We start from the raw sequence: 54,633 nt of genomic DNA on the forward strand, positions 1-54,633 counted from the left end.
ACCTCACCGGTCTTGGCCTGCTTGCCCACGGCCTCCTCGTAGTAACCGCGGAACTGCTTCTCCAGCACGCCGTAGACCCGGCGGGCCTTCTGCTTCTCACGGAGCTGGAGCAGGTACTCCGTCTCCTTGGTGCGGCCGCGGCCGTGCTGCCCGGGCGGGAACGGCCGGGACTCGAACGGGCACTTCGGACCATCGCACTTGCTGCCCTTGAGGAACAGCTTCATCTTCTCCCGCCGGCAACGGCGGCAGTCAGCACCGGTGTAACGAGCCATCTCTCTCTAACCTCTCAGACCCGGCGACGCTTCGGCGGACGGCATCCGTTGTGCGGCTGCGGGGTGACGTCGGAGATCTGACCGACCTCGAGGCCCACGGCCTGCAGCGAGCGGATGGCGGTCTCCCGGCCGGAGCCGGGGCCCTTGACGAACACGTCGACCTTGCGCATGCCGTGCTCCATGGCCCGACGCGCGGCGGCCTCGGCGGCCAGCTGCGCGGCGAACGGGGTCGACTTGCGCGAGCCCTTGAAGCCGACCTGGCCCGCGGAAGCCCAGGAGATGACCGCACCGGTCGGGTCCGTGATGGACACGATGGTGTTGTTGAAGGTGCTCTTGATGTGCGCCTGCCCGTGGGCGACGTTCTTGCGTTCCTTGCGCCGGACCTTCTTGACGGCGGCTCCGGCACGAGCCTTCGGTGGCATAAGTCTGTGCGCTCCTAGTTACTTCTTGCCGGGCTTCTTCTTGCCGGCGACGGTCCGCTTCGGGCCCTTCCGGGTCCGCGCGTTGGTCTTGGTCCGCTGGCCACGCACGGGCAGGCCCCGGCGGTGCCGGATGCCCTCGTAGCAGCCGATCTCGACCTTGCGGCGGATGTCAGCGGCGACCTCGCGGCGCAGGTCACCTTCAACCTTGTAGTTGCCCTCGATGTGATTACGGAGCTGGACCAGCTCCTCATCCGTGAGGTCCCGAGCGCGCTTGTCCGGCGAGATGCCGGTGGCGGCGAGCGTCTCCAGGGCGCGGGTACGGCCGACCCCGAAGATGTAGGTGAGCGCGATCTCCATCCGCTTCTCGCGGGGGAGGTCCACGCCGACTAGACGTGCCATGTGCGGGCGTACTCCTCGTGATGTTGTGGCGGAGGTGTGGACCCGTCCCACCCCGCTACCGACCGTCCCTGTCCTTCCGGCGTCACGCGCCGGCGACCGGGATCGGTCGCTGCCCGAGCGGGCCCCGGCCTCCGACCGGGGGTCAACCACGAGGGGGTACGCGCTGCGTACCGCTCGCGGCTGGGACGAGCTGGTGATGTGTTTGTCGGGATCTGCCGCCCGGGCCTGTTCCGCCGCCGCTCGTCACGGTCGGCGGGAACGGCTCAGCCCTGGCGCTGCTTGTGGCGCGGGTCCTGGCAGATGACCATGACCCGGCCGTGCCGGCGGATCACCCGGCACTTGTTGCAGATCCTCTTGACGCTCGGCTTGACCTTCACGGTTGCCTTACTTCCCATCTGGCCCGGAGACGCGACGAAGCGCGACGCCGGACGTCGAAGACGGACACGGGGACTTCCCGGCCGTCGTCAGGCTTACTTGTAGCGGTAGACGATGCGCCCGCGGGTCAGGTCGTACGGCGAGAGTTCGACGACGACCCGGTCCTCCGGCAGGATGCGGATGTAGTGCTGCCGCATCTTGCCGCTGATGTGAGCCAGCACCTTGTGGCCGTTCGCGAGCTCCACGCGGAACATGGCGTTCGGCAGGGGCTCGATGACCCGACCCTCGATCTCGATGGCTCCGTCTTTTTTCGGCATGTCCTCCGCTGTCCTGACGTCGGTTGCTCCGGACGGCCCACAACGTCTTACACGGGTGAACTGACCAAGATCAGGAAACCCGCGCCAGCCGCGGCTCCAGCTCCCACCGAAGCGCTGGGTGGGCATGCCGGAGTGGACGCTGTGCGCCGATCAGAAAGTGTACGCCCGCCTGCGCGCCGCCGCCAAACCGGCCACGCATCCGGCCCCCGACGGAGGAAATCCATCAGGCCCCGGGCGACGTGCTGTGGCGCTGGCCACAGCATGTCGGTCAGTGGCCCCGCCGCCGTTCCCGCCGGGCCTGGCGGCGCCGCTCGGTCGGGTGCGGCCCGCCGTCGGACACGCCCACGGTCCGCAACAGCAGGAGCGCGCCCCAAGGGCCGAGCACCCAGGCCGGCCAGTAGCCGGAGAAGTTGCCGGAGCCGATCGAGACGATCAGCCAGATCGGGATCAGCACGGCAGCCACCCGCAACCAGGGCGACCAGATCCCGAGCAGCCAGCCGGACGGACGTCCCGCCGCGGCGGCCACTTTCTCGCCCGCCGGCAGCGGGCCGGGCGGTGCGGCCGCCAGGGCGGATCGCTGCGCTGGCGCCGGACCCGGCAGGTCGGCCACGATCTCCGCCAGTTCGGCGTACGTCTTCGCGCCGTACGTCCGGCCCAACCGCTCGTCGTACTCGTGCAGGTCGAGCCGGCCCTCCTCCAGGGCCGCCCGGAGCCGCTCCGCCGTCGCCTGCCGGTCGGTGTCGGCCGCCCGCATCTCCCTCTCCCCGTCCATGAGGGCAAGCATGACAGCGCCGGACCACTTTCGCCGTAACGCCCCTGCCCGGACGACCGGCGCGAGCGGCCTGCGATCCGCCTGCGATCGGCCGAGAACGCCCAGTCGGCACGGTATGAACCGGATGACGCAAACGGACCGGGTTCCCCACCGAACGGCGTCACCCCGCCTGGGCAACCGTCAGCACCCGGCGGTGTCGCCGGTGCCACCGCCCGGCCGCCGACTCGTTCACGACATCACGTGCGTAGCGAAGGCAGGGTCGGGGCGGCCGACACCCGGGGACCGTCAGACCGCCGGCGAGTCGGCCGGCTGGCGGGCGGTGACCAGGTTGCCGAGCCGGGCCCGGCCGCCGTCCTCCGCGGTCAGCACCCACACACCGTCGTTCAGCAGGGCCATCGAGTGCTCGACGTGCGCCGCCACGGAGCCGTCCCGGGTCACCACCGTCCAGCCGTCGGCCTGCTCGACAGTACGCGGCGAGCCCATGGTGATCATCGGCTCGATCGCCAGCGCCATGCCGGGCACCAGCCGGGGGCCCTTGCCGGGGCGCCCGTGGTTGAGCACGTGCGGGTCCTGGTGCATCTCGGTGCCGATGCCGTGCCCGCCGTACCCGTCGACGATGCCGTAGCGGCCGCCCTTGCGGACCGCGTGCTCCACCGCATGGGAGATGTCGGTGAGCCGACCCTTCCCGCCGGCGGCGCCCCGGGCGGCGGCGGCGATCCCGGCCCACATCGCGTCCTCGGCCACGGCGGCCATCTTCAGCAGGGCCGGGTCGGCCTCGCCGACGCCGACGGTGATCGCGGCGTCGCCGTGCCACCCGTTGAGCACCGCGCCGCAGTCGATCGAGATCAGGTCACCCGCGCGGAGCACCTGCTTGGACGACGGGATGGCGTGCACCACCTGCTCGTTGACCGAGGAGCAGATCGACGCCGGGTACCCGTGGTAGCCCTTGAACGACGGAACGGCGCCGGCCTCCCGGATGGTGGCCTCGGCGATCGCGTCCAGGTCGGCGGTGCTCACACCGGGGGCGACCGCCTCCCGCATCCGACGCAGCGCGCGGGCCACCACCAGACCGGCGGCCCGCATCATCTCGATCTGGTCGGGGGTCTTCAGCTGGATGTCCAGCTGGGGACGACGCATGGAGGCGTTACCTTTCGTTGCGCGGAACAGCGGGGCACGTCGCACGTACCCCGCTGTTCGCACTCTATCCGCCGGAGGCCGGCGGGACGTCAGCCGCCGTAGGAACGGAGGGCGTCGATGGCGCGGACGGTCACGTCCTCCACCGGCCCGGTCGCGTCGATCCCGACGAGCTTGCCCTGGGCGCCGTAGTAGTCGACCAGCGGCGCGGTCTTCTCGGCGTACTCCCGGAGCCGGGCGGCGATGGTCTCCGGCTTGTCGTCGTCCCGCTGGAACAGCTCGGCGCCGCAGCGGTCGCAGATCCCCTCGCGGGTGGTGGCGTCGAACTCGACGTGCCAGATCTTGCCGCAGCCCCGGCAGGTACGCCGGCCGGAGAGCCGCCGGATCACCTCGTCGTCGTCGACGACCAGCTCCAGCACCAGGTCCAGCGCGGTGCCGAGGTCGGCGAGGAGCTTGTCCAGCGCGGCGGCCTGCGGGGTGGTACGGGGGAAGCCGTCGAGCAGGAAGCCCTCACTGGCGTCCGGCTCGGCGAGCCGGTCCCGCACCATGTTGATGGTGACCTCGTCCGGGACCAGCTTGCCGGCGTCCATGTATCGCTTGGCCTCGACGCCGAGCGGGGTGCCCTGGGAGACGTTCGCCCGGAAGATGTCCCCGGTCGAGATCTTCGGCACCGACAGGTGAGCGGCGATGAACTCCGCCTGTGTGCCCTTGCCCGCGCCCGGCGGGCCAACCAGAACGAGTCGCATCTACCGCAGGAACCCTTCGTAGTTCCGCTGCATGAGTTGGCTCTCGATCTGCTTCACGGTCTCCAGACCGACGCCGACCATGATGAGCACAGCGGTGCCGCCGAACGGGAAGTTCTGGAACTGCTGGTTGTCGAGCCAGATGAAGAAGAAGTTCGGCAGGATCGCGATGATGCCCAGGTAGAGCGCACCCGGCAGGGTGATCCGGCTGAGGATGAAGTCGAGGTACTCGGCGGTCGGCTTGCCGGGGCGGATGCCCGGCACGAAGCCGCCGTACTTCTTCATGTTGTCCGCGACCTCGGTCGGGTTGAACGTGATCGACACGTAGAAGTACGTGAAGAAGATGATCAGCAGGAAGTAGATCGCGATGTGCTCCGGCGCGCTCGCCTTCACGATGTGGTTCTGGATCCAGGCCTGGGTCTTGCCCGGGTTGGTCTGGTCGAAGAACTGGAGCGCGAGCGTCGGCAGGTAGAGCAGCGACGAGGCGAAGATGACCGGGATGACGCCGGCCTGGTTCACCTTCAGCGGGATGTAGGTGGAGGTGCCGCCGTACATCCGCCGGCCGATCATGCGCTTGGCGTACTGCACCGGGATCCGGCGCTGGGCCTGCTCGATGAAGGTGACCGCGCAGATGACCACCAGCACCAGGGCGATGACGAGGAGGAACATCCCCCAGCCCTTGGTGGTCTTGATCTTCCAGCCCTCGCTGGGGAGCCGGGCGGCGATCGAGGTGAAGATCAGCACGGACATGCCGTTGCCGACGCCGCGGTCGGTGATCAGCTCGCCGAGCCACATCACCACACCGGTGCCAGCGGTCATGGTCATGACCAGGATGCCCAGGGTCAGCCAGTCCGGGATGCCGGTGTCCCGCGGGACGATCGGCCACTGGTCGCAGCGGTTCTGGAAGAGCTGCCCGGAGCGGGCCAGCGCCACGAACGCCGAGGACTGCAGGATGCCCAGACCCAGGGTCAGGTAGCGGGTGTACTGGGTGATCTTCGCCTGGCCGGCCTGCCCCTCCTTGCGGAGCTGCTCCAGCCGCGGGATGACCACGGTCAGCAGCTGCAGGATGATCGACGCGGTGATGTAGGGCATGATGCCCAGCGCGAAGACCGAGAGCTGCAGCAGCGCGCCACCGCTGAAGAGGTCCAGCAGGTTCAGCACGCCGGTGCCGCCGCCCTGGATGGCGTCGAGGCACTTCTGGACGTTGCCGTACGAGACGCCGGGGCTGGGCAGAGTGGCGCCGAGCCGGTAGACCGCGATGATGCCTACTGTGAACAGCAGCTTCTTGCGCAGGTCAGGCGTTCGGAACGCACTGAGAAAGGCGGACAGCAACTTCTTCCTCCTGCGCGACGCGGGCCGCCGGTCTGATTCCTGGCGGATCCGGGGTGGGTGCCGGGCGAGCGCCCGATATCCATAGCTGGGATGGGACTCTAACAGCCCGATCCCAGTCGGGGCAGATGCGCCCGGCTACATAAAACGAATCCGATGTTACCCGGCGCACATTCGCCAGGTAGACCATGGCGCCCGCCCAGTCACGTGGACCTGAGCGGGCGCCATGTGTCGTGCCTTACAGCTCGGTGACCGAGCCACCGGCAGCGGTGATCTTCTCCTTGGCCGACGCGCTGAACGCGTGCGCCGACACCTGGAGGGCCACACCGCCGAGGTCGCCGGTGCCGAGCACCTTGACCGGCTGGCCCTTGCGGACCGCGCCGGCCTCGACCAGCTCGACCGGGCCGACCTGGCCGCCGTTCGGGAAGAGCTCGGCGAGCCGGTCCAGGTTGACCACCTGGAAGACGACCTTGAACTTGTTCTTGAAGCCCTTCATCTTCGGCAGGCGCATGTGGATGGGCATCTGCCCACCCTCGAACGCCGGCGAGATGTTCTTCCGGGCCTTCGAACCCTTGGTACCGCGGCCGGCGGTCTTGCCCTTGGAGCCCTCACCGCGACCCACCCGGGTCTTCTCGGTCTTGGCTCCCGGCGCCGGACGCAGGTGGTGGACCTTGATCGTCATTACTCGACCTCCTCGACCTTCACGAGGTGGTTGACCGTGAAGATCATGCCCCGGATCTCCGGCCGATCCTCCTTGACCACCACGTCGTTGATCCGCTTGAGACCGAGCGAACGCAGCGAGTCACGCTGGTTCTTCTTGGTCCCGATCTCGGACCGGACCTGGGTGACCTTCAGGCGCGCCATCAGGAAGCCACCCCCGCCCGGGACGCCAGCATCGCGGCCGGCGCGACGTCCTCGACCGGCAGACCACGACGGGCCGCGACCGCCTCCGGCGACTCGAGCGCCTTCAGGGCCGCCACCGTGGCGTGCACGATGTTGATCGGGTTGGACGAGCCGAGGCTCTTGGAGAGCACGTCGTGGATGCCCGCGCACTCCAGCACGGCGCGCACCGGACCGCCGGCGATGACGCCCGTACCGGCCGAGGCCGGCTTGAGCAGCACCACGCCGGCCGCGTCCTCGCCCTGCACCGGGTGCGGGATCGAGGCGCCGATCCGCGGCACCTTGAAGAAGTGCTTCTTGGCCTCCTCGACACCCTTGGCGATCGCCGCGGGCACCTCCTTGGCCTTTCCGTAGCCCACGCCGACGGTGCCGTCGCCGTCGCCCACGATCACCAGGGCGGTGAAGCTGAAGCGACGACCACCCTTCACGACCTTGGCGACGCGGTTGATCGCGACGACCCGCTCAAGGTGCGGGGTCTTCTCGACGGGCGCGTTTCCGCGGCCGCCCTCACGGCGGTTGTCGCGGCGACCACCCTCGTTGCCACCGGACCCGCCGCCACGGCGCTGTTGACCTGGCATCAGCAGCCTTCCTTCTCTCTCGTGACGGGGTTTCTAGAACTCGAGCCCGGCTTCGCGGGCGGCGTCGGCAAGCGCGGCGACCCGCCCCGCGTACCGGTTGCCACCGCGGTCGAAGACGACCTTCGAGATGCCGGCGGCCTTGGCCCGCTCGGCGAGCAGGGCGCCGACCTTGCCGGCCAGGGCGCTCTTGTCGCCCTCGGCGCCGCGCAGCGAGGCGTCCAGGGTCGAGGCCGACGCCAGGGTGTGACCCTTGGTGTCGTCCACGATCTGGGCGACGATGTGCCGCAGGGAGCGGGTGACGACCAGGCGGGGACGCTCGGCGGTGCCGCTGATGTTCTTGCGGACCCGGAAGTGCCGACGCGCACGCCCGACGGCACGCTTGGCGGCGACGCCGCGGCGGCGCTTGAGCAGCGTGGCGCTCACTTCTTACCTGCCTTTCCAGCCTTGCGGCGGATGACCTCGCCCTGGTACTTGACGCCCTTGCCCTTGTAGGGCTCCGGCGGGCGGATCTTCCGGATGTTGGCGGCGATCTCACCGACCTGCTGCTTGTCGATGCCGGCCACGTGGAACAGCGTCGGCTTCTCCACCGTGAAGGTGATGCCCTCCGGCGCCGGCACGAGCACCGGGTGCGAGAACCCGAGCGCGAACTCGAGGTCCTTGCCCTTGGCGGTGACGCGGTAACCGGTGCCGGCGATCTCGAGGCTCTTGCGGTAGCCCTCGGTGACCCCGACGATCATGTTGGCGACCAGCGTACGGCTCAGGCCGTGCAGCTCCTTGGCCTTGCGCTCGTCGTTCGGCCGGTTGACGTGCAGCGCACCGTCCTCGCCCCGCTCCGCCGTGATCGGCTCGGCGAGGACGTGGGTCAGCTCGCCCTTCGGGCCCTTGACCTTGACGGTCTGGCCGTCGATCGTGATGTCGACGCCGGCTGGCACCGGGATCGACTTACGTCCAATACGCGACATTTCTACCTGTCTCCCGTTACCAGACGAAGGCGAGGACTTCCCCGCCAACGCTCCGCTTGCGGGCCTGCCGGTCGGTGAGCAGCCCCTGGGACGTCGAAATGATCGCCACGCCCAGCCCGCCGAGCACCCGCGGGAGCCCGTCCGACTTGGCGTAAACCCGCAGACCGGGCTTGGACACACGCTTGATGCCGGCCAGGCTCCGCTCCCGGTTCTGGCCGTACTTCAGCTCGACGACCAGTCGCTTGCCGACGGCGCCCTCCTCGGGCTCCTCGACCGACCAGGTGGCGATGTAACCCTCGGCCTTGAGGACCTCGGCGATGTTCGCCTTGATCTTCGAGTAGGGCATCGTCACCCGGTCGTGGTACGCCTGGTTGGCGTTACGCAGACGCGTGAGCATGTCTGCGATCGGGTCGGTCATCGTCATGGAATTCGTCAGCCTTTCTCGCCGCGGTTCCCCGGGCACGCCCGGGGCCTACGGCGAAGAGCAATAGCTATTACCAGGAAGCCTTGGACACGCCGGGCAGCTCACCGCGGTGGGCCATCTCCCGGATGCACACCCGGCAGAGACCGAACTTGCGGTAGACCGCCTTCGGACGCCCGCACCGCTGGCAGCGGGTGTACGCGCGAACCGAGAACTTCGGCTTCGCGGCCGCCTTGAGGATCAGCGCCTTCTTGGCCATCTCAGTTCTCCTTGAACGGGAAGCCCAGGAGCTTGAGCAGCGCCCGGCCCTCGTCGTCGGTCGTGGCGGTCGTGACCACCGTGATGTCCATGCCCCGCTGGCGATCGATCTTGTCCTGGTCGATCTCGTGGAACACCGACTGCTCGGTCAGACCGAACGTGTAGTTGCCGTGCCCGTCGAGCTTGCGCCCGTCGAGGCCGCGGAAGTCGCGGATACGCGGCAGCGCGATGGACAGCAGCCGGTCCAGGAACTCCCACATCCGGTCGCCGCGCAGGGTCACCTTCGCGCCGATCGGCATGCCCTCACGGAGCTTGAACTGCGCGATGGACTTGGTCGCCCGCCGCACCTGCGGCTTCTGGCCGGTGATGGTGGCCAGGTCGCGAACCGCGCCGTCGATCAGCTTGGCGTCCCGAGCGGCCTCGCCGACACCCATGTTGACGACGATCTTGACCAACCGCGGCACCTGCATGGGGTTGCCGTAGTTGTGCTGCTTCTGCAGCTCGGCCACGATCTCGTTGCGGTACCGCTCCTTGAGGCGCGGCATGGTCTTGGTTTCGGTAGCCGTGGTCATCACAGGTCCTTACCGGTGCTACGCGCGATGCGGACCTTCTGGCCGTTCTCGTCGATCCGGTAACCGACGCGGGTCGGCTTGCCGTCGGAGTCCAGGACCTGCACGTTCGAGACGTGGATCGGGGCCTCCTGGGTGACGATGCCACCGGTCTTGGCGCCACGCTGGGTGGTGCTGATGCGGGTGTGCTTCTTGACCCGGTTCACGCCCTCGACCAGGACCTTGTCCTGCCGCGGGTAGGCCGCGATGACCTTGCCCTTGGCGCCCTTGTCCTTGCCGGCGATGACGACGACCGTGTCGCCCTTCTTGACCTTCACGGTCACAACACCTCCGGCGCGAGAGAGATGATCTTCATGAACCGCTTGTCCCGCAGCTCCCGGCCCACCGGGCCGAAGATGCGGGTACCGCGCGGGTCCCCACCGTCCTTGATGATGACGGCGGCGTTCTCGTCGAAGCGGATGTACGAGCCGTCCGGCCGCCGCTTCTCCTTGGCGGTGCGAACGACGACGGCCTTGACGACGTCGCCCTTCTTCACACCGGCACCGGGGATCGCGTCCTTGACCGTGGCCACGATGACGTCGCCGATGCTCGCGTAGCGCCGACCGGAGCCACCGAGAACCCGGATGCACAGAATCTCCCGGGCACCCGTGTTGTCGGCGACGCGCAGTCGCGACTCCTGCTGAATCACGTCTATCTCCTATGTCTGCCGGTTCTCCGGCCGCCCAGAGGCGGCCGGAGCCTGGCGGAACCTGCGCCCGACCGATGCCGGCCGAGCTCGAGCCTTCGCTACTTGGCCTTCTCGAGGATCTCCACGAGCCGCCACCGCTTGGTGGCGGACAGCGGCCGGGTCTCCATGATCAGGACCCGGTCGCCGATCCCGGCGGAGTTCTGCTCGTCGTGGACCTTGAGCTTGCTGGTCCGGCGCATGATCTTGCCGTACAGCGCGTGCTTGACCCGGTCCTCGACCTCGACCACGACGGTCTTTTCCATCTTGTCGCTGACCACGAGGCCCTCACGCACCTTGCGGCGGGCCCGCGCGGCGGCGGTGGTGGTGTTCTCACTCATGATGCAGTCACCTCAGTCGGCGCGGCCGAGAGACCCAGCTCACGCTCACGCATGATCGTGTAGATCCGGGCGATCTCCCGACGGATGACCTGCAGCCGCCGGTTGTTGTCCAGCTGCCCGGTTGCGGCCTGCACGCGGAGGTTGAACAGCTCCGCCTTCGCCTCACGCAGCTTCGTGACCAGCTCCTCCTCGGAGAGCTCACGCAGCTCGGAGGCCTTGACGCCCGCTGCCATCAGGATTCACCCACTTCGCGCGTAACAATGCGGCACTTCATCGGGAGCTTGTGGATCGCGCGACGCATCGCCTCTCGCGCGATCTGCTCGTTGGGGAAGGACATCTCGAAGAGGACCCGCCCCGGCTTGACGTTGGCGACCCACCACTCGGGCGAACCCTTGCCGGAACCCATCCGGGTTTCCGCCGGCTTCTTGGTGAGGGCCTGGTCCGGGAAGATCGTGATCCAGACCTTGCCACCACGCTTGATGTGCCGGGTCATCGCGATACGCGCCGACTCGATCTGGCGGTTGGTCACGTACGCCGGCTCGAGAGCCTGGATCCCGAACTCGCCGAACACCACCCGGTTACCACCCTTGGACGCGCCGTGGCGGTCCGGGTGGTGCGGCTTGCGGAAGCCCTTCGGGGGCTTGCGCGGCATCAGCATCTGTCAGCCCTCCTGCTGCGTTTCTGCCGGCTGAGTGGGAGCCGGAGCGGACGCGGTCGCGGCGACAGCGCCGGCATCAACCGGCTCGCCGCTCGGCGTCTCGGCCTGCTGCGCGATGGTGGTCGCGGCAGCCCGGCCGGCCTCGGTGCCACCGGCGGTCGTGCCGGACGAACCCGACCGGCCACGGCGCGGCCGCTCGGGACGCTCGCCGCGCTCACGGCGCGGGCGGGACGGACCGGCCTCGGCCGGAGCCTCCCGGCCCGGGACGGCGTCGCCCTTGTAGATCCAGACCTTCACGCCGATCCGGCCGAAGGTGGTACGGGCCTCGAAGAAGCCGTACTCGATGTTGGCCCGCAGCGTGTGCAGCGGAACCCGGCCCTCGCGGTAGAACTCCGTCCGGCTCATCTCGGCGCCGCCGAGACGGCCCGAGACCTGCACCCGGATGCCCTTGCAGACCGGGTTCTTCATCGCGGACTGCATCGCCTTGCGCATGGCCCGACGGAAGCTGACCCGGCTGGACAGCTGCTCGGCGACGCCCTGGGCGACCAGCTGCGCGTCCGACTCGGGGCTCTTCACCTCGATGATGTTCAGCTGAACCTGCTTGCCGGTGAGCTTCTCCAGCTCGCCCCGGATCCGGTCGGCCTCCGCACCCTTACGGCCGATGACGATGCCCGGCCGGGCGGTGTGGATGTCGACGCGGACCCGGTCCCGGGTGCGCTCGATGTCGACCTTGGAGATGCCGGCGCGCTCCAGGCCCTTGGACATCATCCGGCGGATCTTGACGTCCTCGCCGATGTAGTCCTTGTAGAGCTTGTCCGCGAACCAGCGGGACTTCCAGTCGGTCGAGATGCCGAGCCGGAATCCGGTCGGGTGAACCTTCTGACCCATTACTCGGCACCCTCCGTCGTGCTCTGCCCCTCGGCGGCCTCGGCCTGCTTGGCCGGAGCGGCCTTCTTCGCCGACTTCTTCGGCGCGGCCGGCGCCACCGCCTCAACCGCCACGGTGATGTGGCAGGTGCGCTTGCGGATCCGGTACGCCCGGCCCTGCGCCCGCGGCCGGAACCGCTTCATGGTCGGGCCCTCGTCGACGAACGCCTCGCTGACGAGCAGCGCGTCGGGGTCCAGCCGCTCGTTGTTCTCCGCGTTGGCGATCGCGCTCGCGAGCACCTTGTACACCTGCTCGCTCGCAGCCTGCGGCGCGAACTGCAGCACCGTGAGCGCCTCCTTCGCGGGCAGGCCGCGGACGAGGTTGACCACCCGGCGCGCCTTCATCGGCGAGATGCGCACGTGCCGCGCAACCGCCCGCGCGCCCGGAAGCACCGGAGCGTCGCCCTTTCCTGGCATCGCTGTAACCCCTTGTTCCTCTATCCGTATGCCCGCGGCGTCAGCGCCGGCGGCTCTTCCGGTCGTCCTTCTCGTGACCCTTGAACGTGCGGGTCAGCGCGAACTCGCCGAGCTTGTGCCCGACCATGGCCTCGGTCACGAACACCGGGACGTGCTTGCGTCCGTCGTGCACGGCGATCGTGTGCCCGAGCATCTCGGGGATGATCGTCGAGCGCCGCGACCAGGTCTTGATGACGTTCTTCGAACCCTTGTCGTTCTGCGTCTCCACCTTCTTGAGCAGGTGGTCGTCGACGAACGGGCCCTTCTTCAGGCTGCGAGGCATCTGTCAGCTCTCCTGTTAGCCGCGCTTGCGGGTGGCGTAGCGGCGGCGGACGATCAGCCGGTCGCTCGGCTGGCCCTTACGACGGGTGCGGCCCTCGGGCTTACCCTGCGGGTTGACCGGGTGGCGACCACCGGAGGTCTTACCCTCACCACCACCGTGCGGGTGGTCGACCGGGTTCATCGCGACACCACGGACGGTCGGGCGCTTGCCCTTCCACCGCATCCGGCCGGCCTTACCCCAGTTGATGTTCGACTGGTCGGCGTTGCCGATCTCGCCGATGCTGGCGCGGCAGCGCACGTCGACCCGCCGGATCTCACCGGACGGCATGCGGAGGGTCGCGTACGCGCCCTCACGGCCGAGCAGCTGGATGCCGACGCCGGCCGAGCGGGCCAGCTTGGCGCCACCGCCCGGACGCAGCTCCACGTTGTGGATCGTGGTACCGACCGGGATGTTGCGCAGCGGCAGGTTGTTGCCCGGCTTGATGTCGGCGCTCGGGCCCGACTCCACCGTGTCGCCCTGCTTCAGGTCCTTCGGCGCGATGATGTAGCGCTTCTCGCCGTCGGCGTAGTGCAGCAGCGCGATCCGCGCGGTGCGGTTCGGGTCGTACTCGATGTGCGCGACCTTCGCCGGCACGCCGTCCTTGTCGACCCGCTTGAAGTCGATCAGACGGTACTGGCGCTTGTGGCCGCCACCGTGGTGCCGCGTGGTGATCCGGCCGTGGGCGTTGCGACCGCCCTTCTTCGGCAACGGAGCCAGCAGCGACTTCTCGGGCGTCGACCGGGTGATCTCGGCGAAGTCGGCGACGCTCGAGCCACGCCGGCCCGGCGTCGTCGGCTTGTACTTACGGATAGCCATTGTCTACACCCCTCAGCTGACCGGGCCGCCGAAGGCCTCGATACGGTCACCGTCAGCCAGCTTCACGATCGCCCGCTTGGTGGCCTTGCGCTGACCGAAGCCGGTCTTGGTGCGCTTGCGCTTGCCCTCACGGTTGAGCGTGTTGACCGTCAGGACGCGGACGTTGAAGATCTGCTGGATAGCGATCTTGATCTCGGTCTTGTTCGCGTCCGGGTGCACCAGGAAGGTGTACCAGTTGCGGTTCAGCTCGCTGTAGCTCTTCTCCGAGACGACCGGCGCGACGATGATGTCGCGCGGATCGGCGATCGTGCTCACTTGCCACCCTCCTCGGTGGTCTCGGCGGGAACGCCCAGGAACTCGTCCAGGGCCTCCTTGGTGAAGACCACGTCGTCGGCGACCAGCACGTCGTACGTGTTGAGCTGGCCGGCCTCGATCAGGTGCACCCGCGGCTCGTTGCGCAGCGACACCCAGTTCAGCTCGTCGGTGCTGCTCAGCACGACCAGGACGCGACGGGCGTCGGTCAGCTTCGCGAGCGTGGCCAGCGCGGCCTTGGTCGACGGCTTCTCGCCCGAGACGAACGCCTCGACGACGTGCACCTGGCCGGCGCGGGCCCGGTCGGAGAGGGCGCCACGCAGGGCGGCGGCCTTCATCTTCTTCGGGGTGCGCTGGCTGTAGTCGCGCGGCACCGGGCCGTGGACCACGCCACCGCCGGCGAACTGCGGCGCGCGGGTCGAGCCCTGGCGGGCACGACCGGTGCCCTTCTGCTTGTACGGCTTCCTGCCTCCACCGGAGACCTCGCCGCGGGTCTTGGCCTTGTGCGTGCCCTGCCGGGCCGCCGCGAGCTGAGCCACCACGACCTGGTGCATCAGCGCGATGTTGGCCTGGGCGTCGAAGATGTCGGCCGGCAGCTCGACGGAGCCGCTCTTGGTGCCTTCGACGCTGAGGACGTCAACGGTGGTCACTTGGCCGCACCGCCCTTCTTCGCCTTGCTCTTGGCCGCGGTACGGACCAGGACCAGCGCGCCCTTGGGGCCGGGGATGGCGCCACGGACGAGCAGGAGGTTGTTCTCAGTGTCGACCGCCTGGACGGTCAGGTTCTGGACGGTGTAGCGCACGCCACCCATCCGACCCGCCATCCGGGTGCCCTTGAAGACGCGACCCGGGGTCGCGCACGCGCCGATGGAGCCCGGCGAGCGGTGCTTGCGCTCGACACCGTGGCTGGCGCGCAGACCGTGGAAGCCGTGCCGCTTCATCGGGCCGGCGTAGCCCTTGCCCTTGGTCTTGCCGGTGACGTCGATGGTGACGCCGGCCGGGAACTCCTCGACCGTGACCTCCTGGCCCAGCGAGTAGTCCGCGGCGTCGACGGTGCGCAGCTCGACGATGTGCCGGCGCGGCGCGACGTCCGCCTTGGCGTAGTGCCCGGCGATCGGCTTCTTGACCTTGCGCGGGTCGATGGCCCCGTACGCCAGCTGGACCGCGGAGTAGCCGTCCTTGTCGGCGCTACGAACCTGGCTCACGACGCACGGGCCGGCCTGAACCACGGTCACCGGGACAACGCGGTTGTTGTCCCAGACCTGGGTCATGCCGAGCTTGGCGCCCAGGATCCCCTTGACTTGCCTGTCCATTTGTCCGGTCCCTACAGCTTGATCTCGATGTCGACGCCAGCCGGCAGGTCGAGGCGCATGAGCGAGTCGACCGTCTTCGGGGTCGGGTCGATGATGTCGATCAGCCGCTTGTGCGTGCGCATCTCGAAGTGCTCGCGCGAGTCCTTGTACTTGTGCGGCGAGCGGATAACGCAGAAACGGTTGATCTCCGTGGGCAGCGGCACCGGGCCAGCGACCTGCGCCCCGGTACGCGTCACCGTCTCGACGATCTTCCGAGCCGAGGAGTCGACGACCTCGTGGTCATAGGCCTTGAGCCGGATGCGGATCTTCTGTCCCGCCATGGTGGCTTCTGTTCCTTCTCTCGATGCCGCTGTGTTGCGGGCGCCTGTACCGGCTGGCACAGGCCCACTTCCGCCGACCCCCGCGGTCGGGCGTGTCGCGCCCGTGGGCCGGGCTCCGCCCCGGGACTCCGGAGCGGCTCTCCGACCACGCGGTGGGTCATGGCGCCGATCGCGTTACCGCGACCTGGACGCCGCGCGAGGGTGGTTGACCGCCAGGGGCGATCAACCACCCTACGCGAGACTGTCGGTCACCCGGAGGTCCAGCAGACACCGGACGCAGGCGACTGACCGTCGTTACGCAACCTGACTAGTATGCCGCACGACCGGCGGCGACGCTAATCGGGGTTACCCAGCTCACTTGATGATCTTGGTGACGCGACCCGCGCCGACCGTACGGCCACCCTCCCGGATCGCGAACTTGAGGTTCTCCTCCATCGCGATGGGCTGGATCAGCTTCACGGTCATCGTGGTGTTGTCGCCCGGCATGACCATCTCGGTGCCCTCGGGCAGCGTGACGACGCCGGTGACGTCCGTGGTCCGGAAGTAGAACTGCGGACGGTAGTTCTGGAAGAACGGGGTGTGGCGGCCACCCTCCTCCTTGGAGAGGATGTAGACCGTCGCCTCGAACTCCGTGTGCGGGGTCGTGGTGCCCGGCTTGATGACGACCATGCCGCGCTCGACGTCCTCGCGCTTGATGCCGCGCAGCAGCAGACCGACGTTCTCGCCCGCGCGGGCCTCGTCGAGCAGCTTGCGGAACATCTCGATGCCGGTGCAGGTGGTCTTCATCGACTTCTCGCGGATGCCGACGATCTCCACCTCCTCGTTCGGCTTGAGGATGCCGCGCTCCGCGCGACCGGTGACCACGGTGCCGCGGCCGGTGATGGTGAAGACGTCCTCGATCGGCATGAGGAACGGCTTCTCGGTCTCGCGCTCCGGCTGCGGGATCGCGGTGTCGACGGCGTTCATCAGGTCCAGGAGCTTCCCGGTCCACTCCGGGTCGCCCTCGAGGGCCTTCAGCGCCGAGACCCGGACGACCGGCAGGTCGTCACCCGGGTACTCCTGCGAGGAGAGCAGCTCGCGGACCTCGAGCTCGACGAGCTCCAGGAGCTCCTCGTCGTCGACCATGTCGCTCTTGTTGAGCGCCACGACGATGTACGGCACGCCGACCTGACGGGCCAGCAGCACGTGCTCGCGGGTCTGCGGCATCGGGCCGTCGGTCGCCGCCACCACCAGGATCGCGCCGTCCATCTGCGCGGCACCGGTGATCATGTTCTTGATGTAGTCGGCGTGACCGGGGCAGTCGACGTGCGCGTAGTGACGCGCCTCGGTCTGGTACTCGACGTGCGCGATCGAGATCGTGATGCCGCGGGCCTTCTCCTCCGGCGCCTTGTCGATCTCGTCGAACGGCGTGTACGGGTTCAGGTCCGGGTACTGGTCGTGCAGGACCTTGGTGATGGCCGCCGTCAGCGTCGTCTTACCGTGGTCGATGTGACCAATGGTGCCGATGTTGACGTGCGGCTTAGTCCGCTCGAACTTCGCCTTCGCCACTGGTGTCCTCCTGTGGACTTTCTTGGTTCGTTCGCCCCGGCGCGCCGGGTCGGCGCTTAGGACTCTGTCGACAGCCTTTCCGACCTGACGGCCGGAGAGCCTTTGTGGGTTCTGCGGCGATGAAGCCTACAGGCCCGGATTCACACAACTCGCCCGAGGTGGCCGCGGGCGGGAGGTCCCCTCCCGCGACCAGCCCCGGCTCATCGGATCAGCTCAGGTGAGCGTCACTCACCAGTCGCCTTGGCGATGATCTCCTTCGCCACGCTCTGCGGAACCTCGGCGTAGGAGTCGAACTGCATGCTGTAGCTAGCCCGGCCCTGGGTCTTCGACCGCAGGTCGCCGACGTAGCCGAACATCTCCGACAGCGGCACCAGGGCCCGGACGATGCGGGCGCCGTGACGCTCCTCCATCGCCTGGATGATGCCGCGCCGGGAGTTGAGGTCGCCGATGACGTCACCCATGTTCTCCTCAGGAGTGGTGACCTCAACAGCCATCATCGGCTCGAGCAGCGCGGGATCGGCCTTGCGGGCCGCCTCCTTCATCACCATCGAACCGGCGATCTTGAATGCCATTTCCGACGAGTCGACCTCGTGGTACTGGCCGTCCAGCAGCGTCAGCTTGACACCCACCAGCGGGAAGCCGGCGAGAATGCCGTACTGCATCGCGTCCTGGGCACCCGCGTCCACCGAGGGGATGAACTCCCGGGGGATGCGGCCACCGGTGACGGCGTTGGCGAACTCGTAGGTCGGCGAGTCGTTGTCCAGCGGCAGCGGCTCGATGCTCACGATCACGCGGGCGTACTGGCCGGAACCACCGGTCTGCTTCTTGTGGGTGTACTCGACCTTCTCCACCGTGCGGCGGATGGTCTCGCGGTACGCCACCTGCGGCTTACCGATGTTCGCCTCGACGTTGAACTCGCGGCGCATCCGGTCGACCAGGATGTCCAGGTGCAGCTCGCCCATGCCGGAGATGACCGTCTGGCCGGTCTCCTCGTCCAGCTTGACGCGGAAGGTCGGGTCCTCCTCGGCCAGCCGCTGGATGGCGGTGCTGAGCTTCTCCTGGTCGGCCTTGGTCTTCGGCTCGATGGCGACCTCGATGACCGGCTCCGGGAAGGTCATCGACTCCAGGATGACCGGGTTCGCCGGGTCGCACAGCGTGTCACCGGTGGTGGTCTGCTTGAGACCCTGCACCGCGATAATGTCGCCAGCCTTGGCGGAGCTGCGCTCCTCCCGCTTGTTGGCGTGCATCTGGTAGATCTTGCCGATCCGCTCCTTGCGGTCCTTGGTGGAGTTGACCACCTGGGTCCCGGACTCGACCACGCCGGAGTAGACCCGGACGTAGGTGAGCTTGCCAAGGTGCTTGTCGGTCTGGATCTTGAAGGCCAGGCCCGAGAACGGCTCCGAGGTGGACGGCTTCCGCTGCATCGGGGTCTCGCCGTCGGTCGCGGTGCCCTCGATGGCCGGGATGTCCAGCGGCGACGGCAGGTAGGCGACCACCGCGTCGAGCATGGGCTGGATGCCCTTGTTCTTGAAGGCGGTGCCGGTGAAGACGGGGTTGGCCTTGCCGGCGATGGTGGCCCGGCGGATGGCGGCCTTGATCTCCTCGACGGAGATCTCCTCGCCCTCCAGGTACTTCTCCATCACCGCGTCGTCGACGTCGGCGAGGGTCTCCATCAGCTTCTCGCGCCACTCCGCGGCGGAGTCGGCGAGGTCGGCCGGAATCTCCTCGATCGCGTAGTCCTCACCCTTCTGGGTCTCCCCGCGCCAGGTGAGGGCGCGCATCTCGATCAGGTCGACCACACCGATGAAGTCGGCCTCGGCGCCGATCGGGATCTGGAGGACCAGCGGGGTGGCGTTGAGCCGGTCGATCATCATCTGCACGCAGCGGAAGAAGTCGGCACCGGTCCGGTCCAGCTTGTTGACGAAGCACATCCGGGGGACGTTGTACTTGTCCGCCTGGCGCCAGACGTTCTCCGTCTGCGGCTCCACGCCGGCGACGCCGTCGTAGACCGCGACCGCACCGTCCAGGACCCGCAGCGACCGCTCGACCTCGACCGTGAAGTCGACGTGGCCGGGCGTGTCGATGATCTGGATCGTGTGGCCCTTCCACTCGCACTTCGTGGCGGCGGAAGTGATGGTGATACCCCGCTCCTGCTCCTGCTCCATCCAGTCCATGACGGCAGCGCCCTCGTGGACTTCACCGATCTTGTAGGTGATACCGGTGTAGAACAGGATCCGCTCGGTGGTAGTGGTCTTACCGGCATCGATGTGCGCCATGATGCCGATGTTGCGTACGTTGGCGAGCGCGTCTGCGGCGGCCACTTCAATCCCTACTTATCGTCGTCTCGACACAACTGGTGGCGGTTCCGGCGCCTCGTGGGCGCCGGAACCAAGGTGTTACCAGCGGTAGTGCGCGAAGGCCTTGTTGGACTCGGCCATCTTGTGCGTGTCCTCGCGCCGCTTGACGGCGGCACCAAGGCCGTTGCTCGCGTCCAGCAGCTCGTTCATCAGCCGCTCGACCATGGTCTTCTCGCGCCGGGCGCGGGAGTAGGTGACCAGCCAGCGCAGGCCCAGGGTGGTCGCCCGGGCGGGCCGGACCTCGACCGGGACCTGGTAGGTGGCGCCACCGACGCGGCGGCTGCGCACCTCAAGGGTCGGCTTGACGTTGTCCATCGCCCGCTTCAGGGTGACGACCGGGTCGGTGCCGGACTTCTCGCGGCAGCCCTCGAGGGCGGCGTACACGATGCTCTCGGCGAGCTGGCGCTTGCCGCGCAGCAGGATCTTGTTCACCAGCTGGGTCACCAGCGGCGAGTTGTACACCGGGTCAGCGACCAGCGGCTTCCGCGGAGCGGGTCCCTTACGCGGCATGTCAGCTCTTCTCCTTCTTCGCGCCGTAGCGGCTGCGCGCCTGCTTGCGGTTGCGGACACCCTGGGTGTCCAGCGAACCGCGGACGATCTTGTACCGCACGCCGGGGAGGTCCTTCACCCGGCCACCGCGAACGAGCACGATCGAGTGCTCCTGCAGGTTGTGGCCGACGCCCGGGATGTAGGCGGTCACCTCGATCTGGCTGCTGAGCTTGACACGAGCGACCTTGCGCAGCGCCGAGTTCGGCTTCTTCGGGGTGGTGGTGTACACGCGGGTGCACACGCCGCGCCGCTGGGGAGACCCCTTCAGCGCCGGGGTCTTGGTCTTGGTCGTCTTGGCCTGGCGGCCCTTTCGGACCAACTGCTGGATGGTGGGCACCGGGTTTCTCCGCTCCCTTCGGCCGCTGCGAGGCGACCGCGCTGTCTGCTCGTTAGCCGACCTGATGGACGGCTCTCCTACATTCCAACCAGGGCCACCTGACGGGGGTCCCAGCACCCGCGGTCGGGCGTGTCGCCCGGATCACGGTCCCGGTACGCCGCTCGCGCGTCGTACCGGGTTTCTGTCACCGGCGCAGGAAATTCCAAACACCGGATCTTGGACTTGGTCGTGCCGCCGCACGATCACCGGAATCCGGTGCCAGCGCACGCACGCATTGCCCGGGCATGCCCGGGCACAAGGGGAAAGGGTACCTACCACAGCCGCGCAGGTCAAAACGGAGCGGTCCGGTTGAACCGCCTCGCGGTCCGCCGGCCGATCGTCTCTTCCCTGCCCGCCCACGACGGGCACCTACGGCGACAAGTGTACCGGCTTCGCCCCGCATCGACCCGGGGGCCCCGGTTCCGCCCGGCCGGCGGACCCCCCGCCGCGGCCGTCCTGCCTGGTCGGCCGGCGGACCGGTCGCCGGACTCGGCTCACGTGAGCTGCACCACCAGCGCCACCCCGAGCCCGAGCAGGCTGAGCAGCAGCCCGACTCCCCCGCAGCTGAGGCCGGCCACGGCCAGTCCCCGCCCGGTGAACCGGACCCCCGGCGGCGGTGCCGGGCGCCGGATCTGCCGGCGGGCCAGCAAGCCGGTCACGATGGCGGCGCCGCCGGCGAGCGCGCCGAGCACCGTGAACGCCCCGGCCGCCCAGGCACCGCCGAGGTTCGGCCCGGCGATGCCGAAGCAGAAGACCAGCAGCGAGACCAGGATCGAGGCGATCCCGGCGACCAACGAGCCGATGGCGAGCCCCGAGGTCACCGGGGGCACGTCCAGGTGGACCACGCCGAACGGGGTGCCGGGGACCGGGTCGACCCGCTTCGGCGGGCGCGGGGCCTCCTGCGGGGGCGGCGGCAGCACCCCCGGCCGCGGACCGGCCGCCGGCGGGGTCGGGGCCCAGGCGCCGCCGGGCGGCACGCTGCCCGGGCCCGCCCACTCGCGGCCGGGCACCGGCGGGGTTCCCGGGTACGCCCCGGGCCCCGCCCAGCCGGCGGGGGCGGGCGGCGGCCCGTGGTGCGGTCCGGGGCCGGCCGGAAGGGGGTGTCCGACATAGGGCGGAGCCGGCCGCTGGCCGGGCGAGGCACCCGGGGCCGACGCCCCGACCGGCGGGTACGGGCCGTCGGGCGGCCACGGCCCCAGCGGGGAGGACTGCGGGGCGGCCGGCGGCGGAGCGTACCCCCGGCTGGCGACCTCCGGCGACGCGCTCGGCCCCTCGTCCGGCCCGACCCTCGGCGCGGCCCACGGGCTGGTGGGGTCCGGGCCCGGCGTCGGCGCGGCGGCCTCTGGCCCGGCGACGGACCGGGTCGGGTCGTCTCCCGACGGTGGGGCCGGCTCCGTCACGTGGTCCTCCTGTCGACATGGCTCACCCGCCGCGCGGCGGACACCGGCCAGGCTACCGTCGCGGGTCCCGCCGCCGGGCCCGGGCGCGGAGCCGCTCCCCCGCCCGGTCAGTCGACGTTCTGGGGGTAGTCGTGCCCGAAGGGACTGTCCGCGAGCCGGACCACTCCGATCACCACGGCCACCACCACCGCGACCGCACACAGCACCAGGCCCGTCCAGGCCAGCCGCTCCCCGCGCCGTAGGCAGTCCGCACCGGTGAGGAACCCGCCCGAGGCGTACGCCTCCCGCCGGGCCTGGCGGGCGAGCCACAGGGCGATGGTCGACGGCACCACCCCGCCGATGAACAGCCCGGTCAGCCCACCGATCAGCCCCAGAGCGAAGACGGCGCGGGCCTTCGTCGAGCGGACCGGCTCAGGATCGAGCGGATGGCGCAGCCCCTGCTGGGCGACGGGCACCTGCCCGGGCGCGGTCGTCATGCCGTCCATCATGCCCCGGCCCGCCGCACCCGACACTCAGGAGGAGCAGACCGCCAACCGGTCGCCGGGCGGGTCGCGGGCACCGGCACCACGCCCGACGGGAGGCCTGGCCGCGGACGCGACGAGGCCCCCGGCGGGTGCCGGGGGCCTCGTCGTTGCTGGTGCTTAGCGGTACGACCCGAAGTCGAAGTCGTCCAGCGGCACCGCCTGGCCGCTGGCCGGCCCGAAGCCGTAGTCGGTCTCCGGGTAGCCGGTCATCGAGTAGACCTTGGCCTTCGCCTCCTCGGTCGGCTCGACCCGGACGTTGCGGTACTTGCTGATGCCCGTACCGGCCGGGATGAGCTTACCGATGATCACGTTCTCCTTGAGGCCGATCAGCGAGTCGCTGCGGGCGTGGATCGCCGCGTCCGTCAGCACCCGGGTGGTCTCCTGGAAGGAGGCCGCCGACAGCCAGGAGTCCGTGGCCAGCGAGGCCTTGGTGATACCCATCAGCACCGGGCGACCCGCCGCGGGCTCGCCGCCCTCGGACACGAGCCGGCGGTTCTCCGACTCGAAGAGCGCCCGGTCGACCAGCACGCCCGGCAGGAACTCGGTCGAGCCGGAGTCGATGACCGTCACCCGCTTGAGCATCTGGCGGATGATGATCTCGATGTGCTTGTCGTGGATGAGCACACCCTGCGAGCGGTAGACCTCCTGGACCTCCTGGGTCAGGTGGACCTGGACCGCGCGCGGGCCGAGGATGCGCAGCAGCTCGTGCGGGTCGATGGTGCCCTCGGTGAGCTTCTCGCCGACCTCGACGTGGTCGCCGTCGTGGGCCCGCAGCCGGACCCGCTTGGAGATCTTGTCGTAGACGATCTCGTCGCTGCCGTCGTCCGGCACCACGATGATCTTCCGCGACCGCTCGCCGTCCTCGATCCGGATCCGACCCGGGGTGTCGGCGATGGGCGCCTTACCCTTCGGGACCCGGGCCTCGAAGATCTCCTGGACCCGGGGCAGACCCTGGGTGATGTCCTCACCCGCGACACCACCGGTGTGGAAGGTACGCATCGTCAGCTGCGTACCCGGCTCACCGATCGACTGGGCGGCGATGATGCCGACCGCCTCGCCGACGTCCACCGTCTTGCCGGTCGGCAGCGAGCGGCCGTAGCACGCACCGCAGACGCCCAGCTTCGACTCGCAGGTGAGCACGCTGCGCACCCGGACGCTCTCCACCCCGGCCGCGACGATCCGGTCGACCAGGATCGAGTTGATGTCCTGACCCCGCTCGGCCACCACGGTGCCGTCCGGCCCCTTGATGTCGTCGGCCAGGGTACGGGCGTGCACGCTGGTCTCGGCGTGCTCGTGCACGACCAGCTTGCCGTCGATCCGCTCGCCGATCTGCATGGGGATGGCGCGGTCGGTGCCGCAGTCCTCCTCGCGGATGATGACGTCCTGCGAGACGTCCACCAGACGCCGGGTCAGGTAACCCGAGTCGGCGGTACGCAGGGCGGTGTCCGCGAGACCCTTACGGGCACCGTGCGTGGAGATGAAGTACTCCAGCACGGACAGACCCTCCCGGTACGAGGCCTTGATGGGCCGCGGGATGATCTCGCCCTTCGGGTTGGCCACCAGACCACGGATCGCCGCGATCTGTCGGAGCTGGAGCAGGTTACCGCGGGCGCCCGAGTTGATCATCTTCCACAGCGGGTTCTCCTGCGGCAGCGCGGTGTCCATCTCCTTGGCGACCTCGTTGGTCGCCTTGGTCCAGATCTCGATGAGCTCGCCGCGGCGCTCCTCGGCGGTCATCAGACCACGCTGGTACTGCTTGTCGATCCGGTCGGCTTCCTTCTCGTACCGCTCCAGGATCTCCCGCTTGCGCGGCGGAGCGATGACGTCCTCCATGCCGATGGTGACGCCGGACCAGGTGGCCCAGTGGAAACCGGCCTCCTTGAGTCCGTCGAGGGTGGCCGCGAGAGCCACCTTCGGGAAGCGCTCCGCGAGGTCGTTGACGATCGCGGAGAGCTGGCCCTTGCGGATCTCGTAGTTCACGAAGCGGTAGCCCGGCGGCAGCGTCTCGTTGAACAGGACCCGGCCCAGGGTGGTCTCCACCGTCACCGGCTCACCCTCGGCCCAGCCCTCGGGCGCGACCCACGGCTCGGCGCCGGCGCCGTTGTCGACCCCGACGACGTCCCGCAGCCGGATCTTGACCGGAGCCTGCAGGTGCAGCTCGCCGTTGTCGAACGCCATCCGCGCCTCGGCGTCCGAGCTGAACGCCCGGCCCTCACCCTGGCCACCCGGAGTCAGGTGGGTGAGGTGGTAGAGGCCGATGACCATGTCCTGGGTGGGCATGGTGACCGGCTTGCCGTCGGCCGGCTTGAGGATGTTGTTCGACGACAGCATCAGGATCCGCGCCTCGGCCTGGGCCTCGGCGGACAGCGGCACGTGCACCGCCATCTGGTCACCGTCGAAGTCGGCGTTGAACGCGGTGCAGACCAGCGGGTGGATCTGGATGGCCTTGCCCTCGACCAGCTGCGGCTCGAAGGCCTGGATGCCCAGCCGGTGCAGGGTCGGCGCCCGGTTCAGCAGGACCGGGTGCTCGCCGATGACCTCTTCCAGCACGTCCCACACGACCGGCCGCTGCCGCTCGACCATCCGCTTGGCGGACTTGATGTTCTGCGCGTGGTTGAGGTCGACCAGCCGCTTCATCACGAACGGCTTGAACAGCTCCAGCGCCATCTGCTTGGGCAGGCCGCACTGGTGCAGCTTGAGCTTCGGGCCGACCACGATGACCGAACGGCCGGAGTAGTCGACGCGCTTGCCCAGCAGGTTCTGGCGGAACCGGCCCTGCTTGCCCTTGAGCATGTCGGACAGCGACTTCAGCGGGCGGTTACCCGGACCGGTGACCGGCCGGCCGCGGCGACCGTTGTCGAACAGCGCGTCGACGGCCTCCTGGAGCATCCGCTTCTCGTTGTTGACGATGATCTCGGGCGCGCCGAGGTCGATCAGCCGCTTGAGGCGGTTGTTCCGGTTGATCACCCGGCGGTACAGGTCGTTCAGGTCGGAGGTCGCGAAGCGGCCACCGTCCAGCTGCACCATCGGACGCAGGTCCGGCGGGATGACCGGGACGCAGTCCAGCACCATGCCGAGCGGCGAGTTGCGGGTGTTCTGGAACGCCGCGACGACCTTCAGCCGCTTGAGCGCCCGGATCTTCCGCTGGCCCTTGCCGGTGCGGATGGTCTCGCGCAGGCTCTCGGCCTCGGCGTCGAGGTCCATGTTCTGGACCAGCGCCTTGATGGCCTCGGCGCCCATGGCACCGGTGAAGTACTCGCCGAAGCGGTCGCGCAGCTCGCGGTAGAGCAGCTCGTCGGTGACCAGCTGCTTGGGCTCGAGCTTGCGGAAGGTGTCGAGGACCTCGTCGAGGCGGTCGATCTCGCGCTGGGCCCGGTCGCGGATCTGGCGCATCTCGCGCTCGCCGCCCTCCTTGACCTTGCGCCGGACGTCCGCCTTCGCGCCCTCGGCCTCCAGCTCGGCCAGGTCGGCCTCGAGCTTGGCGGCCCGCTTCTCGATCTCCGAGTCGCGGCTGTTCTCGGCCTGCCGCTTCTCGGCCAGGATCTCGTTCTCGATCGTCGAGAGGTCACGGTGACGCGCCTCGGCGTCCACGCTCGTCACGACGTACGAGGCGAAGTAGATGATCTTCTCGAGGTCCTTCGGGGCGAGGTCCAGCAGGTAGCCCAGCCGGCTCGGCACGCCCTTGAAGTACCAGATGTGGGTCACCGGAGCGGCCAGCTCGATGTGACCCATCCGCTCCCGGCGAACCTTGGAGCGGGTCACCTCGACGCCGCAGCGCTCGCAGATGATGCCCTTGAAGCGGACCCGCTTGTACTTACCGCAGTAGCACTCCCAGTCCCGCTGCGGACCGAAGATCTTCTCGCAGAAGAGCCCGTCCTTCTCCGGCTTCAGGGTGCGGTAGTTGATGGTCTCGGGCTTCTTGACCTCGCCGTGGGACCACTGACGGATGTCGTCGGCGGTGGCGAGGCCGATGCGCAGCTCGTCGAAGAAGTTGACGTCGAGCACTATGTCCCCTATGTCGTCGTCTGTACTGCCTAGCTAACGGGCGGGTTCGGGGGCCGGCGAACCGGCCCCCGAACCATCACCTCAGACCTCTTCGACCGAGCTCGGCTCGCGCCGGGACAGGTCGATGCCCAGCTCCTCCGCAGCCCGGAACACCTCGTCGTCGGTCTCGCGCATCTCCAGGGCCACGCCGTCGCTGGACAGCACCTCGACGTTGAGGCACAGCGACTGCAGCTCCTTGAGCAGCACCTTGAACGACTCGGGGATGCCCGGCTCGGGGATGTTCTCGCCCTTGACGATCGCCTCGTAGACCTTCACCCGGCCGAGGACGTCGTCGGACTTGATCGTCAGCAGCTCCTGCAGGGCGTACGCGGCGCCGTACGCCTGCATCGCCCAGCACTCCATCTCACCGAAGCGCTGGCCACCGAACTGCGCCTTACCACCCAGCGGCTGCTGCGTGATCATCGAGTACGGGCCGGTCGACCGGGCGTGAATCTTGTCGTCGACCAGGTGGTTGAGCTTCAGGATGTAGATGTAGCCGACCGCGATCGGGTCCGGCAGCGGCTCGCCGGAGCGACCGTCGAACAGCCGCGCCTTGCCCGTACGCCCGATCAACTGGTCGCCGTCCCGGTTGGGCAGGGTCGACCCGAGCAGACCGGCGATCTCCTCCTCGCGGGCACCGTCGAAGACCGGGGTGGCCACGTTGGTGTCCGGCTCGGACTCGTGCGCGTCGATCGAACGGAGCTGGCGCTTCCACTCCTCGTCGTCGCCCTGGACGCTCCAGCCGGTCTTGGCCACCCACCCGAGGTGGGTCTCCAGGACCTGGCCGATGTTCATCCGGGACGGCACGCCGAGCGGGTTCAGCACGATGTCGACCGGGGTGCCGTCCTCCAGGAACGGCATGTCCTCGATCGGCAGGATCTTGGAGATGACGCCCTTGTTGCCGTGGCGGCCCGCGAGCTTGTCACCGTCCTGGATCTTGCGCTTCTGGGCCACGTAGACCCGGACCAGCTCGTTGACGCCCGGGGGCAGCTCGTCGCCGTCCTCCCGGGAGAAGGTACGCACGCCGATGACCGTGCCGGTCTCACCGTGCGGCACCTTCAGCGAGGTGTCCCGGACCTCGCGCGCCTTCTCGCCGAAGATCGCGCGGAGCAGCCGCTCCTCCGGGGTCAGCTCGGTCTCACCCTTCGGGGTGACCTTGCCGACCAGGATGTCGCCGGGGACGACCTCGGCGCCGATCCGGATGATGCCGCGCTCGTCGAGGTCGGCGAGCATCTCCTCGCTGACGTTCGGGATGTCGCGGGTGATCTCCTCCGGACCGAGCTTGGTGTCCCGGGCGTCGACCTCGTGCTCCTCGATGTGGATCGAGGTGAGCACGTCCTGCTGCACGAGGCGCTGCGACAGGATGATCGCGTCCTCGTAGTTGTGGCCCTCCCAGGTCATGAACGCCACGAGCAGGTTGCGCCCGAGCGCCATCTCGCCCTCGTCGGTGCACGGACCGTCGGCGATGACCTGACCGGCCTCGACGCGGTCGCCCTCGAAGACGACCGGCTTCTGGTTGACGCAGGAGCCGGCGTTGGAGCGGCGGAACTTGTGCAGCAGGTACGTCCGGCGGTGGCCGTCGTCCTGGTGGACGGTGATGTAGTCGGCGCAGAGGTCCTCGATCACACCGCCGACCTCGGCGACGACGACGTCACCGGCGTCCACGGCCGCGCGGTACTCCATGCCCGTACCGACCAGCGGCGACTCGGCCTTGACCAGCGGCACCGCCTGGCGCTGCATGTTCGCGCCCATGAGCGCGCGGTTGGCGTCGTCGTGCTCGAGGAACGGGATCATCGCGGTGGCGACCGAGGTCATCTGCCGCGGCGACACGTCCATGTAGTCCACGGCCTCCGGCGGCACGTCCTCGGTCTCGCCGCCCTTACGGCGGACCAGGACGCGGTCCTCGGCGAACGACCCGTCGGACTTCAGCGGGGCGTTGGCCTGCGCCTTGACGAACCGGTCCTCCTCGTCCGCGGTCAGGTAGTCGATCTGGTCGGTGACCCGACCGTTGACGACCTTCCGGTACGGCGTCTCGATGAAGCCGAACGGGTTGACCCGGGCGAAGGTGGACAGGGCGCCGATCAGACCGATGTTCGGGCCTTCCGGCGTCTCGATCGGGCACATCCGGCCATAGTGGGACGGGTGCACGTCGCGGACCTCGAAGCCGGCCCGCTCCCGGGACAGACCACCCGGGCCGAGCGCGCTCAGCCGGCGCCGGTGGGTCAGGCCCGCCAGCGGGTTGGTCTGGTCCATGAACTGGGACAGCTGCGACGTACCGAAGAACTCCTTGATCGCCGCCACCACCGGGCGGATGTTGATCAGGGTCTGCGGGGTGATCGCCTCGACGTCCTGGGTGGTCATCCGCTCGCGGACGACGCGTTCCATCCGGGAGAGGCCGACCCGGACCTGGTTCTGGATCAGCTCGCCCACGGTACGCAGGCGACGGTTGCCAAAGTGGTCGATGTCGTCGGCCTCGTAGCCCTCCTCACCGGCGTGCAGCCGGCAGAGGTATTCCACGGTGGCGACGATGTCGTCCTCGGTCAGCGTGCCGGTGGTGATCGGCACGTCCACTTCGAGCTTCTTGTTGAACTTGTAACGACCGACCTTGGCGACGTCGTACCGCTTCGGGTTGAAGAAGAGGTTGTCGAGCAGGGTCTGGGCGTTCTCGCGGGTCGGCGGCTCGCCCGGACGGAGCTTCCGGTAGATATCCAGCAGCGCCTCGTCCTGGCCGCCGATGTGGTCCTTCTCGAGCGTGGTCATCATCAGCTCGGACCAGCCGAACTTCTCGCGGATCTGCTCCGCCGACCACCCGATGGCCTTGAGCAGGACGGTGACGGCCTGCCGGCGCTTGCGGTCGATGCGGACGCCGACCGTGTCGCGCTTGTCGATGTCGAACTCCAGCCAGGCACCCCGGCTCGGGATGACCTTGACGCTGGAGAGGTCGCGGTCGGAGGTCTTGTCCGGCTGCTTGTCGAAGTAGACGCCCGGCGAGCGGACGAGCTGGCTGACCACGACTCGCTCGGTGCCGTTGATGATGAAGGTGCCCTTCGGCGTCATCATCGGGAAGTCACCCATGAACACCGTCTGGCTCTTGATCTCGCCGGTGGTGTTGTTGGTGAACTCCGCGGTCACGAACAGCGGGGCGCAGTAGGTCAGGTCCTTCTCCTTGCACTCCTCGATCGAGGCCTTGACCTCGTCGAAGCGCGGAGCCGAGAAGGAGAGCGACATGGTGCCGGAGAAGTCCTCAATGGGACTGATCTCGTCGAGGATCTCCGCGAGACCCGAGCGTGCGTGCGGGTCGTCCGCCGACCGGCCCTGCCAAGCCTCGTTGCCGACGAGCCAGTCGAAGGACTCGTTCTGGATGGCGAGGAGGTTGGGGACCTCGAGGTGTTCGGTGATCCTGCCGAAAGAAACTCGGCGGGGCGCAAAAGCGCTCGACGTACGACTGGTCTTCGCAGGGCGGGAAGCTGCCAAGATGCGTCCTTCCGAGGACCGGTGCTGCAGAACGGCTGGTACGCGTGCACTCCAATGACCCCACCAGAAATATCCGCAAACGGACATTTCCGAGCAGGGGTCAAGTCGGAAGGCAGCGCAAACTAGCAGTGTAGCCGAGAGGCTAACCGCTGTCCAGCCCACCCCGCAGGGTCGTCGCGGAACTTGCCTCGGGACCTCGAAAACCAGGTCTACCGGGCCGCTCGGAACGCGACGCTCCTGCCGGGCCGCTCGGGTGTCACGGCGATGGTGCTGCCGCTGCCATACCCGAGAGGTGGCCGTTGCAAGCGCGGAAGGTCTTGCTGGTGTCAGCGTGCCTGGCAGCCCGGTGCCGCGTCAAGGGCCGGTTACTGCTCGGGGTGTCTTTCCCTCCGACGGGCTACCGTCAGGCGCCGCTGTGAAACCGGTGCGAACGACCTGTACGCCCTGCTCACGCCGCTGCCACCGGGTGCCACCAACCACAGCGGGCGGCGATCCGTTCCCGGATCACCGCCCGCCGCGACGCGGTGTGCCCCGGCTCACGTGAGCCGGACGCGCGTCAGGTCAACGCAAGGTCACTTGAGGGTGACCTTGGCGCCCTCGCCCTCGAGCTTGGCCTTGGCCTTCTCGGCGGTCTCCTTGTTGACCTTCTCCAGGACCGCCTTCGGCGCGGCCTCGACCAGGTCCTTGGCCTCCTTCAGGCCCAGGCCGGTCAGCTCACGCACGACCTTGATGACCTGGATCTTCTTGCCACCGTCGGCGTCGAGGATGACGTCGAACTCGTCCTTCTCCTCCTCGGCCGGGGCGGCCGGGCCACCGGCGGCCGGGCCCGCGGCCACGGCGACCGGAGCGGCGGCGGTGACCTCGAAGGTCTCCTCGAACTGCTTCACGAACTCGGAGAGCTCGATCAGCGTCATCTCCTTGAACGCGTCGAGCAGCTCGTCGGTGCTGAGCTTCGCCATGTCTGGCGTCCTTTCCTGAATGGTTTAACTAAGAACGTGGGTGCGCCGCGGGGCCTCAGGCCGCCTCGGCGCCCTCCTTCTCGCGCTTGTCCTGCAGGGCGGCCGCCAGACGCGCGGTCTTGGCGAGCGGAGCCTGGAACAGGGCCGCGGCCTTGCTCAGGTTGCCCTTCATGGCGCCGGCCAGCTTCGCCAGCAGCACCTCGCGGGACTCCAGGTCGGCGAGCTTCGTGACCTCGGCCGCGGAAATGGCCTTGCCCTCGAAGACACCGCCCTTGATGACGAGCTTCGGGTTGGCCTTCGCGAAGTCGCGAAGCCCCTTCGCCGCCTCGACGACGTCGCCCGAAACGAAAGTCAGCGCGGTAGGACCGGAGAACAGCTCGTCGAGGCCGGAGATGCCCGCCTCGGTCGCCGCACGCTTGGCCAGCGTGTTCTTCGCGACCGTGTAGCTGGTCTCCTTGCCGAGCGAGCGCCGCAGCTGGGTGAGCTGCGAAACCGTGAGTCCGCGGTACTCGGTCAGCACGGTCGCCCCCGCGTTGCGGAAGCTCTCGGTCAGCTCGGCGACGGCCGTGGCCTTGTCGGCCCGGATCGGCTTGTCCGCCATGTCCCTCCTCTCTCGTTACTCGGAGCTGGTACGCCGGCGACGAGCGGACGCTCGCGACGGCGGCGGAGGCATCACGACAACGAGAAAAGCCCCGGCGCAGGGCGCACGGGGCGAGGGCCGGCACAACGGACGCGGTCGGCGGACCACGCACAGCGCCGATTTTCGCTTGCCGCCCTGCGCGGGTCGCCCGTCATCGCGGGACCTTCGACCGTGCCAGGGCACGGTGACCAGCGGTCTCTGGGTGGAACTACGGGACAAGGTTACGCGACGTGTCCCGCTACCTCCAAATCGCCCCCGGAGTGCCCCCGGTCACCCTCACCCCGGGTTGATGACCCACCCCGGGTACGGCACATTGCGCCATCGCCCGGCGGGACAGGCCGGTGTGCGGCACACCGAGTCGATCAGGGCGAGCATGCCCGGTCGGGGCCCGGACCGGCGGGCGGGTCAGGCGCGGGTACGGCGGCCCCAGGCGTAGCCGGCCAGGGCCACCACCGCCCAGACCAGCGCCCAGGCGCTCAGGAGCAGTGCCGCCGAGGCGGTCAGGTCGCCGGTCAGCGCCCGGGCGGTCGGCATCACCGGCGGCGCCAGCCACGGCAGCACCGAGTCGCTCAGCCCCAGCACCAGGGCACCGACCGCGCCGACCGAGAGCACCGCCACGCCGTACCCGGCGCTGCGGGTGATCGCCCGGCTGGCCAGGGCGCCCAGCGCCACGGCCGCCGGCAGGGCGAGCAGGTGGGCCCAGAGGCCGAGGGCCACTCCGGCGGCCACTGACCGGTCCCCCGGCCCGGTCTCGCCGGTCACCCCGCCGACCAACCAGGGGAAGACCAGCGCGACGGCCACCGTGCCGAGCCCGGCCACGGCCCCCGCCAGCAGGCCGGCGGCCCGCTCCCGGACCGGGCCCACCACCACCCGGGCCAGCCGGCGCTGCACGTCCGGCTCGACGTCCAGCAGGATCTTGGTCTGCCAGGCCAGCACCGGGAACAGCACCACCGCGGAGACGCCGTACGCCTCCGCCGGCCGGGCCCGGCCGCCGCCGTAGAGGACGCCGAGGGCCAGCAGGCCGGCCAGCACCGGTGCCAGCGCCCGTCCGGTACGCAGGAAGCCGGCCAGCCGCAGCCGGACCAGCGCGGTCACCGGGCCACCTCCGGGGCGGGACCGGCATCGTCAGCCCCGCCGGCGGGCGCCGCCATGGCGTCGACCGGCGCGCCGGGGCCGGCGACCCGGTCGGGTCGTGCACCCGCACCGTCGCGCGCTGGTTCGGCCGGGGCGGATGGGGAGTCGTGACCGGGCCGCGCGGCGGGAGGCGGGGCGGCGTGGTCGCGTACCCGGAGAACGTGGTGGCCGGCGGCGCGCAACCGGGCGACGGCGTCCGCCACCCCCACGGCCGGTACCGCCAGCTCGACCACCACCATGGCCGCACCCTCGGTCGGCGCCTGCGCGGTGACCGTGCCGTCGGCGACCGTCCAACGCGCTGCGCCGGGCAGCCGCACCGTCTCGCCGCGGTGGTCACTGACCAGCACCGCGCCGCCGCCGGACAGCACCTCGCCGACCAGCTCCGGCACCAGCTCGCGGGCGGCGGCATCCAGCCCCTCCCAGGGCTCGTCGAGGACGAGCAGGCCGGGCGGGCGCAGCATCGCCTGGGCCAGCCCGACCTTCTGGGCGGTGCCCTTCGACAGCTCAGGCAGCCGGACCCCGTGGAACCTGGCCAGGCCGAGCCGGTCGACCCAGTGCCGCACCGCCCGGTCGGCCGCCGGACCGGAGAGACCGGCCAGCCGCCCCATCCCGGTGAGGTACCCACCCACGGTGAACGGCTGGTCGGCGGGGAACCGCTCCGGGACCCAGCCGACGGCCGCGGGGCGCTCGACCACCCGACCCCGGGTCGGCCGGAGCACGCCTGCGGCGAGCTGGAGCAGGGTGGACTTGCCGACGCCGTTGCGCCCGAGCACCACCGCCACCTCGCCCGGGCCGATCCGCACCTCCGCGCCACGCAGCACCCACGGGCCGCGCCGGTGGTAGCGCAACCAGACGTCCTCCAGCCGCATGCGGCGAGCCTGCCACACGGGAATGACGAACGGGGCCCCGCCACGTGAGTGGCGGGACCCCGTCAGGGCTGTCGTGCTCAGGCCTCGGCCGGAGCCTCGGTCAGGTTCTTCACCGCGTTCGGGTCGACCGGGACGCCCGGGCCCATGGTGGTGGTGAGGGTGACCTTCTTCAGGTACTTGCCCTTGGCCGCGGACGGCTTCGACCGCAGCACCTCGTCCAGCACCGCCGCGTAGTTGTCGATCAGCTGGGACTCGGTGAACGAGGCCTTGCCGATGATCAGGTGCAGGTTGGAGTGCTTGTCCACCCGGAAGGTGATCTTACCGCCCTTGATGTCCGAGACGGCCTTGGCGACGTCCATGGTCACCGTGCCCGTCTTCGGGTTCGGCATCAGGCCGCGCGGGCCCAGGATCCGCGCGATCCGGCCGATCTTGGCCATCTGGTCCGGGGTGGCGATCGCCGCGTCGAAGTCCAGCCAACCGCCCTGGATACGGGCGACCAGCTCGTCGGTGCCCACCTCGTCCGCACCCGCGGCGGCGGCCTCCTCGGCCTTCGCGCCGGCGGCGAAGACGATCACGCGGGCGGTCTTACCGGTGCCGTGCGGCAGGTTGACCGTGCCGCGGACCATCTGGTCCGCCTTGCGGGGGTCGACGCCGAGGCGCATCGCGACCTCGACCGTGGCGTCGAACTTGACGGAGGTGGACTCCTTGGCCAGCTTGACGGCCTCGGCGGGAGAGTAGAGCTTCGACCGGTCGATGACCTCGGCGGCCTTGCGGTAGCTCTTGCTGCGCTGCATTTCTCGTAACTCCTGTGGTCTATGGCGGGCCGCGGCGTCCGCAGGCCCTCCCACGAACTGGTCGGGTGGGGCGGTGACCGAGGTCAGTCGGTGACGTTCAGGCCCATCGACCGGGCGGTGCCGGCGATGATCTTCTCAGCCTGGTCGAGGTCGTTGGCGTTGAGGTCCGCCATCTTCTTCTCCGCGATCTCCCGCACCTGGGCGCGGGTGACGCTGCCGACCTTCTCCTTGTGCGGGACGCCCGAGCCCTTGGGCACGCCGGCGGCCTTGATCAGCAGCCGGGCGGCGGGCGGGGTCTTCAGCACGAAGGTGAAGGTCCGGTCCTCGTAGACGCTGATCTCGGCGGGGACGATGTCGCCCCGCTGCGACTCAGTCTGCGCGTTGTAGGACTTGCAGAACTCCATGATGTTCACGCCGTGCTGGCCGAGCGCGGGGCCGACCGGCGGCGCCGGGGTGGCCTGGCCCGCCGGCAGCTGAAGCGTGAACGTCTTGACGAGCTTCTTCTTCGGAGGCATGTCTCTTCCTGGGGCTTGGAACTGGGATTCTCGCCGGCCGCGGGCGCGCACGGTCAGCGCGGTGCGACAGCGGCGACGTTCTAGGGTAGCGCAGACGTCCGTCGCCCCTCCGCCGAGGTGCGGCGGGGCGGCGAAACGACGCACCGGCGGCAGGCCCGAGGGCCCCCGCCGGTGCCGACGTACGTCAGATCTTGGCGACCTGGTTGAAGTTGAGCTCGACCGGAGTCTCCCGGCCGAAGATCGACACCAGCACCTTGAGCTTCTGCTGGTCGGCGTTGATCTCGCTGATCGTCGCCGGCAGGGAAGCGAAGGCGCCGTCGGTGACGGTGACCGAGTCACCGACCTCGAAGTCGAGGACCTTGACCTCGGGCTTGGCCTTCTTCTGCTCGGTCTCGACCGCCGGGGCCAGCCACTTCAGCACCTCGTCGAGGCTCAGCGGCGCCGGCCGGTCGGCCCGGTCGGTCGCGCCGACGAAGCCGGTCACACCCGGAGTGTTCCGGACGCAGGAGTAGGACTCCGCGGTCAGCTCCATCCGGACCAGGATGTAGCCCGGGAAGACCTTCGCCTGGACCTGGGACCGCTTGCCGTTCTTGACCTCGACCTCTTCCCGGGTCGGCACCTCGACCTGGTAGATGTAGTCCTCCATGTCGAGGGACGTGATCCGGGTCTCGAGGTTGGTCTTGACCTTGTTCTCGTAGCCGGCGTACGAGTGCACCACGTACCAGTCGCCGGGGGCGTAGCGCAGCTTCTGGCGCAGCTCGGCGACCGGGTCGAACTCCTGCTCCGGCTCGGTGGTCGGGAATTCCGGCGCGCTGGCGGCCTCGACCGACTCATCGTTGGCCGCCGTCGCCACCGGAGACTGGTCGTCCCGGGTCTCGGCGGTCTCGTCGTACTCAGGCACGCTCGCTCACTTCCGTCTGTCTCGCTGGTAGCCGGTCAGCTGGGGTTGCCGAAGACCCACAGCACCGCCTTCGCGAAGCCGTAGTCCAGGCCGGCCACGATCGCCAGCATCACCGCGACGAAGGTGACCACCACAGCCGTGTAGGTCAGCAGCTCCTTGCGGGTCGGCCAGATGACCTTACGCAGCTCGGCCACGACCTCGCGGAAGAACCGCGCGATGCGGGCGAAGAGCCCGATCCGCTCGGTGTCCTTCCGGGTCTTCCGGCCCTCGGTCGACTCGGCGCGGGCCCGCTTGCGGGTGGCGGTGCCGCCCCTGGAGACCGGCTCGTCCGCGTCGGTGGCGTCGTCCTCGGCCTCGCCGTCGGCCTCGTCGACGACCGCGTCGTCACGCAGACGCTCGTCGTCGGCGTCCTCGCCGCGCCGCTTGTTCTCGGCCACTTCGCCCTCCGTGCGGGATGTCGGGTCGCACGCTGATGGGCGTGCGCGGCGTGTGGTCACGCCGGCCGGACCAACCGTCCCGCGACGGGCCGCGGCCGGCGGATCGACCGGGAGGGCCCCGAATGCCTCGGAACCAACCCCGCCGATGCCACCACCACGGGCCGGACGCCGCCCTGCGGACGGCGCGACCCACGGGAACGGTCAGGCCTGAGGCGCAGGGGTGACAGGACTTGAACCTGCAGCCTGCGGTTTTGGAGACCGCTGCTCTGCCAATTGAGCTACACCCCTGTGCGGCAACTCACCCCACCCGGACACGCAGTGCCGGGCAGGGGTCACTTGCCCCACGGCGGACCAGTGTACGGGTAGTCGTGCGACTTTCCCAACCGGTCTGCCCCTCGCGCGTCGGCAGACCCCTCAGCGGGGCGTCCGGACGGTCGCCCGAGCCTGCGACAGGACCTTCTCCCCCAGGCACGTCGCGGTGACGTCGAGCCTGGTCAGGCCCTCCTCGGTGACCTCCTTGACGACCGCGCTGACCTCGATCTCGGTGCCCTCGTCGGTGTCCGGCACGACCACCGGCCGGGTGAACCGGACGCCGAAGTCGACCACCGCGTCCGGCGCGCCGGCCCAGGTGGTGACCGCCCGGCCGACCAGCGCCATGGTGAACATGCCGTGGGCGATCACGCCGGGCAGGCCCACCTTGGTGGCGGTCCGGTCGCTCCAGTGGATCGGGTTGAAGTCGCCCGAGGCGCCCGCGTAGCGGACCAGGTCCGCACGGGTCACCCGGAACGTCTGGGTGGGCAGCTCCACGGTTCAGGCCTCCCCGCGTACGACGATCTTGGACCAGGCGGCGACCACCGGCTCGCCGTCGGCGGTGCTCACGTCGGTACGGGTGGTCAGGAAGCCGTGCCCGCCCCGGTTGGTGATCTCCTCGATGGTGTTCACGCAGACCAGCTCGTCGCCGGCCACCACCGGCCGGGTGTACGCGAACCGCTGGTCCCCGTGCACGACCCGGCTGTAGTCGACGCCCAGCGCCGGGTCCTCGATGATCTGCCGGCTGGCGGCCATGGTCACGAGCACCGGGAAGGTCGGCGGCGCCACCACGTCGGGGTGGCCGAGCGCCCGGGCGGCCTCAGGGTCGTGGTACGCCGGGTCGGTGGCGCCGATGGCGGTGGCGAACTCGCGGATCTTTTCTCGGCCCACCAGATAGGGGGCGGTCGGCGGATAGGTCCGGCCGACGAAGGACGGGTCCAGGGACATGTCGCGAACCTACACGGAGAGCACGAACGCCGATCCGCGCGGGCTGGCGGCTCGGGGCCGCCGTCCGTGCGGATCGGCGTTCGGAGATGCTGCGGGACCGGGCCGGCGGAGCCGGCCGTGGGTCAGCGGGTCTCGCGGTGGACCGTGTGCTTGCCGTCCCGGGGGCAGAACTTCTTCAGCTCGATGCGGTCCGGGTCGTTACGACGGTTCTTGCGCGTGATGTAGTTGCGCTCCTTGCACTCCACACACGCCAAAGTGATCTTCGGCCGGACATCGGTCGCCTTCGCCACGGCGGAGTGCCTTCCTCGCTAACGGGTAACAACTACGGCGCATCAGCCTACGCGTTGACGGCGCAGACATGCAAAGTGGGCGCCTACGGCGCCCATCCCACCGACCACCGGGTGACCCGGAGGACGAGAGTAGCGGTGGCCGGACTTGAACCGGCGACACAGCGATTATGAGCCGCTTGCTCTGCCATCTGAGCTACACCGCCGTGGCGGGTCCAGCCGGACCCTTTGAGCCCCCTTACGGAATCGAACCGTAGACCTTCTCCTTACCATGGAGACGCTCTGCCGACTGAGCTAAGGGGGCCTACCCGAGCACCCTGTGGGGTGCCGCGCAGGGGAAACAGTACACGACCTCGCCCGCGAGGTGAAATCGGATCCCCCGTTGCCGCGTTTCCACAGCTCAGGGCACCGCTCGCAGGCGGGGCAGGTCACCGACGGTGATCGTCTCGGGCTCGACCTGGGCACCGAACCAGGCCTCCAGCCGCTCGTACGGCAGGGGCCGGCTGAACAGGAAGCCCTGGCCGATCTCGCAGCCGATGTCCTGGAGCAGCTCCAGGGTCAGCTCGCTCTCCACCCCCTCGGCCACCACGGCCAGGCCGAACTGCTGGGAGAGCGTCACCACGGCGTTCACGATCGCCAGGTCACCCGGATCGGTCGCCATCCCCTGCACGAAGGAACGGTCGACCTTCACCTCGTGCACCGGCAGCCGACGCAGTTGGGCCAGGGACGAGTTGCCGGTGCCGAAGTCGTCCACCGAGAGCCGGACGCCGAGATCACGTAGCCGCCGCAGGGTGGGTATCGGACGTTCGGTGCCGTCCAGCACCCCGGCCTCGGTGATCTCCAGGGTGAGCCGCTGCGGCGGCACGCCGTACTCGTCCAGCAGCTCGCGTACCAGGGTGGGGAAATGCTGGTCGGTGAGGGTACGGGCGGCGAGGTTTACCGACACGGCGAGCGCCCGCTCACCGTGGCTCCAGTCCCGGCTGCGGCGCAGGCTCTCCCGGAGCACGAACTCGGTGAGCCGGCCCAGCTGGCCGGTGTGCTCGGCCACCGCCACGAAGTCGTCCGGCGCCACCGAGCCGTGCGCCGGGTGCTCCCAGCGGGCCAGGCACTCCACCCCGACCAGGCGCCGGTCCCGCAGCGTCACCTTGGGCTGGAAATAGACCTCCAGCGCACCGGCGTCCAGCGCGCGACGCAGGTCGCTGGCGAGACCGAGCCGGCGCAACGACCGGGACTCCAGCGCCGGGTTGTAGAGCTGCACGCTGCCCGGCACGGACTTCGCCGCCGTGGCCGCCAGGTCCACCCGCTGGAGCAGGGTCACCGCGTCGCTGCCGTGGTCCGGGTGCACGGCCACCCCGACCGCGGTGTCCACGTCCAGGGTGAGCGCGTCGAAGACCATCTCGTCGCGGATCTGCTCCCGCAACTGCCCGGCCAGCTCCAGCGCCGCCTCGGCGCTCTCCAGCCGTAGGGTCACCAGGAACTCGTCGCCGCCGGCGCGACCGACCAGGGCCGACGAGGGCGCGCAGGCGCGCAGCCGCTCGGCGACCTCGACGAGGACCTTGTCGCCGGCCGCGTGGCCGAGCGACTCGTTGACCTGGCGCAGCCGGTCGACGTCGAACAGCAGCAGCGCCACCACCTCGCCCGGTGCGGCGATCTTGACCGCCTCGGCCACCGCTGCGGTGACCCGGCGCCGGTTGGCGAGCTTGGTCAGCGCGTCGTGGTTGGCGTCGTGCCGCAGCCGGTCGACCAGGCGGGAGTTTTCCAGGGCGACCGCGGCGTGCGCGGCGACCGTCTCGAAGACCGGTATGTCGCTCTGGGTGAAGTGGCCCACGTCGCTCAGCCGGTTGGCGACCTCAAGCGTGCCGATGACCGCCTGACCAGAACGCAGGGGCACCACGATGACGTCCTTGACCTTGGCGTCACTTGCCGCCCGGCGAGCCTCCTGCTCCGCACCGAAAGCACGGCCGACCGCCACGGTGCGGCCTTCCGTCGCGGCCCGCTCCCGCAGCACCGCGGGCGTGTAGACCACGTCGAGCAGACCCTGGTCGTCGACCCGGGCGGTGAGCAGCAACTCGGGATGCCGACCCTGCGCGGGCAACCAGAGCGTGGCGTACTCGGCCTGCATCAGTGCTCGCACCCGGCCGAGGAGGGCGTCCGCAAGCGTGCCGTCCTGACCGCGCTCGGCGGTGGCCCGGGTCAGGTCGTACATCTGGGCGAGGGTGCGGTGCTGCCGGAAGAACCGCGCGTAGGACCGGTATACCAGGACCAGCGCCGCCGCCAGCGCCGCCTGCAACAGCACCGACCACCACGTGGTTCTGACCGCGATCAGGATCATCAGACCCATCGAGGTGTTGATCGCGGCGGTGAGCAACGGGGCCGGGGCGCTGCGGAGCGCGTCTCGCCCGGCCTGCCACCCCTGGAGAAGGGTGTGCACACCGGCGACGGCGGCGAAGCTGACGACGATGACCGCGGCGACGGCGGTGAACAGGATCATCCACGTGCCAGGCCCCACCCCCCGCATGGGCGGTAGGGCCTGGAGGACGAGCACGGCCAGGGAGGTGCCGGCGGCCGCCTTGGCCACGTTGAACCAGAACTTTGCCGGCGGCAGGCGATGCCGCGTCTGGGTGACCATCGACGCGACGGTGTAGATCACGACAACCGTCAGCGGCGGCAGCAGGAAGAGCGCCACGACGAGTGGGATCTCGGTCAGCGTCATGCCGAACGATTGGCGCCGGACCACGAAGTTGAGCACCGGAATGCCAACGGCGATCATGATCGCCAGCAACGCGGCAGCCAGCCCCCACTCGCCGGAAGGCTCGTCTGAAACCAACCCGGTGATCGTGGCGCAGACTACCGCGAACAGAGCCAGCGGTCCGGTGATGAGCCAGGCGTGATCGATGGATCTCCGTCGCGACCGTTCACGGCCAGCCATGGCACTCCCTACGGGCTTCGGGCTGCCCAGGCTCCTCGCCCGTCAGATGTTTCCCGTGTCAGTCAGTAACCACCGTCGGTGGGAGCGACGGTCCAGATGATGTCCGCATCCGCGTGGTCGTCAGCGGTGTCGCTGTAGTGCCCGAAGCTGAACCCGATGGCCGCAGCGGCAACGATCGCGAGGACCGAGCCAAGCAGGCGGCCCAACCGTTGACCAGACATGATTACTCCTGTCGGGGGGCGTCACAGGGGTTAGGGTTCCACGATCGTGCCACAGGGCTCGCCTATAGGAAAGCGCCGGCAGTCGGACGGGCCCCGTGCGGTGGACTCCTTCCGCCGTTCGGCCCACGCCCTGCGGCACACCCGGCCAGATCAGGGCGGCCCTGGACCGGTGAAACGCTTCGCTCACTGTGGATTCCGACCTAAACCGCAAATCGATCATCGGCCCCCGAGGTCATCGTCCGTAGCCTCCCCGGCAGGTCGGCAGCCCTTCCCCCTGGCGCCACCCCGGACCGCCAGCCATAGGTCACCATACATGCGTGGAGTCGAAATCCAGACCCCTGACGTCATCTTTCCGTCACCCCGCTCGGCCCGGCGAGAGTTGCGCCGGCACGCCACGATGATCGCGTGATCGCGCAACGCCCCTCGTCGGTGTGGCCGACCCTCGGCGCCGCCCTGCTGGTCGTGGCCGGCGGCGCGCTGCTCTGGCTGCCGCTGCACACCCAGCACGCGCTCGACGACTGGGAGAAGGAACTGCGGGGCACCGGCACACCGGCAACCGCAAAGGTCTACGACCGGGTCACCAAGTCCGGCGGCAACCGGACGAGTGCGTCGACCACCATGTACTTCCGATACGAGCTGGCCGGCCGGACGTACGAACAGGAGGTCGGCTGCGTCGAGGTGTGCCGGTGGCCCGGCGACGAGGTGAGAATCTGGGTGAATCCCGATGATCCGGGAGACTTCGTCACCGACTTCGACCAACTCAGCGGACACCGGGGCCGCATTCAGGGCGGGCTGGGCGTGGTCGGGTTCGGGATCCTGGTCGTGGCGGTGCCGCTGCTGCTCTCCCGCATCCCGTTCGACCGCTGGTTCCCGCGGCGTACGCCGCCACGCCGGTCCAGTGCCCGGATCGAGGGCAACGGCAGGTTCACCAGCCGTTCCAAGCACAAGCGGAGCAGCCGACGCTGACCGGCCGCGGCGCGGTGGCGCCGCGGCCTCGGCAGGTCACCGGCCCCGGCCCCGGCCCCGGAGACAGAGCCCGTCGACCTGGAACCGGCCGACCTTCCACCGGCCACCCTGGCCCCCCTGGCCCGCTCCACGGTGTGTGGGTCGGCGGCTGACAGTGAGGCAGCAGGGCGCTAGGAGCGCAGACGGCCAGTGGCCTCGTGGCCGAAACGGCTACGGCATCGGTTTCGTGGTGGTCCGCATTACGAACCACCCGGCTGCAAGAGATACGAGGACGGCAGCCTGGTGAGCCGCGATCAGCCAGAACCAGCTCTCGTCCCGGTAGAACAAAGCCAGGTGTGCCATCGACAGCACGGCAAGCCCAGCAGCGCCGAAGTAGGCAGCGAAGGCCGTCCGGGGCAGGTTGGCAGCCAAGCCCCACGCTCGTTGGCTTGGGCGCCGGCCCTTCACCCCGACCAGAATGACTGCATACGCGAAAAGGACCGCCCCTGCGCCCCCAACGGCGGCCATCACTGCCCCAAGCACCGCTCTGCCAAGCATGCGACTCACTCTGCCACGGCGACCAAACGGGGCATGCCCTGTGAGGGTGGGGACGGCGTGCAGCGAAGGTGCAACATGTGGCGGAACTCGGGAGCGCGCTACTCGCCGGACTCGCCGAAGGCAGCGACCAGGAGCTATCCGCCATCCTGGCCGAGGCGATCAGCCAGACGGCCGCCCTGCACGAAGACACCAGCCACCTCGACGAGCCTATGTCCGCCACCTGATCTGCGACGCCTAGATGACGTGGCCTTCAACCGCAGCGCACCAAACGCCCTGATTTGCCGATGTCCGGACGAAGCGTAGGCCAGCTGGTCAGGCCGCGCTGGTCAGACGGAGGCGAGGAACGCCCGCACCCGCTCCATGAGCAGCGTGGACGCCTCCGGGTCGTACGCGTCGAGCGAGGAGTCGGCGAAGAGGTGCTGGTCGCCGGGATAGACGAACAGCTCGGCGTTCGCCGTGGAGCCGGCGAGCTCGCGTGCGGCCGGCAGGTCCTCGTCGAAGAACTCGTCGCCCTCCTTGCCGTGGATCTGCACCGGCACTCCCTCGGGCCACGCCTCCCCGAATTCCGCGACCGGGAGGCAGGAGTACATGAGCAGTGCCCCGCGGGCACCGGGCCGGGTCTGCGCGAGCCGCTGGGCGATCGTCACGCCGAAGGAGAATCCGCCGTAGACGAGCCCGGGGCCGAGTTCGTCGGCCGCGGCGGCGCCGCGCTCCCGGATCGCGTCGAACCCCGTATCGCGTGCGAATCCGAACCCCTCCTCGATGCTGCCGAACGTGCGGCCGTCGAACAGGTCCGGCGTGTGCACGGTGTGTCCGGCCTGTCGCAGGCTGTCGGCGAAGCTCCGGACCCCGTCGGTCAGGCCTTGGATGTGGTGGTAAAGCAGCACGTCGGTCACGGCGTTGCACTCCTTGCGAACGATCGAAATTTCTGGAACGTTCCGCGATGCTAGTCTGTTATGCCATGGCCGACAACCCGCCGGACTACGAGCTAGCCGATCGGATGGCGCTGACCAGACCGGACCAGGTGAAGGCCATCGGCCACCCGCTCCGCACGGTGATCCTGCAGCTCCTCCACGAGCGGGCCGCGACCGTAACCGAGTTAGCGGAGGCAGTCGAGCGCCCCAAGAGCACGGTCGCGCACCACGTGGACGTGCTTACCCGGAACGGCCTGCTCCAGGTGGTGCGCACGCGGAAGGTGCGGGCGATCGAGGAGCGCTTCTACGGGCGCACCGCGCGGATGTTCCACGTCGCAGCGGAGCCATCACCCGCAGGCGAACAGATGCCGGGCGACTTCAACGACTTCGAGGTGGCTGCACGCGAGTCCGCGAAGGCGTTCGAGCAGGGAAAGCTCTGGGGCTTCATCCGGCATGCGCGCATCTCGGAGGATCAGGCCTCCCAGTTCTGGGACCGGATGGCGCAACTGGTTGATGAGTTCGACCGGATGCCGAGGTCCGGCGAAACCATGTACGGGTTCGCGATCGGCATCTACCCCACCGACCACCCGACCCTGCCAGCAGCGGAGTGAACACCTACTCGAGAATCGCGGACGGCCTGATCGTGCACCTGGTCAAGCTGGCTGCTGCCGTCGTCACTGACGATCGATCCGCCGGCAGACCAAGTCAGCCCACCCACCGTGTCCAGCACGACGAGCGGAGTCATCGCTGCTCACGCCCAGCACTCTAGATCCTGCCTACGACAGGTCCGACTCGTCGACCGGTCGGACGAGCAGGATCGAGTGTTCCCGTCATGTTCCCGCAGACGCCCGTAGAGCACCGGATCAGGCTGGACTGGGCTGGGCTGGGCTGAACGAGAAAGGCCCCGGAGCGTGTTTCCACAGCTCACGGGGCCGTTCTCGCACCTGGTGGCGGGTAGAGGATTCGAACCTCTGTAGCTTTCGCGACGGATTTACAGTCCGCTCCCATTGGCCGCTCGGGCAACCCGCCAGGGCGTACCACCACGCTATCGCGCGGCAGCGGTAGCAAGGATAGCGGTTGCCCCCCGGGCCGTCGCAACCGGGTACCGTCAGGGGGTCCCACCGCTGGTCAGTGGGGGACGGAACAGGACAGACCGCCGGACAGCAGGAGCATGAGCATGGCAGCGAACCCGTCCTTCGACATCGTGAGCAAGGTCGACCGGCAGGAGGTCGACAACGCCCTCCGTCAGGCGGAGAAGGAGCTCGCGACGCGGTTCGACTTCCGCGGCACCGGCGCGGAGATCTCCTGGTCTGGCGAGGAGGCGATCAGCGTCCAGGCGGAGACCGAGGAGCGGGTCCGGGCCGCCCTGGACGTCTTCAAGGAGAAGCTGGTCAAGCGGAACATCTCGCTCAAGTCGCTGGACGCCGGCGACCCGCGTTCCTCGGGCAAGGTCTTCAAGATCGACGCCAAGGTGATCCAGGGCATCGACTCGGACAAGGCCAAGGCGATCAGCAAGAAGATCCGGGAGGACGGCCCGAAGGGCGTCCAGGCGCAGATCCAGGGCGACCAGCTGCGGATCACCGGCAAGAAGAAGGACGACCTCCAGGCCGTCATCGCGCTGCTCAAGGGCGACGACTTCGGGGTCGCCCTCCAGTTCACCAACTACCGCTGAGCGTCCCGGCCGGCCCCGCTCCGGGGCCGGCCGGTTCGCCGTACACCCCCGCCCGATTCGGCGGCCGTCAGCGGCACCAGATCCCGGATGTCGCGCCGTCCGACCTGCCGGAATGCCGCAACCTACCCGATATCAGGCAAGCAGTAGCGGAACGGATCCGCTCAGCGGGTGAAGATCAGCAGCAGGATCACCGTCACGATCGCGCTGATCAGGATCGAGCCGACGCAGCCGATCCGGTTCGAGAAGAAGACGAACATGCCAGCGCTGTACCCGCCTGGCGCCGCTTCGATCCCCGCGAAGGTCGACCGCTCAGGCGGCGACCGCCGCGTGCTCGGCGCGTACGGCCGTGGCCTCGGCGCGGGCGATCGGGCCGGCGGGCAGTGCGGCGACGGCGGCCCCGACGGCGACGGCCGCCCCGGCGAACAGGAATGCCCAGGGCACGCCGCCGGCGTGGTCGACGATCAACCCGGCCAGCGATCCCCCGGCCGCGCTCGCCGCCACCGACATGGTGACCACCCAGGTGTACGCCTCGTTCAGCATGCCGGCCGGGGCGATCCGACCGACCAGGGTGTTCTCCAGGGTCAGCGCCGGGGCGATGGTGGCCCCGCCGAGCACCAGCGCGATGCCGAGCGCCACCGGGGTCGGCATCACCGCGTACACGGCGAAGCCGGCCGCCACCGCGCCGAGCAGCCAGGCGAACTGGCGGGTCATGTTGACGGCCGGTCGGCGTACCCCGAACCAGAAGCCCCCGACCGCGCTGCCGATGCCCCAGACGGCGAGCAGCACCCCGGCCAGGCTCTCCGGGTCGTCGGCGGTGGCCTGCCCGGCGAAGGCCGGGACGATCACGCCGGCGGCGCCGAACGCGATGCCCAGGCTGGCGACGCAGAGCAGCAGGGCCGGGAAGCCACCGACCCGCAGCGGGCCGAGGCCCTTCGCCTGGTGCTCGTGCGGGTGCGGGCGCCAGCCGCGCATCACCCGGCCGAGCGCGACGGCGGTGGTCCCGACCAGGGTGACCACGGCGGACCCGACCAGTGCGGCGGCGGCGTCGGCGGCCAGCACGAAGCCGGCCACCAGCAGCGGGCCGAGCACGAAGACGATCTCGAAGAGTGAGGTCTCCGCGGCGAGTGCGGTGTTGCGCAGGTGGGCCCGGCCGGTGGCGGGGGCGGTGAGGTCGTTCCAGGCGCCCCGGATGGCAGCGGTCAGCGGCGGGTAGGTGGCCCCCGCGGTGCCGGCGGCCAGGTAGATCAGGGCGAGGTTGCCGGCCCCGGACCGGCTGGCCGCGAGCAGGCCGAAGAGGGCGAGCGGGTGGGCGACCGCGGTGGCCAGCAGCACCGGCGTGGGGCCGACCCGGTCGGCGATCCGCCCGGCGATCGGGCTGAGCGCGGCGCCGGCGAGCGCGTAGATGCCGCCGGCGACCGCGGCGAGGGAGTAACGGTGGGTCACCGCCTCGACCACGAGCAGCAGCGCGAGCGGGGTCATGCCGATCCCGAGGCGGCCGATGATGCCGAGGATCAGCAGCATCGGTGCACCGGGGACCCGCCAGACGCCCAGGTACTGGCGCAGTGCGGCCAAGGAGGCACCTCCGGGGGGAGACAGGTAATGGGCGGAAGCCCCTTTGACCCTAACGCCGCGACTCGCGGTGGGGATGGTCGGTTCGCTCACACCGCCCGGCAGGGCGGGGCCGAAGACGGCTCCGCCCGCGTCCCGGCGGGGACGCGGGCGGAGAGACGAGCGCGGTCAGCGCTGGAACTGCACCGGCCCGGCGCTGCGGGCCATCTGCTCCAGGCGGGCCACCCGCTGCTCCATCGGCGGGTGGGTGGCGAACATGGCGGCGATGCCGCCACCCCGCTTGAACGGGTTGTCGATCATCAGGTGGGCGGTGCTGGTGAGCTGGCCCTGCGGCGGCAGCGGGCGCATCTGCGTACCCATGTGGATCTTGCGCAGGGCGCTGGCCAGGGCCAGCGGGTCCCGGCTCAGCTCCGCGCCGGACTGGTCGGCCTGGTACTCGCGGCTCCGGCTGATCGCCAACTGGATCAGGGTGGCCGCGATCGGGCCGAGGATCAGGGTGAGCAGCAGCACGGCCGGGTTCGGGCCATCCTCGTCGTCGGAGGAGCCCAGCGGGATGAACCAGGCGATGTTGGCCAGCATGGTGATGATGCCGGCCAGACCGGCCGCCACGCTGGAGATCAGGATGTCCCGGTTGTAGACGTGGGACAGCTCGTGCCCGATCACGCCGCGCAACTCGCGGTAGTCGAGGATCTCCACGATCCCCTGGGTGACGCAGACCGCCGCGTGCTGCGGGTTACGCCCGGTCGCGAACGCGTTGGGCTGGGCGGTGGGGCTGACGTACAGGCGGGGCATCGGCTGGCCCGCCTGGGTGGACAGCTCACGGACCATCCGGTACAGCTCGGGGAACTGTGCCTCGCTGACCGGTTGCGCCCCCATCGAGCGCAGTGCGAGCTTGTCGGAGTAGAAATAGGTCACGCCGTTCATCAGCAACGAGACGACGACGGCGATGACGAGGCCACCGCTCCCGCCGAACCAGTAGCCGACCGCGAGGATCAGCGAGGTCAACAGGCCGAGCAGTGCTGCGGTCTTCAGACGGTTGTGATGCACGATCGCTCCTTCGGTGCGCGGATCCACGCGGGGCCCGCTGACCGGTTCAACACCACCGGTACCCGTCAACCATCCCGCCCATTACTGAAAGTTGGCTGAGGATCCCTGTGCGACGGCTGTGCCGGCTGGACACCGAGGGACAAACCGCCGCTCAGCGGGCGGCCAGGTCCAGCACCAACTGCGGCGCGAAGCCCACCACCACGGCGAGGGCGGTGGCCACCCCGAGGGCCGCGACCACCGTCCGGGCCGGCCGCGCGGTGGCCGGGCCGGGTGCCGCGTAGAGGGTGGCCACCAGGCGCAGGTAGTAGGCCAGGCCGAGCACCGTGTTCACCGCCACCACCAGGGCGAGCCAACCGGCGTGCCCGGCCAGCAGGGCCCGGACCACGGTCACCTTGGCGAACAGGCCGGCCAGCCCCGGCGGCAGCCCGGCCAGCCCGACCAGCGCGAGCGCGAACGCCCCACCCACCAAGGGGTGGCGGCGGGCCGCCCCGCGCAGGTCGGCGAGGATGCCACCGTCGCCGTCCGCCGGTCGAAGCGCCACCACCGCCGCGAAGGCGGCCAGTTCCAGCAGCACGAAAAAGACGAGATACGCGACGGCCGCCGCGTACGCCGCGGTGCGGGCGTCGGCGGTGCGGCCGGCGGCCAGCGCCAACGCGCCCAGCGGGGCGAGGACGTAGCCGGCCTGGGCCACCGAGGACCAGGCGAGCAGCCGGACCGTGCGCCGCTGGCGCAGCGCCACCAGGTTGCCCACGGTCATGGTGAGCACGGCGAGCAGGGCCAGCACCGGCCCGGTGACGGTGGCCGGCAGGGCGCGCTGGACCACCGCGAGCAGGGCCACCACCCCGCCCAGCTTCGACGCCGTCGACAGGTACGCGGCGACCGGCAGCGGCGCGCCGTCGTAGGTGGCCGGGGCCCAGGCGTGGAACGGCACGGCGGCGACCTTGAACGCCAACCCGACCACCACCAGCGCCACGGCCACCGTGGTGAGCGGCAGATCGCGCGCCTCGGCGCTGGCGGCGAGGGTGGCGCCGAGCCGGTCCAGGTGCAGGCTGCCGGTCACCGCGTAGAGCAGCGCCGCGCCGAGCAGGGTCAGGGCGGTGGCCACCACGCTGACCACGAAGAAGGTGACCGCCGCCTCGGCACCGGCCAGGCTGCCCCGGCGCAGCCCGACCAGGACGTAGAGCGGCAGGGTGAGCGTCTCCAGCGCCACCACCAGGGTGATCAGGTCGCCGGCCGCGCCGAGCAGCACGCCGCCGGTCATCGCGCAGGCGAGCAGGAAGCAGTATTCCCCCACCGGAATCCGGCCGGCCCGCAGCAGCGGACCCGACAACGCCAGCACGCCGAGGGTGAGCAGGGTGACGACCGCCGCGACCAGGGCCGCGCGCCCGCCGAACACGTACGAGCAGTCGGTGCCGACGCAGAAGGTGCGCCGCTCGTCCCCCGTACCGACCAGGGCCGCGCCGAGCGCGGTGGCCGCCGCGCCGGTGGCGGCGACGGCCACGGTGACGGCGGCCCGCGCCACCAGCAGGTCGGCCAGGAGCACGAGTACGGCGGTGCCGGCGGCCAGGTACGCCGGCAGCAGCGCCACGTGATCCACGCTCTGCACCAGACTCATCCGGGCTCACCTTCGTTCGCGACTGCGGGGCTCCGCTCCGCTGCACTCCTCGCGCTCACCGCAGCTCACCTTCGTTCGCGACTGCGGGGCTCCGCTCCGCCGCACTCCGCGCGCTCAATCGAAGACCGCCAGCAGGGCGTTGACCGGGCCGGTGGCGTAGGACAGCACGAGGGCCGGGGCCAGGCCGACGGCGAGGGCGAGGAGCACCAGCGGTGCCCAGGCGGTGAGCTCCGCCCCGGCCAGCCCCGGCGCGAGCCGCCCCACCGCCGGGCTGGGCCGCCCGTGGCTGACCCGGCGCAGCAGCCGCAGGAAGTACGCGGCGGTCAGCGCCCCGCCGAGCGCGGCCAGCACCGCGAGCGTGGTCCAGAGCCCGCCACCGCGCCGGACGGCGGCGATCACGGCGAACGCCTCGCCCCAGAAGCCGGCCAGCCCGGGCAGCCCCAGCGAGGCGACCGCCGCGAAGCCGAGCAGCCCGGCCAGCCGGGGCGCCGTCTCCCGCAGCCCGGACAGGTCCGCGAGCGACCCGGTGTGGGTACGGTCCTTGATCGCCCCGGCCAGGAAGAAGAGCAGGCCGGTGATCACGCCGTGCGCGATGTTGCCGATCAGCGCGGCCTGCAGGCCGGTGGCGGTGAGCGTGGCCACCCCGAGCAGCACGAAGCCCATGTGCCCCACGCTGGAGTACGCGATCAGCCGCTTCAGCTCGTCCTGCGCGAGGCAGACCAGGGACCCGACGAGGATCGCCGCCACGGCGAGCACCCCGAGCACCGGGGCGGCCCACCGGGCGCCCTCCGGGGCCACCCCGACCGCCACCCGGATCAGGCCGTACGTGCCCATCTTGAGCAGCACCCCGGCGAGGATCACGCTGCCGACGGTAGGCGCCTGGGTGTGCGCGTCGGGCAACCAGGAGTGCAGCGGCCAGAGCGGGCTCTTCACCGCGAACGCCAGTGCCAGCAGGGTGAACGCGGCGAGCTGGGTGCCCCGGGAGAGCCCGGACCCGCCGGTCAGCGCCACCACGTCCGCGGTGCCCGCGGCGGCGACCACCACGTAGACGCCGACCAGCAGCAGCACCGAACCGAAGAGGGTGTAGAGGACGAACTTGCGGGCCGCCCGCCGCCGGTCCTCGCCACCCCAGCCGGCGATGATCGCGTACATCGGGAGGAGGACGACCTCGAAGAAGAGGAAGAAGAGCACCAGGTCGAGGGCGAGGAAGGTGCCCAGGATGCCCACCTCGACCACCAGCAGCAGCGCGACCAGGGCCCGGCCACTGCCACCGCCCGCGGGCACCCGCCACAGCGTGTAGCCGCAGCAGAGCAGGGTGAGCAGCGCGGTCAGCACCACCAGCGGCCAGGAGATGCCGTCCACCCCGAGGTGGAAGCGCAGGTCCAGGCCGGGCACCCAGGGCAGGTCGAGCTGGTGCCAGGGCTGCACGGCCGGCCGCGGCCCGTAGCCGAACCAGCCGTGGTCCCCGCCGAGGAGCGGCAGCGTGGCGAGCAGCGCCAGCCCCGCAGCGGCGGTGCCGACCAGGCGCCCCGCCCGGTCACCGGGGGTGGCGGCCGCCGCGACCGCGCCCAGCGCGGGCAGCGCGAGGACCGCGACCAGCAGGAACTCCCCGAACGTCATGAGGCCACTCCGATCAGGGCGACGGCGAGGCCGATGAGCAGGGCGCCGGCCAGCACGCCGGCCGCCGCGCGCGGCAGCGCCGCCCGGTGCAGGGCGGCCAGCCCGCCGCCCAACTCGACGGCGGCCCGGCCGCTCCCCTCCACCAGGCCGTCCACCCCGACCTCGTCCCCGGCACGCGCGGCCCGGGCGAGCGCGGTCGTCGGGCGTACCACGAGGGCGTGCTGGACGTCGTCGAGCCGGAACGCCCGGGCGAAGGCCGGCCGCAGCGGACCCAGGAAGCGGGCCGGGTCGGCGGCCGGGTCGCGACGCCAGCCGGCCCAGGCGATGCCCGCCCCGACCAGCAGCAACACCAGCGGCAGCAGCAGGTTCGGCGCGAGGTGGACCAGCTCGACGGCCTCCCTGCTGCGGTCGGCCGGCTCGCGGAGGCGGTCGGCGAACCACGGCGCGAAGGCGGCCAGGCCGAGCAGCGCGGCGGGGACCGCGAGCAGCACCACCGGCCAGCGCAGCACGGCGGGCGGGTCGTGCGGGTGGGCCAGCGGGAGCCGGGACGCACCGAGGAAGGCGCGCAGCAGCAGGCGGGTGGCGTACCAGGCGGTGACGGCGACGCCGAGCAGCCCGGCCAGCCAGACCAGCCAGCCGACCCAGGCGTAGCTCGGGCCGCTGCCCTCCAGCGCGGCGGCCTCGGCGGCGGCGAGCACGCCGTCCTTGCTCCAGAAGCCGGACAGCGGCGGCAGCCCGGCGAGCGCGCCGAGGCCGATCACCGTGCACCAGAAGGTCACCGGCATGGCTGTCCGGAGGCCGCCCATCCGGGACATCAGGGTGGTGCCGACGGCGTGGATCACCGCGCCGGCCGCGAGGAAGAGCAGCGCCTTGAACGCGGCGTGGGTGAGCAGGTGGAACAGCGCCGCCGCGGGCGCACCGACGGCGAGCGCCCCGGTCATGTAGCCGATCTGGGAGACCGTCGACCAGGCCAGCACCCGTTTGATGTCGTCCTGGGCGGTGGCCGCGAACGCGCCGAGCAGCAGCGTGATCGCCGCCATCACCCCGAGCACGGCCAGCGCGATCGGGGCCCGCTCGAACAGCGGGAAGAGCCGGGCGACCACGTACACGCCGGCGGCGACCATGGTGGCGGCGTGGATCAGCGCGGAGATCGGGGTGGGACCGGCCATCGCGTCCGGCAGCCAGGTGTGCAGCGGGAACTGGGCGCTCTTGCCCGCCACCCCGGCGAGCAGCAGCAGGCACGCGGCGGTGAGCGTCGCGGTGGAGTAGTCGTGGGCCAGCACGTCCGCGATCCGGAAGCTGCCCGCGCCGACGCCCAGCAGCGCGATGCCGAGCAGGAAGCCGACGTCCCCCACCCGGGTGACCAGGAACGCCTTCACCGCGGCGGCCGGCGCCTCGGGCAGCCGCCGGTCGTGGGCGATGAGCAGGTAGGAGCAGAGGCCCATCACCTCCCAGCCGACCAGCAGCAGGATCAGGTCCCCGGCGACCACCACGGTCAGCATCGCGGCGGTGAACAGGCTGATCTGCGCCGCGTACGGCGGGTAGCGGTGGTCCACCTCGACGTCGTCGTGCGGCCCGCGCTTCAGGTAGCCGATCGAGTAGACCTGCACGGCCAGGGCCACCGCGGCCACCGCCGTGGCGACCAGCACCGCCACCCCGTCCAGCCGGTAGCCGAGGGTGACCGTCAGTCCGCCGAGGTCGACCCAGGTGGTGGCGCCCTCGACCGGGCGGTCCACCCGGACCAGCAGGGCCACCGCCGCCAGCAGCGCCAGCGCCGCGCCGGCCACGCCGAGCGCGATCGCCACCCGCCGGGCCCGGTCCTCTCCGGTCGCCGCGCCCCTGGGCGACGGCGGCAGCAGCAACCCGACCAGACCCACCAGCAGGGGTACGCCCGGCAACGCCGCCGCGAGCAGTCCGGTCACTTCTCCCCCTCCGGCGCGTCGGTGGCCGGCCCGTCCGACGGCGCGCCGGGCGAGCCGGTGAGACGTGCCGCCGTCGCGCCGGCAGGCACGGGCGCCGGCGGCTCGGCCAACGGCACATCGTCGACGGTCACGCTGGCCCGCAGCCGGTAGAGCTGGAGCACGATGGCCAGCCCCACGCCGATCTCGGCGGCGGCGAGCACGATCACGAAGAGCGCGAAGACCTGGCCGGAGTGCGGCAGCTGGGCCCGGACCGTGGTGTCGGCGGTGACCAGGATCAGGTTCACCGCGTTCAGCATCAGCTCGACGGCCATCAGCACGAGGACGGCGTTGCGGCGGCGCAGCACGCCGTAGCCGCCGAGGCCGAACAGCAGCGCGGCGGTGACGTACGGGATGACCGGCCTCACGCGCGCCCGCCCTCGTCGGCCACCGCACCGGCCGGCTCGGGCCGGGCCGGCGGGCCGTCCGCCGGGCGGCGTTGGGCGCCGGGCCGGCCGATGTCGGTGCGGGACAGCACGATCGCGCCCACCAGGGCGGCGAGCAGCAGCACCGAGAGCAACTCGAAGGGCAGCACCCACGAGCGGAAGACCTGCTCGCCCAGCCGGTCGGCGGTGCCCGCGACGGGCAGGTCGACCCGGGACCAGCGGAACGCGTGGACCAGCAGCACGGCCAGCCCCAACCCGCTGCCGCCGCCGATCAGCGCGGCCGGCCAGCCCGGCCGGTCCAGGTCGTCGGAGGCGCCGATCGGGGCCCGGGTCAGCATCACCGCGAAGAGCAGCAGCACCACCACCGCGCCGACGTAGATCAGCACCTGCACCCAGGCCACCAGCTCGGCGGTGAGCACCAGGTAGTCGCCGGCCAGCGCGCCCAGGCAGACCACCAGCCAGAGGCCGGCCCGGACCAGGTGCCGGGTGCCCACCACCAGCGCGCCGGCGCCGACCGCCACCGCGCCGAGGGCCAGCAGCAGCACGTCCGCACCGGTCATGACGCGGCGCCTCCGCCCTGCTCGGTGCCGGGCTCCGGGCGTACCCGGGAAGGGGCCGGGCGCGGGGCGGGGCCGGCGGCCTTGCGGGCGGCGGTGGTCTCCTCCTTCGAGGGTTCGCCGTGCGGGTCGTGGGCCGGCGGTGGCGGGACCGTGCCCATCCACTCGCCGAGGTGGTCCTTGTCGTGCAGCAGGTCCTTGATGTCGTACTCGGCGTACTCGAACTCGGGCGACCAGTAGAGCGCGTCGAACGGGCAGACCTCGACGCAGATGCCGCAGTACATGCAGAGCGAGAAGTCGATGTCGAACCGGTCGAGCACGTTGCGCTGGCGGGGACGGGCGGCGCCGGGGACCGCCACCTCCTCCTTGTGCGAGTCGATGTAGATGCACCAGTCCGGGCACTCCCGGGCGCAGAGCATGCAGACCGTGCAGTTCTCCTCGAGCAGCGCGATCACCCCGCGCGAGCGGGGTGGCAGCTCGGGGGCGACGTCCGGGTACTGCTGGGTGGTCGAGCGGCGGGTCATCGTCCGCAGGGTGACCGCCAACCCCTTCGCCAGCCCCTGACCAGGCAGGCCACTGCGCTCGCTCACGCCGTCGCCTCGCTTCGCTCGCCGTCGTCCTGCGGTGCTTCCGCGTCGAGCTGGCTGAATCGCTCGCTGCGCTCGCTCATGCCGCCCATCCTGCCCTGTGTCTCCGGCACGCGCGACCACCACCCGCGCCTCCGCCGGATCACTCCCCAGTCGCGGCGAGCCCCGACGGGGGCGGGAGCATCTCGACGCCGAGCTGCTGGAGGACCTGGAACAGCTCGTTGACGCTCCACACGTCCACGATCCGGCCGCTGTCGTCGAAGCGCAGGAAGGTCGCCCCCGAGTAGCTGACCACCCGGCCGGTCGGCGGCACCGGCCCGAACTGCCCGGCCTGGGTGCCGGCGGCGCGCCA

The 54,633-nt window shown here is 70.2% G+C and carries 66 protein-coding genes, 4 tRNA genes and 1 pseudogene (2 of these 71 running past the window's edge); 5 read left to right on the forward strand and 66 right to left on the reverse strand.

Translation table 11 applies throughout. The annotated features are described in order from the left end of the window. The 54 genes from rpsD to ACFYML_RS01060 form a co-directional block, all read right to left on the reverse strand. Window positions 1-272: the beginning of a 30S ribosomal protein S4 gene (gene rpsD / locus ACFYML_RS00795; protein WP_357438186.1), read on the reverse strand. 355 nt of this gene lie to the left of the window's left edge; 272 of the gene's 627 nt are visible here — the first part of the coding sequence; its start codon is at window positions 270-272; the stop codon falls past the left edge of the window. A 14-nt stretch (window positions 273-286) separates the two neighbouring features. Continuing rightward, complete coding sequence (gene rpsK, locus ACFYML_RS00800; protein WP_007073011.1) at window positions 287-694, reverse strand: 30S ribosomal protein S11; 408 nt, start codon at window positions 692-694, stop codon at window positions 287-289. A gap of 18 nt (window positions 695-712) precedes the next feature. Then, entirely contained in the window at window positions 713-1,093 is a 381-nt protein-coding gene (rpsM, locus tag ACFYML_RS00805) for a 30S ribosomal protein S13 (RefSeq protein WP_073834916.1), read from the reverse strand. Between the two features lie 263 nt (window positions 1,094-1,356). Continuing rightward, a complete protein-coding gene (gene rpmJ, locus ACFYML_RS00810) occupies window positions 1,357-1,470 on the reverse strand; it encodes a 50S ribosomal protein L36 (protein WP_073834917.1) in 114 nt (37 codons plus the stop codon). 93 nt (window positions 1,471-1,563) lie between these two features. Further along, on the reverse strand, window positions 1,564-1,785 hold the full coding sequence (gene infA, locus ACFYML_RS00815; RefSeq protein WP_007073013.1) for a translation initiation factor IF-1: 222 nt from the start codon (window positions 1,783-1,785) through the stop codon (window positions 1,564-1,566). Between the two features lie 268 nt (window positions 1,786-2,053). Next, on the reverse strand, window positions 2,054-2,557 hold the full coding sequence (locus tag ACFYML_RS00820) for a DUF1707 domain-containing protein (protein ID WP_387418656.1): 504 nt from the start codon (window positions 2,555-2,557) through the stop codon (window positions 2,054-2,056). Between the two features lie 285 nt (window positions 2,558-2,842). Then, window positions 2,843-3,694, reverse strand: coding sequence for a type I methionyl aminopeptidase (map, locus tag ACFYML_RS00825; RefSeq protein ID WP_387418657.1), 852 nt, complete (start codon window positions 3,692-3,694; stop codon window positions 2,843-2,845). 89 nt (window positions 3,695-3,783) lie between these two features. Beyond that, window positions 3,784-4,437, reverse strand: coding sequence for an adenylate kinase (locus ACFYML_RS00830; protein ID WP_073834919.1), 654 nt, complete (start codon window positions 4,435-4,437; stop codon window positions 3,784-3,786). Next, window positions 4,438-5,766, reverse strand: a complete 1,329-nt coding sequence (gene secY, locus ACFYML_RS00835; RefSeq protein WP_073834920.1) for a preprotein translocase subunit SecY — start codon at window positions 5,764-5,766, stop codon at window positions 4,438-4,440. A gap of 235 nt (window positions 5,767-6,001) precedes the next feature. Further along, the gene (rplO, locus tag ACFYML_RS00840; RefSeq protein ID WP_148793479.1) at window positions 6,002-6,445 is read right to left on the reverse strand and encodes a 50S ribosomal protein L15; all 444 of its coding nucleotides are present in this window, start codon (window positions 6,443-6,445) and stop codon (window positions 6,002-6,004) included. Beyond that, window positions 6,445-6,627, reverse strand: a complete 183-nt coding sequence (gene rpmD, locus ACFYML_RS00845; RefSeq protein WP_013473693.1) for a 50S ribosomal protein L30 — start codon at window positions 6,625-6,627, stop codon at window positions 6,445-6,447. Before rpmD ends, rplO begins: the two co-directional genes overlap by 1 nt. After that, a complete protein-coding gene (rpsE, locus tag ACFYML_RS00850) occupies window positions 6,627-7,241 on the reverse strand; it encodes a 30S ribosomal protein S5 (protein ID WP_073834922.1) in 615 nt (204 codons plus the stop codon). Before rpsE ends, rpmD begins: the two co-directional genes overlap by 1 nt. Before the next feature lie 33 nt (window positions 7,242-7,274). Further along, entirely contained in the window at window positions 7,275-7,664 is a 390-nt protein-coding gene (gene rplR, locus ACFYML_RS00855; protein ID WP_073834923.1) for a 50S ribosomal protein L18, read from the reverse strand. After that, entirely contained in the window at window positions 7,661-8,203 is a 543-nt protein-coding gene (rplF, locus tag ACFYML_RS00860) for a 50S ribosomal protein L6 (protein ID WP_073834924.1), read from the reverse strand. Before rplF ends, rplR begins: the two co-directional genes overlap by 4 nt. Before the next feature lie 16 nt (window positions 8,204-8,219). After that, the gene (gene rpsH / locus ACFYML_RS00865) at window positions 8,220-8,627 is read right to left on the reverse strand and encodes a 30S ribosomal protein S8 (RefSeq protein WP_013288624.1); all 408 of its coding nucleotides are present in this window, start codon (window positions 8,625-8,627) and stop codon (window positions 8,220-8,222) included. A gap of 70 nt (window positions 8,628-8,697) precedes the next feature. After that, entirely contained in the window at window positions 8,698-8,883 is a 186-nt protein-coding gene (locus ACFYML_RS00870) for a type Z 30S ribosomal protein S14 (RefSeq protein WP_007073023.1), read from the reverse strand. Window position 8,884: 1 nt separating this feature from the next. Beyond that, the gene (gene rplE, locus ACFYML_RS00875) at window positions 8,885-9,454 is read right to left on the reverse strand and encodes a 50S ribosomal protein L5 (RefSeq protein ID WP_073834925.1); all 570 of its coding nucleotides are present in this window, start codon (window positions 9,452-9,454) and stop codon (window positions 8,885-8,887) included. Then, window positions 9,454-9,774, reverse strand: a complete 321-nt coding sequence (gene rplX, locus ACFYML_RS00880) for a 50S ribosomal protein L24 (protein ID WP_172896341.1) — start codon at window positions 9,772-9,774, stop codon at window positions 9,454-9,456. The genes rplE and rplX overlap by 1 nt, the downstream gene beginning before the upstream one ends. Continuing rightward, window positions 9,771-10,139 (reverse strand): 50S ribosomal protein L14, encoded by a 369-nt coding sequence (gene rplN / locus ACFYML_RS00885; RefSeq protein WP_007073026.1) that lies wholly within the window; start codon window positions 10,137-10,139, stop codon window positions 9,771-9,773. The genes rplX and rplN overlap by 4 nt, the downstream gene beginning before the upstream one ends. 98 nt (window positions 10,140-10,237) lie before the next feature. Next, window positions 10,238-10,516, reverse strand: coding sequence for a 30S ribosomal protein S17 (gene rpsQ / locus ACFYML_RS00890; protein ID WP_073834926.1), 279 nt, complete (start codon window positions 10,514-10,516; stop codon window positions 10,238-10,240). Continuing rightward, window positions 10,513-10,749: a 50S ribosomal protein L29 gene (gene rpmC / locus ACFYML_RS00895; protein ID WP_007073028.1), complete on the reverse strand. Its 237-nt coding sequence runs from the start codon at window positions 10,747-10,749 to the stop codon at window positions 10,513-10,515. The genes rpsQ and rpmC overlap by 4 nt, the downstream gene beginning before the upstream one ends. Further along, window positions 10,749-11,174 (reverse strand): 50S ribosomal protein L16, encoded by a 426-nt coding sequence (gene rplP, locus ACFYML_RS00900; RefSeq protein WP_073834927.1) that lies wholly within the window; start codon window positions 11,172-11,174, stop codon window positions 10,749-10,751. The genes rpmC and rplP overlap by 1 nt, the downstream gene beginning before the upstream one ends. Before the next feature lie 3 nt (window positions 11,175-11,177). Then, window positions 11,178-12,062 (reverse strand): 30S ribosomal protein S3, encoded by an 885-nt coding sequence (gene rpsC, locus ACFYML_RS00905; protein WP_265005366.1) that lies wholly within the window; start codon window positions 12,060-12,062, stop codon window positions 11,178-11,180. Then, window positions 12,062-12,517, reverse strand: a complete 456-nt coding sequence (rplV, locus tag ACFYML_RS00910) for a 50S ribosomal protein L22 (protein WP_073834929.1) — start codon at window positions 12,515-12,517, stop codon at window positions 12,062-12,064. The genes rpsC and rplV overlap by 1 nt, the downstream gene beginning before the upstream one ends. A 40-nt stretch (window positions 12,518-12,557) precedes the next feature. After that, window positions 12,558-12,839 carry a 30S ribosomal protein S19 gene (gene rpsS, locus ACFYML_RS00915; protein WP_007073032.1) on the reverse strand — a complete coding sequence of 94 codons (282 nt, stop codon included), beginning with the start codon at window positions 12,837-12,839 and terminating at the stop codon, window positions 12,558-12,560. 15 nt (window positions 12,840-12,854) lie between these two features. After that, window positions 12,855-13,694 carry a 50S ribosomal protein L2 gene (gene rplB / locus ACFYML_RS00920; protein WP_109946702.1) on the reverse strand — a complete coding sequence of 280 codons (840 nt, stop codon included), beginning with the start codon at window positions 13,692-13,694 and terminating at the stop codon, window positions 12,855-12,857. A 12-nt stretch (window positions 13,695-13,706) separates the two neighbouring features. Further along, window positions 13,707-14,009: a 50S ribosomal protein L23 gene (gene rplW, locus ACFYML_RS00925; RefSeq protein WP_073834931.1), complete on the reverse strand. Its 303-nt coding sequence runs from the start codon at window positions 14,007-14,009 to the stop codon at window positions 13,707-13,709. Continuing rightward, on the reverse strand, window positions 14,006-14,656 hold the full coding sequence (gene rplD, locus ACFYML_RS00930; RefSeq protein ID WP_387274857.1) for a 50S ribosomal protein L4: 651 nt from the start codon (window positions 14,654-14,656) through the stop codon (window positions 14,006-14,008). The genes rplW and rplD overlap by 4 nt, the downstream gene beginning before the upstream one ends. Further along, window positions 14,653-15,318, reverse strand: coding sequence for a 50S ribosomal protein L3 (rplC, locus tag ACFYML_RS00935; protein ID WP_357438199.1), 666 nt, complete (start codon window positions 15,316-15,318; stop codon window positions 14,653-14,655). The genes rplD and rplC overlap by 4 nt, the downstream gene beginning before the upstream one ends. A gap of 11 nt (window positions 15,319-15,329) precedes the next feature. Next, window positions 15,330-15,638 carry a 30S ribosomal protein S10 gene (rpsJ, locus tag ACFYML_RS00940; protein WP_007073037.1) on the reverse strand — a complete coding sequence of 103 codons (309 nt, stop codon included), beginning with the start codon at window positions 15,636-15,638 and terminating at the stop codon, window positions 15,330-15,332. 354 nt (window positions 15,639-15,992) lie between these two features. Continuing rightward, window positions 15,993-17,186 (reverse strand): elongation factor Tu, encoded by a 1,194-nt coding sequence (tuf, locus tag ACFYML_RS00945; protein WP_073834934.1) that lies wholly within the window; start codon window positions 17,184-17,186, stop codon window positions 15,993-15,995. A 224-nt stretch (window positions 17,187-17,410) separates the two neighbouring features. Continuing rightward, window positions 17,411-19,507, reverse strand: coding sequence for an elongation factor G (fusA, locus tag ACFYML_RS00950; RefSeq protein ID WP_073834935.1), 2,097 nt, complete (start codon window positions 19,505-19,507; stop codon window positions 17,411-17,413). Between the two features lie 75 nt (window positions 19,508-19,582). Next, entirely contained in the window at window positions 19,583-20,053 is a 471-nt protein-coding gene (gene rpsG / locus ACFYML_RS00955) for a 30S ribosomal protein S7 (RefSeq protein ID WP_073834936.1), read from the reverse strand. A gap of 1 nt (window position 20,054) precedes the next feature. Beyond that, window positions 20,055-20,429: a 30S ribosomal protein S12 gene (gene rpsL / locus ACFYML_RS00960; protein WP_007465318.1), complete on the reverse strand. Its 375-nt coding sequence runs from the start codon at window positions 20,427-20,429 to the stop codon at window positions 20,055-20,057. A 533-nt stretch (window positions 20,430-20,962) separates the two neighbouring features. Next, entirely contained in the window at window positions 20,963-21,388 is a 426-nt protein-coding gene (locus ACFYML_RS00965) for a hypothetical protein (protein ID WP_387419006.1), read from the reverse strand. A 587-nt stretch (window positions 21,389-21,975) separates the two neighbouring features. Next, window positions 21,976-22,344, reverse strand: coding sequence for a hypothetical protein (locus ACFYML_RS00970; protein ID WP_387418658.1), 369 nt, complete (start codon window positions 22,342-22,344; stop codon window positions 21,976-21,978). 165 nt (window positions 22,345-22,509) lie between these two features. Next, window positions 22,510-26,397: a DNA-directed RNA polymerase subunit beta' gene (locus ACFYML_RS00975; RefSeq protein ID WP_387418659.1), complete on the reverse strand. Its 3,888-nt coding sequence runs from the start codon at window positions 26,395-26,397 to the stop codon at window positions 22,510-22,512. 81 nt (window positions 26,398-26,478) lie between these two features. Further along, window positions 26,479-29,910: a DNA-directed RNA polymerase subunit beta gene (locus ACFYML_RS00980; RefSeq protein WP_387418660.1), complete on the reverse strand. Its 3,432-nt coding sequence runs from the start codon at window positions 29,908-29,910 to the stop codon at window positions 26,479-26,481. A gap of 572 nt (window positions 29,911-30,482) precedes the next feature. Next, on the reverse strand, window positions 30,483-30,869 hold the full coding sequence (gene rplL, locus ACFYML_RS00985; RefSeq protein ID WP_357438212.1) for a 50S ribosomal protein L7/L12: 387 nt from the start codon (window positions 30,867-30,869) through the stop codon (window positions 30,483-30,485). 55 nt (window positions 30,870-30,924) lie between these two features. Further along, the gene (gene rplJ, locus ACFYML_RS00990) at window positions 30,925-31,470 is read right to left on the reverse strand and encodes a 50S ribosomal protein L10 (protein ID WP_073837339.1); all 546 of its coding nucleotides are present in this window, start codon (window positions 31,468-31,470) and stop codon (window positions 30,925-30,927) included. 444 nt (window positions 31,471-31,914) lie between these two features. Beyond that, window positions 31,915-32,604 carry a hypothetical protein gene (locus ACFYML_RS00995; RefSeq protein ID WP_387418661.1) on the reverse strand — a complete coding sequence of 230 codons (690 nt, stop codon included), beginning with the start codon at window positions 32,602-32,604 and terminating at the stop codon, window positions 31,915-31,917. Then, entirely contained in the window at window positions 32,601-33,512 is a 912-nt protein-coding gene (locus ACFYML_RS01000; protein WP_387418662.1) for an ATP-binding cassette domain-containing protein, read from the reverse strand. The genes ACFYML_RS00995 and ACFYML_RS01000 overlap by 4 nt, the downstream gene beginning before the upstream one ends. A gap of 77 nt (window positions 33,513-33,589) precedes the next feature. Beyond that, window positions 33,590-34,306, reverse strand: coding sequence for a 50S ribosomal protein L1 (gene rplA / locus ACFYML_RS01005; protein ID WP_073837336.1), 717 nt, complete (start codon window positions 34,304-34,306; stop codon window positions 33,590-33,592). A gap of 83 nt (window positions 34,307-34,389) precedes the next feature. Continuing rightward, window positions 34,390-34,821, reverse strand: coding sequence for a 50S ribosomal protein L11 (gene rplK / locus ACFYML_RS01010; protein WP_073837335.1), 432 nt, complete (start codon window positions 34,819-34,821; stop codon window positions 34,390-34,392). Between the two features lie 184 nt (window positions 34,822-35,005). Further along, complete coding sequence (gene nusG, locus ACFYML_RS01015; RefSeq protein ID WP_387418663.1) at window positions 35,006-35,722, reverse strand: transcription termination/antitermination protein NusG; 717 nt, start codon at window positions 35,720-35,722, stop codon at window positions 35,006-35,008. Between the two features lie 35 nt (window positions 35,723-35,757). Further along, the gene (gene secE, locus ACFYML_RS01020; RefSeq protein WP_357438220.1) at window positions 35,758-36,159 is read right to left on the reverse strand and encodes a preprotein translocase subunit SecE; all 402 of its coding nucleotides are present in this window, start codon (window positions 36,157-36,159) and stop codon (window positions 35,758-35,760) included. A 215-nt stretch (window positions 36,160-36,374) separates the two neighbouring features. After that, window positions 36,375-36,447 (reverse strand) — tRNA-Trp (locus tag ACFYML_RS01025). Window positions 36,448-36,573: 126 nt separating this feature from the next. Then, window positions 36,574-36,966 (reverse strand): MaoC family dehydratase, encoded by a 393-nt coding sequence (locus ACFYML_RS01030; RefSeq protein WP_387418664.1) that lies wholly within the window; start codon window positions 36,964-36,966, stop codon window positions 36,574-36,576. 3 nt (window positions 36,967-36,969) lie between these two features. After that, window positions 36,970-37,416 (reverse strand): MaoC family dehydratase N-terminal domain-containing protein, encoded by a 447-nt coding sequence (locus tag ACFYML_RS01035; protein ID WP_387274879.1) that lies wholly within the window; start codon window positions 37,414-37,416, stop codon window positions 36,970-36,972. 122 nt (window positions 37,417-37,538) lie between these two features. After that, complete coding sequence (gene rpmG, locus ACFYML_RS01040) at window positions 37,539-37,706, reverse strand: 50S ribosomal protein L33 (protein WP_013288652.1); 168 nt, start codon at window positions 37,704-37,706, stop codon at window positions 37,539-37,541. A 130-nt stretch (window positions 37,707-37,836) separates the two neighbouring features. After that, window positions 37,837-37,909, reverse strand: a tRNA-Met gene (locus ACFYML_RS01045). Window positions 37,910-37,934: 25 nt separating this feature from the next. Beyond that, a tRNA-Thr gene (locus tag ACFYML_RS01050) sits at window positions 37,935-38,007 on the reverse strand. A gap of 96 nt (window positions 38,008-38,103) precedes the next feature. After that, window positions 38,104-40,632, reverse strand: a complete 2,529-nt coding sequence (locus ACFYML_RS01055) for a putative bifunctional diguanylate cyclase/phosphodiesterase (protein WP_387418665.1) — start codon at window positions 40,630-40,632, stop codon at window positions 38,104-38,106. Between the two features lie 62 nt (window positions 40,633-40,694). Next, window positions 40,695-40,853: a hypothetical protein gene (locus ACFYML_RS01060; RefSeq protein WP_387418666.1), complete on the reverse strand. Its 159-nt coding sequence runs from the start codon at window positions 40,851-40,853 to the stop codon at window positions 40,695-40,697. Between the two features lie 405 nt (window positions 40,854-41,258). Between ACFYML_RS01060 and ACFYML_RS01065 the strand changes: the two genes are divergently transcribed. Further along, window positions 41,259-41,819: a DUF3592 domain-containing protein gene (locus ACFYML_RS01065; RefSeq protein ID WP_387418668.1), complete on the forward strand. Its 561-nt coding sequence runs from the start codon at window positions 41,259-41,261 to the stop codon at window positions 41,817-41,819. Between the two features lie 210 nt (window positions 41,820-42,029). Here ACFYML_RS01065 and ACFYML_RS01070 read toward each other — a convergent pair whose 3' ends face one another. Next, entirely contained in the window at window positions 42,030-42,230 is a 201-nt protein-coding gene (locus ACFYML_RS01070) for a hypothetical protein (protein WP_387418669.1), read from the reverse strand. Window positions 42,231-42,433: 203 nt separating this feature from the next. Here ACFYML_RS01070 and ACFYML_RS01075 point away from each other — a divergent pair, with 203 nt between their 5' ends. Further along, entirely contained in the window at window positions 42,434-42,580 is a 147-nt protein-coding gene (locus ACFYML_RS01075) for a hypothetical protein (RefSeq protein ID WP_387418670.1), read from the forward strand. 102 nt (window positions 42,581-42,682) lie between these two features. Here the strand turns inward: ACFYML_RS01075 and ACFYML_RS01080 are convergent, their stop codons facing one another. Further along, window positions 42,683-43,252 (reverse strand): dienelactone hydrolase family protein, encoded by a 570-nt coding sequence (locus ACFYML_RS01080; RefSeq protein ID WP_387418671.1) that lies wholly within the window; start codon window positions 43,250-43,252, stop codon window positions 42,683-42,685. 65 nt (window positions 43,253-43,317) lie between these two features. On the opposite strand from ACFYML_RS01080, the gene ACFYML_RS01085 reads away from it, so the two are divergent. Then, entirely contained in the window at window positions 43,318-43,881 is a 564-nt protein-coding gene (locus tag ACFYML_RS01085) for an ArsR/SmtB family transcription factor (RefSeq protein WP_387418672.1), read from the forward strand. A 334-nt stretch (window positions 43,882-44,215) separates the two neighbouring features. Here ACFYML_RS01085 and ACFYML_RS01090 read toward each other — a convergent pair. Beyond that, window positions 44,216-44,299: transfer RNA gene (locus ACFYML_RS01090), tRNA-Tyr, on the reverse strand. A gap of 148 nt (window positions 44,300-44,447) precedes the next feature. Between ACFYML_RS01090 and ACFYML_RS01095 the strand changes: the two genes are divergently transcribed. Continuing rightward, window positions 44,448-44,942: a YajQ family cyclic di-GMP-binding protein gene (locus ACFYML_RS01095; protein WP_387418673.1), complete on the forward strand. Its 495-nt coding sequence runs from the start codon at window positions 44,448-44,450 to the stop codon at window positions 44,940-44,942. 158 nt (window positions 44,943-45,100) lie between these two features. Beyond that, window positions 45,101-45,199: pseudogene (locus ACFYML_RS01100) on the forward strand (DUF1275 domain-containing protein); the annotation flags it as partial. 52 nt (window positions 45,200-45,251) lie between these two features. Here the strand turns inward: ACFYML_RS01100 and ACFYML_RS01105 are convergent. From ACFYML_RS01105 to ACFYML_RS01145, 9 genes are all read right to left on the reverse strand, one after another. After that, window positions 45,252-46,514, reverse strand: a complete 1,263-nt coding sequence (locus ACFYML_RS01105; RefSeq protein ID WP_387418674.1) for an MFS transporter — start codon at window positions 46,512-46,514, stop codon at window positions 45,252-45,254. A 165-nt stretch (window positions 46,515-46,679) separates the two neighbouring features. Further along, on the reverse strand, window positions 46,680-47,558 hold the full coding sequence (htpX, locus tag ACFYML_RS01110; protein WP_387418675.1) for a zinc metalloprotease HtpX: 879 nt from the start codon (window positions 47,556-47,558) through the stop codon (window positions 46,680-46,682). A gap of 151 nt (window positions 47,559-47,709) precedes the next feature. Beyond that, window positions 47,710-49,173: an NADH-quinone oxidoreductase subunit N gene (locus ACFYML_RS01115; RefSeq protein ID WP_387418676.1), complete on the reverse strand. Its 1,464-nt coding sequence runs from the start codon at window positions 49,171-49,173 to the stop codon at window positions 47,710-47,712. A gap of 114 nt (window positions 49,174-49,287) precedes the next feature. Continuing rightward, on the reverse strand, window positions 49,288-50,793 hold the full coding sequence (locus tag ACFYML_RS01120) for a NuoM family protein (protein ID WP_387418678.1): 1,506 nt from the start codon (window positions 50,791-50,793) through the stop codon (window positions 49,288-49,290). Beyond that, complete coding sequence (locus tag ACFYML_RS01125; RefSeq protein ID WP_387418679.1) at window positions 50,790-52,715, reverse strand: NADH-quinone oxidoreductase subunit L; 1,926 nt, start codon at window positions 52,713-52,715, stop codon at window positions 50,790-50,792. The genes ACFYML_RS01120 and ACFYML_RS01125 overlap by 4 nt, the downstream gene beginning before the upstream one ends. Further along, a complete protein-coding gene (gene nuoK, locus ACFYML_RS01130; RefSeq protein ID WP_387418680.1) occupies window positions 52,712-53,119 on the reverse strand; it encodes an NADH-quinone oxidoreductase subunit NuoK in 408 nt (135 codons plus the stop codon). The genes ACFYML_RS01125 and nuoK overlap by 4 nt, the downstream gene beginning before the upstream one ends. Beyond that, window positions 53,116-53,697, reverse strand: coding sequence for an NADH-quinone oxidoreductase subunit J (locus ACFYML_RS01135; protein WP_387418681.1), 582 nt, complete (start codon window positions 53,695-53,697; stop codon window positions 53,116-53,118). The genes nuoK and ACFYML_RS01135 overlap by 4 nt, the downstream gene beginning before the upstream one ends. Further along, entirely contained in the window at window positions 53,694-54,284 is a 591-nt protein-coding gene (locus ACFYML_RS01140; protein ID WP_387418682.1) for a NuoI/complex I 23 kDa subunit family protein, read from the reverse strand. The genes ACFYML_RS01135 and ACFYML_RS01140 overlap by 4 nt, the downstream gene beginning before the upstream one ends. Before the next feature lie 139 nt (window positions 54,285-54,423). Next, on the reverse strand, window positions 54,424-54,633 hold the 3' end of the coding sequence (locus ACFYML_RS01145) for an ester cyclase (RefSeq protein ID WP_387418683.1). The gene runs 222 nt beyond the window's last position; only the last 210 of its 432 coding nucleotides appear in the window; its start codon lies off the right edge, out of view — the gene reads right to left on this strand; its stop codon occupies window positions 54,424-54,426.

This window comes from Micromonospora sp. NPDC007230 (assembly GCF_042869115.1).
Lineage (GTDB): Bacteria > Actinomycetota > Actinomycetes > Mycobacteriales > Micromonosporaceae > Micromonospora.

Bases quoted from the DNA above. Each gene is read 5' to 3' on its own strand.
- ACFYML_RS01135 (WP_387418681.1), bottom strand. From the start codon at position 53,697: ATGACCGGTGCGGACGTGCTGCTGCTGGCCCTCGGCGCGGTGGCGGTC.
- ACFYML_RS00970 (WP_387418658.1), bottom strand. From the start codon at position 22,344: ATGACGACCGCGCCCGGGCAGGTGCCCGTCGCCCAGCAGGGGCTGCGC.
- rpsE (WP_073834922.1), bottom strand. From the start codon at position 7,241: ATGCCAGGTCAACAGCGCCGTGGCGGCGGGTCCGGTGGCAACGAGGGT.
- ACFYML_RS01000 (WP_387418662.1), bottom strand. From the start codon at position 33,512: ATGCGGCTGGAGGACGTCTGGTTGCGCTACCACCGGCGCGGCCCGTGG.
- infA (WP_007073013.1), bottom strand. From the start codon at position 1,785: ATGCCGAAAAAAGACGGAGCCATCGAGATCGAGGGTCGGGTCATCGAG.
- rpmD (WP_013473693.1), bottom strand. From the start codon at position 6,627: ATGGCGCGCCTGAAGGTCACCCAGGTCCGGTCCGAGATCGGGACCAAG.
- rplC (WP_357438199.1), bottom strand. From the start codon at position 15,318: ATGGACAGGCAAGTCAAGGGGATCCTGGGCGCCAAGCTCGGCATGACC.
- rplJ (WP_073837339.1), bottom strand. From the start codon at position 31,470: ATGGCGGACAAGCCGATCCGGGCCGACAAGGCCACGGCCGTCGCCGAG.
- rpsK (WP_007073011.1), bottom strand. From the start codon at position 694: ATGCCACCGAAGGCTCGTGCCGGAGCCGCCGTCAAGAAGGTCCGGCGC.
- rplA (WP_073837336.1), bottom strand. From the start codon at position 34,306: ATGCAGCGCAGCAAGAGCTACCGCAAGGCCGCCGAGGTCATCGACCGG.
- rplV (WP_073834929.1), bottom strand. From the start codon at position 12,517: ATGCCAGGAAAGGGCGACGCTCCGGTGCTTCCGGGCGCGCGGGCGGTT.
- rpsH (WP_013288624.1), bottom strand. From the start codon at position 8,627: ATGACGATGACCGACCCGATCGCAGACATGCTCACGCGTCTGCGTAAC.
- rplB (WP_109946702.1), bottom strand. From the start codon at position 13,694: ATGGCTATCCGTAAGTACAAGCCGACGACGCCGGGCCGGCGTGGCTCG.
- rpsG (WP_073834936.1), bottom strand. From the start codon at position 20,053: ATGCCGCGTAAGGGACCCGCTCCGCGGAAGCCGCTGGTCGCTGACCCG.
- ACFYML_RS00870 (WP_007073023.1), bottom strand. From the start codon at position 8,883: ATGGCCAAGAAGGCGCTGATCCTCAAGGCGGCCGCGAAGCCGAAGTTC.
- rplP (WP_073834927.1), bottom strand. From the start codon at position 11,174: ATGCTGATGCCGCGCAAGCCCCCGAAGGGCTTCCGCAAGCCGCACCAC.
- rpsM (WP_073834916.1), bottom strand. From the start codon at position 1,093: ATGGCACGTCTAGTCGGCGTGGACCTCCCCCGCGAGAAGCGGATGGAG.
- rpmC (WP_007073028.1), bottom strand. From the start codon at position 10,749: ATGGCAGCGGGCGTCAAGGCCTCCGAGCTGCGTGAGCTCTCCGAGGAG.
- rplE (WP_073834925.1), bottom strand. From the start codon at position 9,454: ATGACCACGGCTACCGAAACCAAGACCATGCCGCGCCTCAAGGAGCGG.
- rpsQ (WP_073834926.1), bottom strand. From the start codon at position 10,516: ATGAGTGAGAACACCACCACCGCCGCCGCGCGGGCCCGCCGCAAGGTG.
- ACFYML_RS01085 (WP_387418672.1), top strand. From the start codon at position 43,318: ATGGCCGACAACCCGCCGGACTACGAGCTAGCCGATCGGATGGCGCTG.
- rpsS (WP_007073032.1), bottom strand. From the start codon at position 12,839: ATGCCTCGCAGCCTGAAGAAGGGCCCGTTCGTCGACGACCACCTGCTC.
- ACFYML_RS01055 (WP_387418665.1), bottom strand. From the start codon at position 40,632: ATGGCTGGCCGTGAACGGTCGCGACGGAGATCCATCGATCACGCCTGG.
- rplK (WP_073837335.1), bottom strand. From the start codon at position 34,821: ATGCCTCCGAAGAAGAAGCTCGTCAAGACGTTCACGCTTCAGCTGCCG.
- ACFYML_RS00830 (WP_073834919.1), bottom strand. From the start codon at position 4,437: ATGCGACTCGTTCTGGTTGGCCCGCCGGGCGCGGGCAAGGGCACACAG.
- rpsJ (WP_007073037.1), bottom strand. From the start codon at position 15,638: ATGGCGGGACAGAAGATCCGCATCCGGCTCAAGGCCTATGACCACGAG.
- rplL (WP_357438212.1), bottom strand. From the start codon at position 30,869: ATGGCGAAGCTCAGCACCGACGAGCTGCTCGACGCGTTCAAGGAGATG.
- ACFYML_RS01060 (WP_387418666.1), bottom strand. From the start codon at position 40,853: ATGTCTGGTCAACGGTTGGGCCGCCTGCTTGGCTCGGTCCTCGCGATC.
- ACFYML_RS01120 (WP_387418678.1), bottom strand. From the start codon at position 50,793: ATGACGTTCGGGGAGTTCCTGCTGGTCGCGGTCCTCGCGCTGCCCGCG.
- rplF (WP_073834924.1), bottom strand. From the start codon at position 8,203: ATGTCGCGTATTGGACGTAAGTCGATCCCGGTGCCAGCCGGCGTCGAC.
- ACFYML_RS01095 (WP_387418673.1), top strand. From the start codon at position 44,448: ATGGCAGCGAACCCGTCCTTCGACATCGTGAGCAAGGTCGACCGGCAG.
- map (WP_387418657.1), bottom strand. From the start codon at position 3,694: ATGCGTCGTCCCCAGCTGGACATCCAGCTGAAGACCCCCGACCAGATC.
- rplO (WP_148793479.1), bottom strand. From the start codon at position 6,445: ATGACGATCAAGGTCCACCACCTGCGTCCGGCGCCGGGAGCCAAGACC.
- ACFYML_RS00820 (WP_387418656.1), bottom strand. From the start codon at position 2,557: ATGGACGGGGAGAGGGAGATGCGGGCGGCCGACACCGACCGGCAGGCG.
- ACFYML_RS01115 (WP_387418676.1), bottom strand. From the start codon at position 49,173: ATGAGTCTGGTGCAGAGCGTGGATCACGTGGCGCTGCTGCCGGCGTAC.
- ACFYML_RS01035 (WP_387274879.1), bottom strand. From the start codon at position 37,416: ATGTCCCTGGACCCGTCCTTCGTCGGCCGGACCTATCCGCCGACCGCC.
- rpsC (WP_265005366.1), bottom strand. From the start codon at position 12,062: ATGGGTCAGAAGGTTCACCCGACCGGATTCCGGCTCGGCATCTCGACC.